Genomic DNA, 56,447 nt, shown 5'->3' on the forward strand with positions numbered 1-56,447 from the left:
AAAAGCACTTTTGATACTTTGTAATCAGGAAGGAAAGATCTCATTCGAAAAAAGGCCTGAAGGAATCCATGCGGATCATGTGTTGAAGCACAGGAATAATGGGGAAATACCGGGAGATCACTCTGTGAATCGACCAGCATATATAAATCATATCCATGATAGAAGCAGTCGCGAGAGGAATCCCAGCCGATGTCACAGTCAGGCTGAGAAAAGTAACGGTCACAGTTACAGTCAAAGATGCCATTTTCCTTACATTTGCATATGCGTTTTTTGCGTTCCCTGTGGGAAGTGGCAACAGGAGTCCCATCACCGGCAAGGGCGAGATTATCCTTATGGATCAGGCCCTTTTTCACGGAGACATCCAGAAATTCTTTCTGATAGATTTTAAAAAGAGAAGCGTAAGGCTGGTCATCGAGGGAAAAAGAAGTCTTTTCCAGTTGGGGAAGAAGCTCAGCAACGGTTATTTTTTCAACTGAAGGAGCTTTTTCTCCTTTTGCATCTGGCTTTTTCACTTTTGTTTTCAGCGGATGGATATGGGGTGACATATGGGGATCATCAGAATCCCATAAGCGTTTCATAAAATCATAAAAGGTGCCAACACCTGGAGTGTCACCAACCCGAAAACCACTGAGGATAGCGAAAAGAGGATTCATCTTAAGCTGCGCAGCCCATTCGGTGATAGAGGAAACTTTAAAATCAATGGATAACAGGTAAGAACGCTGCATACAGGAAGGAATTCTTGGAGCTGGGCCAAACTTGGAATATTTATCAGCTAAAAGGACATTTGTATCCGACAGATCAAGATGCCAAAAGCGTTCAATGATATCCCAGGTGGAACGAGTAAGGGCATTTGGATCAGGATAATATTTACGAAGATTTTCAACAACAAAGTTCTGGTAGTCAGCATGACTGCCGCAATTAACAGGTAACAAGAAAATCGCCTCCAATCGAAAAATGTACTTTTGATCAAGGGCGCGAAGCGCCGCATTTTTCGGTAGATTTGTCAAGCGATTTTTGCAAAAAAGTGGGGGATTTTATAAAAAAAGGGATCTGAAAGTCTTGATTTTACTGGGCTGAAGATTCCGAGAGATTATTATAAAAGATAAGGAGGAAACAGAATGAAACAGAAAAGAATCAGCGATTACGGATATCGGATCGGACACCATGAAAGCGGGCCGCGAAGCAAAATTACGGATGTACCGGGGGTGCGGGTAGGCCATACGACGGTGGAAGACGGAAATCAGCATACCGGTGTGACGGTGATTGTACCGGGAGAGGGGAATCCGTTTCTAAAGAAATACCTGGCGTCTGCTTACGTGCATAACGGTTTCGGAAAAACATGCGGTCTTGTACAGATACAGGAACTCGGAACTCTCGAAACGCCCATTGCCCTGACCAATACACTGAATGTCGGAAAAGTGGCGGATGCCATGATTTCATGGATGATACAGCAGACCAAAAAAGAAGGGGAAGATGTTTTCTCCATCAATCCGGTTGTCGGAGAATGCAACGACTCGAGGATCAATGAGATTGGGAACCGGGTAGTGGGGGAAAAAGAGCTGTATCAGGCACTGGAGCAGGCGGATACAGACTTTGCGGAAGGAGCTGTCGGTGCCGGAACAGGAACGATCTGTTATGGACTGAAAGGGGGAATCGGATCGTCATCCCGCACGCTGGTACTTGATGGAAAAACATATACCATCGGTGTACTGGTACAGTCGAATTTCGGGGCAACCAGAGATTTGAAAATCAGTGGAAAACCGGCAGGGGAGAGGATCCTGGAACAGATCCGGAAAGAAGAATGCGGAAGCAGCGCCGAAGACCGGGGATCCATCATGACGGTTCTGGCGACGGATCTTCCGGTATCGGAGCGGCAGTTGTACCGGATCATCCGCCGCTGCGGAGTCGGAATCGCCAGAACGGGAGCCTATACCGGTCACGGAAGCGGTGAAATCATGATCGGATTTACAACGGCAAACCGCGTGGATACAAAGAGTACATGTGAAGTGGAAGCGTGCGCCCGGATAAAAGAAGAAAAAATCAACGAGGCATTTGAAGCTGCGGCAGAGGCTGCGGAAGAAGCAATCCTGAACTCTATGGTAACCGCAAAGGAAAAAAGAGGCCTGGACGGAGCCAGATACCGCAGCCTTGCCGAGTTTCTGGAAAAACCGGGATTTCTGGAATAAATCATTTTTCCAGAACCATACGCCCCAGTTCAGAGATTTCGCATCCGCCCTTTGTGCGGTGCACGATGAGATAACCGGCGGAAGAAAGCTCTCCTAGCACGGTGCGCAGAGCCGCTTCGGATACAAAGGTTTCTCCGTCGGCCAGTCCGTTTTTGATGGCCAGGCGGCCTGCTTTCGGATGCATCGATACGAAAGAGAGAACCTGATATTGAAGATCGGTGAGGGAAACATCAGCCATCTGGCGGGAGCGGAGGTACGTCGGCAGGTCGGAAAGCTGCAGCTTATGACTGTTGTACCGGGTAAACAGGCTGCAGGACAGATTGTACAGCTCATGAATATTTCCGGGGTACGCATACTCCTTCAAAAAGCGCAGAAGCCCTTCCGAAAAGATCCGGTCGCAGGTCATATCGGAATTGTGGAAAAACTGAAGCAGAAAGTAATTGAGAAGATCGGGAATATCCTCCCTGCGTCTGCGGATCGGGACGGTCTGAAGCTCCGAAGCACTTAAAAGATGAAAAAGCTCCCGCAGGAAGGTTCCTTTTTCTACTTTTTTGTAAAGGTTATCATCTGCAATGGCAATGATCCGCACATCGAAACGGTGTGTTTCCGGTGCGGAAAAGAAATTTCCATAAACATTGGTAAGAACATTGACCAGCAGATCCTGAATGGCAAGCGGGAAACGGTCCACCTGGGAAAGAACGAGTGTGCCATGGTTGGTTTCGGCAAGGAGCCGGAGCAGGGAGGCTTCGGTCAGATTATTTCCCGGAGAGTGAAGAACGGAAAACGGATAATGGTGGCGGCGCGAAAAATTGTGGATTGCACGTGCGAGTGTCCGGCGCTGTGTACCGCTTTCCCCCTGGATCAGAATCGGAAAATCAAAAAGTGCAAGATGTCTGACCTGCGTCATCAGATTCTGGACGGAATCTGCGTGGGAAAGGGAAAGAGAAAATGTACGGGAGGAAGCAAAAAAAGTGCTTTCTTCCGTTTTTTCTTCTTCAGCTGCCGGTGCCTCCGTGGATCTGCCCCCGGGAAGAAACGCAAGGAAAACAGGCTCTGTATCCGGAAACACCATAGAAAGAACGCTTAACGTAATCTGTGTCTTCTGATCCGAAAGGAGAATGGTCCAGTCGCCGTTGCGGTCGAAAGCAGTATCTGCGTAGGCAGGCGGAAGACATTCCGAAAAAGGCTGCCCTTCAAAATTGGAGGAGGGAAGAGAGAAGGCATGTGCAAATTTAGCGTTCATAAACTGAATGCGGCCATCCGCGCCAAACAGACAGACGCCAACGGGAAGAGAGAACAGGATCACCTGCATGAGCTGTTCGGTCTGCACATAATTGGTATAGTAGGTTTCTGAGGTCTTGACGGTGTGAAGAATCTGATTGACGTAATTGCGCGATACACGGTTTACGGTCTGCAGAGGAATGTTGAAATATTCGCAGAGCTGTAAAATAGTAGAAATATCGATGATACGGTTGCCGATATCCAGCACATTCGGAATGCGGGAAGGAACGAGCTGCGGCTCGCCGGCGGTAATGGCAAACTGAATGTCAGACTCGGTATCCTTGCATCCGGGATAAAACGGAACAAAGTCATATTGTGTGATGCCGCATTCCTCAAGCTGGGAAATGATATCGAGAGTGGAGGATTTATCGTCGTTTACCAGATAGACACGTTCATGCGGCGGAATCTGAATGATTTTATCCAGAAACATATGGTTGAAGACACGGTCGCAGGCGAGCTGCAAAATGGAGGAGTCGATGGTAAGCGGAAAGGTTTCCAATGCACGGGCGGTTGGAAAAAGGACGCACTGGTATCCCCGGAAGAGAGAGGGGTCTGTGGCCTGTTCCCTTAAAAGGGTATTGAAGGTGAGATATTCACCGAGCACGGAGTGAAGATAAGACTGAAATTCGGAAAGCATTCGTTTCCGGGAAGAAATGATCAATACGTTGCCAAGTTTTTGCGTTCTGTTCATAAAGGATCCTCTTTTCCTGCTAAAAAGTGGTAATGGGTTAAAAATTAGGATAATTATACCATTTTTGACGAAAATAAACAACCTAAATGCAAAAATACAAAAAAGAAAAGAAAAAAACAGGAAGAATGCTTTGACATAGTGACGCATTACATCTATAATTCCGATTAAGCAAAGGGGCTGTAAAAAAAAGTTATCAGTGCAGACATCGAGGGCTGTGCCGGAGTGGCACTGACCGATGAAACACATAAGAAGGAAAGCGTATACCAGAGATTCGCAGAGGAGATGACCGAAGAGGTCGTTGCGGCATGCGAAGCAGCGCATGAAGCGGGCGCGGATGAGATCGTTGTAAAGGACGGTCACGGAGATGCATCTAACATTGACCCGCTGAAAATGCCGGAATATGTCACCCTGATCCGGGGAAAGAGCGGTCATCCGTATAATATGATGTATGGCATCGATGACAGCTATGACGGTGTGTTGTATCTTGGATACCATGCACCGGCAGGAGATCCGAATTTTTCGATCAGTCACACATCGACAGGAAACAGCCTGTATATCCATCTGAATGGAAAAGTGATGAGTGAGTGCATGCTGAACAGCTATACGGCAGCATCACATCACGTACCGGTGCTGTTCCTTTCCGGAGATGAAGAGATCTGCCGGCAGGCCAAGGAACTGGTTCCAGGCATTACGACGGTGGAAACGAAGCATGGTGTCGGTGCGGCAACATGGTGCAAAGCGAAAGGAAAGGTGATTTCCGAAATCCGGAAAGGGGTAAAAAAGGCAGTTGCCGGACAGAAAAAAGAGTGCCAGGTGGCCCTTCCTGAGCACTTTACGTATGAGGTAACCTACAAAGACTGGAAAAAAGCGTACACGATGTCGTTTTATCCGGGAATGCAGAAGGTAGATACCTTCACAAATAAGCTGGAGACAGACCGCTGGATGGATATTGTCACAGCACATTGCTTTGTTGTATATTAAAAATATAAATCTGACAGAAACCCAAAGAAAAGAGGATAAAACAATGGATATAGAAATGTTTGGTAAGCTTTCCGATGCATTTGGACCAAGTGGATTCGAGGAGGATGTCATCCGTACCATCGCAGATTACTGCAAAGAGTTTGATGTGGAAAATGACGCAATGAATAACCTGTATGTGCGGATGCCGGGAACAGAGAAGGATTCCCGTCCGGTCATCCAGCTGGATGCCCATCTGGACGCATGCGGTTTCATGGTACAGAATATCCAGGACAACGGATGCCTCGGCATTATCATGCTTGGCGGCTTCCACCTGACCAGCCTTCCGGCACATGCGGTATGGATCCGCACCAGATCCGGAAAGATGGTACATGGTATTATCTGCGCGAAACCGGTTCATTTCATGACAACAGCAGAACGCAACAGCCAGACTCTGGAAATTGAAAAAATGTATGTGGATGTCGGAGCAACCAGCCGCGAGGAGGTTGAAAATGTTTTCGGAATCCATATCGGCGATCCGATGATGCCGGATGTGACCTTTGAATACGATGCAGAGCATGAAATCTGCTTCGGAAAAGCCTTTGACAACCGTGCCGGCTGCGCGTGCATCGTAGATACGATGAAACAGCTGGAAAAGGAGCAGGCTTCTCTTGCGGTTAATGTTGTCGGCGCCTTTGCAGCGCAGGAGGAGGTCGGAACCCGCGGTGCAGTGGTCACGAGTCAGATCGTAAAACCGGACCTTGCCATTGTATTTGAGGGATCTCCTTCCGATGACTTTTTCATCAGCGCAGGACAGGCACAGGGATGCATGAAAAAGGGTGTTCAGATCCGTATTCTGGACAACAGCTATATTTCCAATACGCAGTTTATTGCACTGGCTGAGGAAGTGGCAGCAAAATGCGGCATCAAATACCAGGAGAGTGTAAGAAGAGGCGGAAGTACAAACGCAGCAAAAATCAGCGTGACAGGAAAAGCAGTTCCGTGTCTGGTGCTTGGTGTTCCATCCCGCTATGCGCACAGCCATTATAATTTCTGTGCAAGAGAAGATCTTGAAGCGGCAAGTGCGATGGCAGCAAATGTGATCCGGGCATTGGATGAAGAAAAAATCCGTCATATCTGCCATCAGGATGTACTGTAAAAAAATCGGATAACGAAAGAAAAAAGAATGCCGGAAGCGGGTTCACAGGAAAGGTGAAGCCGTTTTCGGCATATCTGGTAAAAAAGGAGAGTTTACAAGTGAGAAAACCGATCATTGGAATCTTGGGAAATACGTATAAAACACAGCCGGGACTTTTTTCAAGTGCGGAGAGAATGTATGTCAACAGCGATTATATCGAATCAGTTCTGAACAACGACGGAATTCCTATGGCAATTCCGGCAGTTGCCATGAAAGCGGATCCGGAAGGCATACTTGCTGTGTGCGACGGAATTCTGGTTCCCGGCGGAGAGGACTTAAATCCGTGGTATTATGGAGAAGAGCCAAAACCGCAGATCCAGACGATCCGTCCGGAGATCGACGAGGCCTGGTTTGCACTTGGACGGGCAGCAAAAGAGATGGGAATGCCTATGCTTGGCATCTGCAAAGGAATTCAGTTTTTAAATGTCCTGTGCGGCGGTGATCTGTACCAGGATATCTATACACAGAAGGAAACTACAATTCTGCATCTGCAGTCCCTGGAGCGGTCGTATCTGCATCACCATGTGGAAATTAAAGAGGGAACCCATCTGGCAGAAATTCTCGGGGCAGGAACCCATGCGGTAAACTCCATGCATCATCAGGCAGTCCGCACGCCGGGAGAGGACATCGTGGTTTCAGCAACGGCGCCGGATGGAACCATCGAGGCGATAGAAAGCCGCAACGGACAGATTGTGGCTGTACAGTGGCATCCGGAAGGGCTGATCCACTCAGCGCCGGAGATGAACCGCCTTTTTGCGGATCTGGTAGAAAGAAGCAGCAGATACAGAGAGAAAAGGTAACGATTTGGAACCATGTAAGAGAAAAGAAAAACCGGGATGGGACTTTTGAACCGTTACGAAAAAATAAGAATGGATAAAGATGCGATTCCAAAAGCAGAGAGCAGGAATCGTTCGGGAGGCAAAAAAAGAATGAACAGAACAATAAGAGTATCGGCGGCAGGTGATATTCTGATTATGAAACGGCTTCTGCCGGGATATCAGGATGTTTTGCCAATTCGCGAATTTCTGATGCAGGGAGAGGTTCGGATGGCGAATCTGGAAACGACGATATCGGACGGCAGCTGTTACGCATCGGCGTATTCCGGCGGAACATGGCTGACGGCAGATGCGAAGTGTCTGGAAGATACCCTGCGTTACGGTTTTAATTTTCTTGGGATTTCGAATAATCATACGATGGATTATTCCTACGAAGGACTGGCATCTACGATCAGCGAACTGAAAAAAAAGGATGTGGCATATGCCGGAGCAGGCAAAAATCTTTACGAAGCATCGCGTCCTGCCATTCTGGACACAACAGCGGGACAGATTGCGGTGATTGATATCTGTTCTACCTTTGAGAATGCAGCCAGGGCGGGAAGCCAGACGGAACGGCAGCCGGGCCGGCCGGGCTTAAATCCGCTGCGTTTTTCGGAAAAATATACCATTACGGAAAAACATGCGCAGGATCTTGCAAAGATTGCAGAGGTGACCGGAATCAACGGACTGCGGGATCTGCACCGGCAGGAGGGATTTATCGCTCCGCTTCCCGAGGGTGTCATGGAATTTGGCGGGAAAATGTTTGAAATCAGCAAGGACGGAACAGAGGGAAGAAGCTCCAGCCCGAATCCGATCGATGTGAAACGCACCGTCGATGCAATCCGGGAAGCGAAGATGACATGTGAGGCAGTCCTGGTTATGGTACATTCACATGAAATCCGTAAGGACAATGACGAGGAAGCGGATTATTTTCTGGAGGAATTTGCGCACGCCTGCATCGATGCGGGCGCCAGCGCGGTGATCGGGGGCGGAACGCATCAGCCGAAGGGAATCGAACTGTATCATGACTGTCCGATTTTCTACTGTCTCGGAAATTTTATCTTTGAAAATCAGTATGTACGCCTTCTGCCTGCAGACTACATGGAAAAATATGGTCTGAATATTCATACAGCAGCATCCATCGGAATTGCCAGGCGGCAGGAGCAGTCCTCGCATTCTCTCTATGAAATTCCTGAGGTCTATCGGAGCGTGCTGCCGTATTTCGAAATCTGTCAGGAAAAATGCACACATCTGGAGCTGCTGCCGGTCGAGCTTGGTATGGACAGGGAAAATGCAGAAAAAAATATTCCGTATGTGGCAGACGAAAAAACAGCAGAAAAAATTGCAGAATATCTCACCCGCGTGAGCAGGAGATATGGAACAGAATGGGAATACAAAGAAGGAAGGATTGTACTTCATGCGTAAAAAATGGGAAATAGAAGACGAATACCGAAAGTTTTGCCGGAACAACAAAGAACTTGCGCTGCAGACGCTGCGGGAGCTGACACTGACCCCGACGGAAACGGGAAAAGAGGAGCAGAGAATCGCATACTGTGTGGAGTGGATGAAACGGCAGGGCATGGAATCGGTTCATACGGATGAGCTTGGAAATGTAATCTGGGAGTATCGGCCGGAACAGGAAAAGAAGGTTCTGTATACGGCGCATCTGGACACCGTGTTTTCGCTGGAGGAACCGCTGGAAATCAAAGAAGACGGAATGATCTGGCGTTGTCCCGGTATCACAGACGATACCGTGAATGTCGTGATGCTTCTGATGGCGGCAAAATACGTTCATGAGACAGAGCCGGAACTTCCCTGTGGTCTGATTTTTGCAGCGGATCTGGGAGAAGAAGGGCTTGGCAATCTCTGCGGCGTCCGCGCACTTGTCGACCATTATGAAGAAAATCTGTGCGGAATGGCAGCCTTTGATCTGTATCGGGATAAAATGTATCCCATCTGCATCGGATCTGTCCGATATCGGATTTCGGCAAAAACAAAGGGCGGTCATTCCTTTCTGAATTTCGGAAGAAAAAATGCCATTGCAGAGCTTGCGGGCCTGATCGGAGAGCTTTACCGTTTTCAGACGGATGCAGCATCTCATACGACATACAATGTGGGAAAAATAGAGGGAGGAACCTCCGTCAATACGATTGCGCAGGATGCCTCCATGCTGTTTGAATTCCGTTCGGAAGATTACCGGAGTCTGGAAGCCTGCGAAACATATCTGGAGGAGACCATAGCAGCACGCCAGAGTGAGGAGGTACAGTATTCCTGTGAGCTCGTCGGAAAGCGGCCGTGCGCAAGAGAAACCGATCCTGTCCAGATGGCGCGTATGACGCGGTGTGCACAGAAAACGCTGAAGGCAGCCGATGGGGAAGAGCCGGTATGCTCCGAAGCATCCACAGACTGTAATATCCCATTGTCGCGGCATATTCCTGCCATCTGCGTTGGTTTCTGCCGGGGCGGGGGAGCACATACCAGAGAAGAATGGCTCGATGCCGCCAGCGTAGAAGATGGCATGTGTGCAGCAGCAGCACTCGTATGCCGGCTTCCCTGGATGTGCTGTGAGAGCAGAATCGTTGTAAGGGACGGGATAGAGGATCAAAAAGAGAGAGAAGAAATCCGGCAGCTGCTGGAGCTGTGCGATCAGGATTTTGTTCCGCCGCTTTCCCACCGCAACAGTACATCCCAGACGAACTGGGCCGAGACAGAAGAAAAGACGGATGGAATTGCAGAATATCTGGAGAATATCTGCAGTCAGCATGTGGTGCTGTGGAAGGAAGAGGGAGTTGTGCGGGCCTTTATGACCTGGAAGGATCATTTTAACTGTGAGAATCTGGAAGCATATCCGGATTCCTGCTATCTGACCACCCTCTGCGTCTGGCCGGATTACCGGGGACAGGGAATTTCGGAGGTAATGTATGCAGAAGCAGAAAAGGACATCGCGGCAAAATTTCCGGGAAGCCGGATTACTCTCCGTACCTGGTCTACAAACGGGGCACAGGAGCATATTTTGGACAAACTGGGATATGGTCTTGTCAGGCGGCTGAAGGATGACCGGGGAGAAGGAATTGATACGGTTTATTTTGTAAAAAAGGAAGAAAACGACAGATAACATGGTGCTTGCAAATCGCAGCTTATAGTGTCATAATCGGAAGCATAAGACAGCAAAAGGAGGGCTATAGCTATGCCTTGTACAACCATTTTAGTTGGAAAGAAAGCATCGTATGACGGTTCCACCATGATCGCGCGAAATGACGATTCCGGTGCGGGTCATTATACATCGAAAAAATTTGTGGTGATTCACCCGGAGGAGCAGGCGAGAACATATAAAACCGAGATTTCTCATCTGACCATCGAGCTTCCGGACAATCCGATGCGGTACACTGCAGTGCCAAATGCAGAAAAAGGCGAGGGTGTCTGGGCAGCAAGCGGCGTAAATGCAGCGCAGGTCGGTATGACTGCGACCGAGACAATCACATCGAATCCGCGTGTGCTGGGGGCTGATCCGCTTGTTGTTTATCAGCCGGCGGAAGACGGAAAAGAAGAGGTTCCGGGCGGAATCGGCGAGGAGGACCTTGTTTATATTGTTCTTCCTTATATTAAAAGTGCCAGGGAAGGTGTCAAAAGACTGGGCAGTCTGCTGGAGCAGTATGGTACATACGAGATGAACGGCATTGCATTTCAGGACCACGATGAGATCTGGTGGCTGGAGACGATCGGCGGCCATCACTGGATGGCAGTGAAAGTGCCGGATGACCATTATGTAGCCATGCCGAACCAGCTTGGCATCGACCATTTTGATCTGGAGGATGCACTCGGCGAGCAGAAGGAATATATGTGCTCAGCGGATTTGAAAGAATTTATTGAAACATATCATCTGGATCTTTCTATGGACGGAAATTTTAATCCGCGCGATGCCTTCGGAAGCCACGACGATTCCGATCACGTTTACAATACACCGCGTGCCTGGTTCATGGAGCGCTATCTGAACCCGCACACGAAAAAATGGGACGGACCGGATGCCGATTACACACCGGTATCCGATGATATTCCGTGGATGATGGTTCCGGAGAAGAAGATCACCGTAGAGGATGTGAAATATGTACTGTCCTCCCACTATCAGGGAACACCGTACGACCCGTATGCCGCATACGGCGATAAATCATGGAAGGGAGCATACCGCTCCATCGGTGTCAACCGGACCGATTTCCTTTCTGTCATCCAGATGCGCCCGGATCACAAAGGAGACAACGGCATTCTGCAGTGGATTGCGTTTGCGTCAAATGCGTTCAATGTGCTGGTTCCGTTCTACACCGATGTGACGACAACACCGGAGTATCTTTCCAACACAACGGGAGAGGTTTCCACAGATAACTTCTACTGGGCAAACCGCATGGTGGCAGCAATGGCAGATGCGTCCTATAAGTCTTCTATCTTCCACATTGAGCGGTATCAGGAAATTATCTGGTACCAGGCAGAACCGTATCTTAAAGATCCCTTCTTTTATTTTCCATGAACTTTCCAAGCGTAAGAAAGAAAATAAACTGATTCTCGCAAATCAACCATCTGATTTTAAACAATTTATCTGTCTTGGGTCAACCGCAAGAATCAAATCCATTGAAACCTTTAATTCTGCTTTAAAACGTGTATCCATCGCGCCCAGCCTTCCAGTCGTCCGAATGGGTGATCTCCGTTATATGTTTGCACAGTTCCTTGTAAATCAGGATTTTTCCATGGAAGCGATATCCGCTATTCTCGGCCATACGAAACTGAGTACCACACTAAACTTCTGCAGTATGTTCCCCAATGAAGAGCCAAAGATTGGCACAGTTATTGGTGATTCCTTAGATCCGTTTTTAAGAACCAGAATACCAGGATACAAAGGAGCATACTGATGAGCAGAAAAAAGACCTATCCAATACCTGATGTAAACAAGACATTTTTTTATGGCAATGTTGTTTCTGGAAGATCTATGGGGGATGTGGTATATTTGAAATCCAGAAAAAACTATAGTTTCCGTCTTTTCCTTATTTTTGAGTCAGGTAATACAAAAATAGTACAACGCAGCGGCTATCCCGACAAGATACTTACCCGGCAGAAAAGGGATGAGACACTTATGCAGATTTCCAAAGGAACCTTTGTTTCATTTTCTTATTCCGTCAGAGAATTTTATGATTACTGGCTGTATTACCATATGATCCATGATAAACATATTACTTACAATACTTTTATCATGTACCGCAATCTCATAATGAACTATATCAATCCTGTTATTGGTGCTAAATGGCTAAATAAACTAAAAAGGGAAGATCTGGTAAAAGTCTTGCATAAAATTTCCTCTAAAGATCTGCAGCGGACTGCCATCGGTATGATCACCGGTTCATTACGTTATGCCCAAAGCCACAATTACCTTCCGTACAATATATACGATGGACTTTCTGCTGAATTAAGGCGAAAAAATATCTCTACCATGACCAGGAAGCGCAGCTCACCAGTTTACTCGATTGAACAGATTTCCCATCTTTTGTGCCTCTGCCGGGAAAAGGAGCCTCAGCTGTATCTTCCCATGCTCCTGGCTGCCACCGCCGGATTACGGATATCAGAAATTATCGCCCTGCGGTATGAGAACATTGATTTCCTTAATAAAAAAATTTCCGTGGAACGGCAGCTAGGAAGAAGCATATATCCCAACGAACAGTCTTCGAATAGACCTGTCCTTTCGCAAGAACTTAAACTAAAAACAAAAAGAAGCAGACGGACTGTAGAACTTGCTGATTTTGTCCTGGAAGAGATCCTGTTTGAGCGGCAACGCTATGAGAAGCACAGGACCGAAAATCCATCTTTTCTGGATCTTGGATATCTCTGCTGCCGTGAAAATGGACAGTGTTACCACCGGAGCTTTTATGCGAAAGCCTATAACCGGCTGACCGAACAGTGTGATTTTCCAAGGCTTCCCTGGAGAAAGTTCCGTAACAGTTATGCAACCATCCTGGCAGGATATAAGATCAATATGAAAACAATTTCTGAATGTCTTGGACATTATAGCCCGGATTTTACCAGCAAAGTCTATGTAGCAACAAAAAATCTGAGCGCATACGATATCTCCGAAGCAATAGAAGAGTATGTTTCTGCCAATTACCTTCTTCCGGATGATTACGACCCCAAAATACTTTTTCTTCCGGATGACTCTATCTATAAAAAATGGTTCTTTATTAAATAGGCACTTCCTTTGAAACAAATTATTCTCATGAGACGCATAATGTAGCTATTGCATTGTGCGCCTTTTCTTTTATCCCATGAACAGTTAATTCCAGTCAGATTGTCCTTTTATCAAGTTTTAAATGTTTTCTTACAAAAACAGACCATATTTACCAAAATCATACATATTATAATTAGGAACATATATTTTTTGCAGAACAAAACGACCATTTTCAGACATATTTATGATGAAGACAACACATTTTCCTGCCTGGGCAGCCTGCCGCAGATCACCCTTAAACATTTTGTCTTATATAATTTTTCAGGAGGATTTTATGAACCGAACAGAAGACGTATTTTTATCACATGAACATTTATGGAGCTATCGCACCAGAACAGTAGACCCTAATTCGCTAACAATCCGTTCCGTTACCCATAACGGCATTTTGCAGCACAGTACGGCTGAAACACTTTGCGAAGAAGCAGCACGTATTTCTACAAAGGAACTTGTGGAATTGAAAAATGCCAACCATTGCCCTTTTACTTTCAACGAATACCTGAGCTATTATTTTTATAAAATATACCTTGCATATAATTGCAGCGAAAATGCAATTATAAAGAACCGCTGGATCATCCGCAACATAATCGATCCCAACATTACAACAGATCCGCTTCTTCACAACGTCGATGCAAAATATCTCAAAGATCTGATCAATGCCTGCAAAGCCTATTGTGAAGGTACCGAATATGCCGTAGCCAAACTGCTGCAGCTTTTTTCAAATGATATATGGAAACACGGAGAAGTCAGCTGCAATCCCGCACCTTCACCTGCCGCTTATAAAAAGCCCCAAACAACCGTATTACTCTATACCAGCGAACAGCTTAAAATTTTTCTGAATGCGGTATACAGCAGTTCCTGCCCTCACCGTCTGGAATTCCTTCTTGCCTTGTTCTGCGGCCTGCATACAGGAGAGATCCTTGGCCTTACCTATAAAGACTTCACTCCCTGTACCCGTGTGCTGGAAATCCATCACCAGTATATCAAAAACAAGCAGCCATCCCCAGATGCTTCCAGCTACATTTATAAGCAGTTGGATATGGAAAGGATCCGGGATTTTCAAGTCCCTGATTTTATTGGTGAAGAACTCGTCCGCCGCCAGCAGGAAAAAAAGCTAAAATCCATTACCAGAGAGAATGGGCTCCCGTCCATCACAATGAGTGACCTTAGTAATATGTTCGTATGGTTCCTGATTCAAAAAAACTGTTCCCTCGAAAAAATACGTTATTTAACCGGCGGTGTCCAGATCGGTCCTTTTTTAGTCGATGGAACTCACGGAAAGGAGAATTAGCAAATGGCTCAGGCTACAAAAACAAATGTGAAATACAAGAATGCTTTTTTCTACGGCAAAATGCAGTCTGCAAACCTCCCGTCAAATCCAACTTACATCAAAAGCCGTGGACGGTATTGTTACCGCATAAAATGTACTTTTGAATCCGGAAAGGTTCTGACCGTGCAGACAAAATATCACCAAACAAAAGAAGAAGCACTGGCTATGTACCCGTTTTATAAACAGCAGGCGGAAGAGAAGCGGATTCCCGTCTTTAAATGTACCGTAAAAGAATTCCAGTCCTTCTGGCGTCATGCCCTTGATTATAACAAAAGTTATCATAGCCTTATCAAAAAATACATTATTCCCGTTCTGGGCGATAAACGCATAAATGATGTAACCACAGACGAACTGATAAAGATCCTGAAAGAGACCGAGATCCCTGATACCCAAAACTTTCCGATGGAAAAATATTCTATGTTGTATGATGCAGTATCCAGTTTCTTTCGGAATGCCATGGAATTATACTGTGCAGGACAGGACAATGGTACGGCTGCTGCCAATGCCATAAGATCCAGTGGGCTGAGAATTTGGGACGGTAGTGTTTCTTACGATACTTCCGAAGCTTATTCTTTCCAGCAGCTTTTGCAGCTACTGAAGATTTCCAAATGGAATGCCCCAACGCTTTATCTTCCCATGCTCCTGTCCGCCACTGCTGGCCTGCAGATTGCAGAGATTGTTCGGATTCATTTTGATGATATCGACCTTGATAATCATTGCCTTGATCTGCCGAGGACTCACAAAGACTACAACGGTCCCCGTTCCAATATCGTATTGTCCAGGGAAAATACCAAAACAGTATACCTGCCAGATATTATAATGAACGAAATCAAAAATCAGGAAAATCGTCTAAAAGCACTACAGGAGCAGGATCCGGAATTTAATCCATTCCGGTATCTGATCTGGAGCCAGAATGGGAAACAACAGCAGGAGAATTTTATCAAGAAACCTTATGAACGTATCCTGTCCAAATGCTCCTTTCCTGCATTTCCATGGAGGAGCTTTCTAAAGATACGTTTAACAGACAAAGAGATAGACGAATTAGAAGATTCTTTAGGGTATGAGACTCCCATGAACTCTGGTGCCTGCGAGATTCCCATTGATAAGCACGATCTTATGGATCTTACAGGAACAACATACTTTTGAAAATACGGCATAGTCAGCTTACCCGGCTATGCCGTATTTTATTACCAATGAAGATCATCCATCTCCGATGCAGGCAGATACAACGCACAAATTGAGTGACCAAAACTGTTTTTCTTTCCATGTCAGGCAAAAAAATATCTGTTTTTCAATAGGGCTTTCTCTATTTTTGTGACCAAACTGGTTTATAATTGTATGCCCAAGCTAAAAACACTTGAATTTCTTCCATATTGAGTGACCACGGCTGGCTTCTGATCCTATCGCAAGCTAAAAAAGCCTCTTTTTCTAAAATATTTCCAACATGATTCTATATTCAAGCCGATTTTGCAAACAAAGCTTGCGCTTCCCTTACCTCCTGTTATATAATAAAAAATACTGTTAACGGGCATTATATGGAAAATAGCTTTGCATTTTCTAAATAGTGAAGCTGTTTTTCACTAAAAAAGTGACCAAACCCACTTTTTAGCCCCATAATGAGCTAAAAAATAGGGCTTGTTTTTACAGATTATCAATAAGCTCTAAATCAGGCAGATATTCTATGGCAACAATCTATGTTTTGCAAACCCTGCCGCCTTTATTGTAAGATATATACAAAATACGAAAGGAAAACTATGAGAAAATTAGCACTAAGTGATGAAATTTTACTTAAAGTTGATAAGGCTGCAAGATACATTGGCGGTGAAGTCAACTCCATAATGAAGGATAAAAAAGAGGTGACCACCCGGGTCGCATTTTGCTTCCCGGATGTCTGTGACATACTATTTCCACTTTTTACTTTCTGTTAGTATATAGCAATATTTCGTGTTGTCTGGTACGAAATTTTAGTGCCTTTTCGTGTTATTTGGTACCAAACGTTACGAAATGATACGCTGATCAAAGACCATTTTTGACCATATTTTAAAACAACTTTTGACTAAACTTTTTATTTCAATACCCCCTTCATTGTAGCATTATCGTACACTAAAACAGCGGCTTTTCTGAATGAAAAAATAGCCGCTTCATGTCTCCGCAATCCGCATAAAATCTGGGAAATTCCAATTTTAATGTCAAAATAACAGTCTGCACTCAGGTCATGTCGAATCTGTCCAAAATCTCAAAGGGCAGTCTACACTCTCAGATAGAGATTTCAAAGCAGAACAGAAGTGCATTTTGCTTTCCTAGAAATTGTTCATATTATCTCAAACTATAAAAAAATTACTTTCCTTCAGTACAGATTTTCCGCCTACTACTAAGAAACTGAATGACAACAGTAATGAACAATGCTATAATATGTTCATAAAAAATCGGAGGTGTCTGACGGATGAATGTACAAAAAAAAGAAGATTGTGCCGTTTTAAAAAGCGATCATCAGTATACGATTTTCATCTTTAGAAATCAAGTGATTCGCTTTGTAACTTCTTCGAAATTAGAAAAATATACAAGTATTAAAGAATGGGATCATGGATACCTGGTCGTAACTGCAAAATATAAAAACCTTAATGAAATGGAAGAGTATATCGATCTGATACCAATCTTGCAAAATTTATATTATGATGTAGATGAATTTTTAAATCCGATCAAGGAGGTTCGCATTGACTATGCAGCTTGATATAAAAAATGTAGCCGATAAAGCAGACATGATTATTAATGGTTATGCTTTTACGCAGGAAAACAAATATATTCGTGTTCTTAATCTGAATCAGTTAAATCATGCAGCCGTAATTTATAATGATAAAATTGTTGAAACGAACATGGACGATATCGAAAATCAAATTGTATTAGATTATTATTTAAATAACAAACAATTTATGGAGGAATAGCCGTGCCCAAATATTATGAATTTAAAGTGTGCGGTTATTACCTGTATTATACCGCAAGCTGTGTGATCGAAGCAATGCATGTACATGCAAGTGATAGAAAATTGACCGAAGCCGATTCAGCTAAATTTTTTGTAAAAAGTAACGGTGATACCACGGTGGAAAAGCAGGGAACTCTTACAGAGCGTGAAGTACGCAAAATAAGAGCCTTTATAAAAGAACATTATAAAGAAATGTACCTAAAATGGATGGAATTATCTGACACTGGATTTTACGGAGAAAAATAATATCATTATTATGATTTTTGTGTAGTAAAATAATGAAATATTATTATAGATGGGCAGGTCTGTTTTTGACCTGTCCTTTTGTAGAATACAAATTATTTTATGTTTTTTGATTATAAGAAAGGGAACAATTTGTACATGGTAAATAATATTGAAGAAAATTATCCTAATTTAACATGGGCGCAGTTCGCTATATGCAATGATGATGCAACAGGTGCCTTTGAAGTAAATCCTCAAACATGAGTACTAGGTATCAAAAATCCCCGCATTTTAGCGAGGATTGAACAGATCTTTACAGAATAGATATGAACATTGAAAAATTAAGACTTTTTGTATCGGCTGAGACATTCCTTTTGTACTCTGGGTGACCATGGAAGAAGATCATCAATAAAACTGAGATCTTTGTCATCCATATGCTCAGGAATCTCAGTGAGCAGCAGATTGAAATATTCAAAAGTATTTATCATGTTCGCTTTTGCCGTTTCAACCAGACTGTAGAGGATTGCACTAGCCTTTGCACCGTTGGAAGATTCAATCATTACGAAGTTTTTTCTACCAATTGTGAAGGGCCGGATTGCCTGTTCTGCATAGTTATTATCCATTGGGATATGTCCATCGGATAAAAACACACGAAGATACTCTTCCTGATTTATGCTGTAAGCAAGAGCCCTGCCAATGGTACTGTTATGGGTTACCTGGGAATACTTTTGTTTTGCCCATGCGAAATAAGCATCCACTTTTTCTGAAAGAACAAGCTGACGTTGCTTTTTACGGTCTGTAGCAGGGAGGTCATCAAAGGTATTATCGATGTGCATGATCTCTGTGATCATGCTGTATGCTTCCTGCGCAAGCGATCCTTTGGCAGTGTCCTGCCCGACAGACTTTATGAATTCTGCAAAAGGTCTTCTGGCATGAGACTTATTCGAGAACTGGAATAAGGTCCATTATCCCAGAAGTATTGTTATTCTAGGAGAACTGCCAACATCAGCGTAAATCGGCAGTTCTCCGCTTTAAATCCCGAATAACAATAACTACTTTTCACCTTAAGAATTGCGGTATGTTACTTTTGCCATTAGTGTTCTTAAAATGAGAATTATCCTTGAGAAACCATTTGTCATTCCACGATTTAAGCTGTTTGTTCATGGTATCCTGCGTTATCTCTGTATATATCTGAGTAGTCTGCAAGGATACATGCCCAAGAAAGTTTTTAACCACAATAAGCGGAACCCCTGCTTCAAGCATATGGGTGGCAGTAGTGTGCCTCATGGAATGTGGCGTGTAATTATGTTTGAACATTTCAGGATACTCTCGTTTTGCCTTGTCAATGTACTTGGAGTATATTTCCTCAATACAGGAAACGGACATCTTCTCATGTGTCTGACTTGAGAACACATGCCGCTCTCTATCATTGATTATTCTACGATGTTCAATATATTTCTTCAACATATTTGAAGCATCACATGGAATACCTATGCGGCGCACCTTTTGACCTTTACCATGTATGTTGATACCGGCTCTATCAGGATAGAACTGTATGTCCCCAACTGTCAAATCACATACCTCCTGTGCTCTCGTCCCGCTAGCATACATAAAACACAGCAAAGTCTTGTCTCTTAATCCGATTTCATTACTTGAATTGGGTAATTCGAATAGAGTTTTGACTTCATCCCTTGTGAATGAGCTTCTGCCTTTGCGAGGCACTTTCTTCTTTGGAACTTTTAGTACACAGTTTCTGAAAGTAACTGCTGAACCAAAATCTCTATTCTGTGCATATATAGAGAATGCTGCAATAGCAGAGAGCCTCTGGTTTCTGGTGCTGACACTGCAGCTACGCTCTGTTTCTATCCAGCTTAAGAACTCCATGATCAACTTATCATCAAGGGTACTGAACTCCACTTTATCAGAGGGAATACCTTTTACTGTATATAAGAATTCCATAAGTATCGGATATTGTGTCGGGGCTTCCGCCGATAATGCTTCGCTTCGTACTTCCAGTGGCGTTTTGCAATGGAATCTTTCCTGCAGTCTTTCTTCGGCATAAAACTTTATATATTTGTCGATTGCCGAACGTAAAGATACCTCGTCGGTTATCTTATACATAATACATCTCTGATTTGATAATCCCCCACAATCCTTCAGTAGGACCATTATCAATGCAGTGTCCAACACGGGACATAGACTGTTCCATGCCTTGTTCACGAAGCCTTTTCTGAAATATTTTACTCGTGTACTGAAAACCTCTGTCAGAATGAAAAATCGGCCTGGCATCCGGATTATCTTTGAGAGCCTTATCGTATGTGTCAAACACGAGCTTATTGTCATTTCTTCCGCTTATGACATACGCAACTGGAAATCGATCATATAGATCAATGATGACACTGAGATATAGTTTCCTGCCAGTCTCAGGAACCTTGAATTCCGTAACATCCGTAGCCCATTTCTCATTAGGTTTCGTTGCATTGAATTCCCTCTTCAGCTTATTTTCCGCTGTTGTCTCCGGTCTGGACGACTGGTATTTCTTTTTTTTACGGATAATAGAATGAATTCCCATCTTCTTCATGATTCTGTGAACTCTGTTTTTGCTGTAGCTGGTGTGATTGAAATGGTTGATCCAGCTTGTCATCCGCCTGTATCCCAAGATATGTCCGAATCGCTCGTCATACTCCTTCATCAGTTCTGCCAGTTTTGTGTTTTCGGATTCCTGCTCTGGAATTGTCCGGTGCAGCCATTTATAGTAAGCAGCGTGTGATATGCCCAATTGTTTGCACATCCAGTTGATACTCCATTGCTTTTTTTCGTAAAAATATTTTATTGCCTGATATTTTGATTCAAACCGTAGTTTTCCAAGCCTCACATCTCTTCGAATTCCTTCACTTTTTTTAACAGTTCCACCATCATATCTTTTTCTTCAAGCTGGCGTTTTAGTCGCATGTTCTCCCGGCGCAGCCGCTCCAGTTCATCAACTTCATCATCCGTTTTGTGGCGTCCACGTTTATCGGATAGACCATCTTCTCCCGTAATATCATATTTTCTGACCCATGAATACACCTGGCTATAAGAAACATCATATAGATACGCTGTTCCTTTATAATCCCGGTTATGGGTAATACAGTATTCAACGATTTCCTTACGTTCAGCTAAAGTTGTCTTTCTTCGTGCTTCTGCCATATAGACCTCCCTCTTGGGATCATAGTCCCTAAGTTCTCTATTGGCATTATACAACGAAATCCAGTTTTGTAGTGTTGCATGTGCAGGAATTCCATATCTGGCGCATAAATCGGTAACCGATCCTTCCCCGTTGATATACTTTCGAACCATTTCAATTTTAAATTCACTGGAATAGGAATGGTTAGCTGTAACAGAGCAGAGGGCTTCTATGCCCCCATTTTGATATGCCAGTATCCAGTTTCTTATAGTTCGTGTACTTTTTATAGATAAATCTATCATAATTTCAGAGACAGAACGTATTCCATTCAGATAATCCTCAACAGCAGAAATTTTTTCTTCAACCCTACACTTGGGTTTTCTTCCCATAAAAATACCTCCAAAGCAGATTTTGGTTATTTACCTTATCTACTTTAGAGGTATCATATCAATATGAGTGCTTTTTTGTGAATACGGTACTCGGTTTTTATTAAATTATTTTGTTTTTTCTAAATTCATTTGGTGTAAATCCAGTTCTTTTTTTAAATAAACGAACAAAATGATCATAACTGTCGTATCCAATTTCAAAAGCAATAGCACTTGGCTTTTTGTTTGTAGTCAGGAGCAGATTTTCTGCCGTATCCAGTCTGATTTGTGTCAGGATAGAAGTGAAATTACTTCCTGTCATTTTTTTAATCATTTTGCTTAAGTATGCAGAGTCGTAATGAAAATGTTCAGCTAAAGAATCCAGAGAAATAGTATTATAGTGGATACGAAGATACTGTAAAATTGCAGGAAACACCTGAACCAAACGATTGCTGGCATCTGATTTTTTTTCTGCAATACTGGCAGAATAAATCATAGAAGCTCGATTGAGTTCTGTACAAAGAATCTGAACATAGTTGCGTATAATTGATTCGGAATGATTGTCTCTGTTGCACATTTCTATCATTAAATGCTGAAAAATACTGTGAACATGCTCTGGATGCAGTATTTTAAATTGCATAATACCATCTTTTGCTTCATAAATTGCGTGTTCAAAAAACTCTATCATTATATCATCTGTCCGCATTGTAGAAAAGAATGACTTGGTAAAATTTGATTTATCCAGAAAGACGTTGAGAACGATGTCATCACGTTCTGTTTCCAGATAAATATTCATATCAGAAGAAAGTAAAATAACACTTTCTGCTTCAAGAGTATCTGACCATTTTCCTATAGTTGTATGGCAGGAGCCCTTCAATACATATATTATCCGTACACTATTGCTGGGTTGCCGTTCATGCTCCGGATGGTCTAATGTTTGCATATAGTGTGGCTGTTTGAAAATATTTGTGGTCTTTCCATAATAATTCCGCTGTATATTTTCAACTACGTCATTGTCCTCGTTAACCATTACTGGAATAGGTATCCTGGCAAACAAATCCAGAAGTCCGGGCAGATCATTTAGATTCCATTTTGAAAAATCTGGAATAGAAGAAACTTGAAGAGATGTTTCTCCATGCTGCTTAAGATAAACCAGTGTTGCATAAAAACTTAGTACACTATGGTGCTCTTTGTAATAATTTTCGATAATGGATTCAACCTGTCCCATTGTTACATATTCGATCATTGCTCTTATGTCTCCTCACATAGTAAATGATGATTTAATTATAATCTATATAAAAAGATAATTCAAATATGTATTGGACAAATTGAACGATAAAAAAATAGAATAAAAAAATATGGCTATTTGACGAAAAAACAACAAAATAAATCGTGCTTTATAGGGGATTATAACAAAAAAGATTGCCTTGAAACTGCTATAGTTATATTAACAAATAAATAAAGAAAGAAGGAGCTTTATATGAGAAATTTAAAAAAAAGAATGATTGCTGCTACATCAGCAATGCTGATGCTTTGTCCAACGACTACCTGTATGGCAGCATCTGAAAACGGATCCATTATGCTTTTGTCAAATGTGTCTTCAGGTCCAACCTATGATGCATTAACGACCATTTTAAATGGAATGGGAAGTGAATTAGGATATGATATCAAGGTTGCATATGGAGATTCATTTAATGATCCTGCTGGTAATCTGTCAGCAGTAAAGAATGCCATGACAGATGATGTTAAAGCAGTAATCATGATGCAGGATGGTGGAGTTCAGAATATTATGGACGAGTATCCTGATTTATATGTAGCTGGATATACTACAGCAATGGATTCTGTATATACAAATGATGGAGCGTCTGTAGCAGTCAGAGATAATGATCATTTTCTTGGTACAGTTGCAGGGGATTATGTTGATGCAGGAAAAATTGGAGAAATGTTTGCTGAGAAGGTGATTGAAAATGGATATCATAAAGTCGGTACCATGATATTCCCTGTGTATGCATATCCGGAAATGGCTGAAAAGGATGCTGCATTCCGTAGTACGATCGATTCTTATAATGAGACTGTAGGGGAAGATGAGAAAATCGAAGTAGTTGGGGATGCTCATGTATTAGAATTTTCACCATTGGATGAATCTTACTTTATGGAAGAGGATCATTCTGATTTGGATTGTATAGCAGCATTCTGTGATCCTGGATTTGTGTACAGTGCTATGATAAATGCGCGTGATATGGGATTGATCAGTGATTCAACGAAACTATTTGCTGTAGGGTATCTGGACGATGAAAATTTTCAGGCTGATATTGGCGGAGAAGGCACAGTACAGATGATTTATACAGCTTCTCCGGAAAGCATTACATATTGTCTGGCTATGATTGACAACGCATTGAATGGTTTAAAATATACAGATCAGGATAAATACGAAGAAGTGGATAGTCCGCTGTATATCATAGACAGCGTTGAAGATATTGAGAATGTATCCACAAAAAGTTTGCTTGGTGTTGCGGATTTTGCAAATTGTGGTGTGACAGTAGATCAGATGAAGAATGTTTTACTTCGATTTAATGAAAATGCAACTTATAACGATTTAATGGATTTAATGAACTCTGACAGTATGACTGTGGACAGATTTTAAATATTAGAAAAATATTGGAAGGATTAGGAAATCCTTCCAATATTTAGGAAAGGATGTAAAACGTGAAAGAAAATGAAATTATCTTTCAGGCTATCAACATAAAGAAGGAATTTGATGTTACTGTTGCTCTGAAGGGAGCGGATATTACCCTTAAACGTGGTGAAATCAGAGGATTAATCGGTGAAAACGGATCTGGCAAATCTACAATAATGTCTATTGCAGCAGGAATGCAAAGTGCAACAAGCGGAGAAATGGTCTATAAAGGTAAAACATGGAATCCAACAAGTATGATTGATGCTAATCTTCAGGGAATATCGATGATCTTGCAGGAAGCAAATACGATTCCAGGTATTACCGTAGCTCAAAATATTTTTGCTGGACGTGAAAAAGAGTTTACATCACATGGTATTGTTCGAATAAAAAAAATGATTCGGGCAGCACAGGCATTGCTTGATAAGTATGAAATTGGGTATATTCATGCAGCGGATCAGATTGACAGATACAATTTTGAAGATAGAAAGCTAATTGAGCTGGTTCGCTGCATTAATGAAAATATAGAAATTCTGGTTGTTGATGAAACAACTACAGCACTTTCTCATAATGGACGAAATGTATTATATAAATTGATACATCAACTTGCAGAGGCTCATAAAACAGTTGTACTTATTTCGCATGACATTGATGAAATATTGGAACACTGTACGTCTTTGACTGTATTGCGTGATGGCGAGATTATGGGGGAACTGACCAAAGAAGATATGCAGAAGTCAGATATTGCCAATAAGATTCGTTATTTGATGATCGGGCGTGAAATGACAGGAGACTATTATCGCAGTGATTATGATAGCGTTTGTAGTGAAGTATCCAGGCTTAGTTTTCAGCATGTAACATTTGGAAGGATTAAAGATTTTAATCTGGAAGTTCATGCTGGAGAAATTGTAGGAATTGGTGGTTTATCAGGATGCGGAATGCATGAAATTGGAAGAGCTGGATATGGATTGGAAAAACTAATTGAAGGAAAAGTGCTTTGTGATGGAAAGATAGTAAAGTCGTGTAAAGATGCAATTAAATATGGAATTGGATATATTTCTAAGAATCGTGATACAGAGGCTTTGATATTAAATGGTTCTATACAAGATAATATTGTTCTTCCTTCGTTGCCGGATTTGCAAAAGGGTATTTATATATCAAAGAAGTCAGAACATATGTTGTCAGATAAAGAGATTGAACGTTTTCATATTAAATGTGCAGATGGAAATCAATGGGTAAATACTTTATCGGGAGGAAACAAGCAAAAGGTCTCTTTTGCAAAATGGACAGCCAAAGGTGCAAATATCATTATTATGGATTGTCCAACACGAGGAGTAGACGTAGGTGTGAAACAATTTATGTATCAGCAGATTATGGAAATGAAAAAGGCAGGAAATGCAATTCTGATGATTTCAGAGGAACTTACTGAACTGATCGGAATGTCAGATCGTCTTCTGATAATGAAAGATTTCGAAATATCTGGACAATTTAAGAGGTCTTCCGGGTTGAAACCGGCTGATATGATTAATTATATGGTGTAAGGAGGATGTGGATATGGCACATCAGAGAGCCGGAAAAAAAATAAGTTCAGATGTAAAACAAAATATAATAATGTTTGGTGGATTGGTTTTCTGTATTATATTTTTTTCAATATTTACATCGTTGCATGGACAAAGCATCTGGAATCCGGAAAAATTATCAACACTTATTTCTGACGTAATTGTCACAGCACTTCTTTCAGTAGGTGCGGTATTTGTATATGCACTTGGAAATATTGACATTAGTACTGGAAAACAGGTTGGGCTATATGCCACATTGATGGTTGTGATTCAGCAGCAAACAGGTAGCTTGCTTTGGGGAGTACTGCTTTCTTTCTTGATCGCAATATTCATTGCTATTGTTAATGCAATAACAGGTGAGCTATTACATATTTATGCAATCATACCGTCTGTTGTATTTATGTTTGTATTGTCTGGTTTGAGTACAATAATTTACTCCAATTTAGGGTGCAGAAGTATTAGCCTTTATAATTATGATTATAGCATTTTCAAAAATCCATGGGTCATGGTGGGAACTTTAATAATAGAAAGTCTTTTGGTGGCATTTGTGTTTAATAAAACAATGGTAGGAAAATACACAAAAGCTATCGGTGCAAATGCTATATCAGCCAGTCAAGGTGGAGCGAATATAATCAAATATAAGGTTATGGCATATATAGTCATGGGTGTCTGTACAGTAGTTGCTTCGCTGTTTCAAATGGGATATACAGCTTCTGCATCAGATTCAACAGGTACAGGATATGAATTAAATGTAATGATAGCCTTGATCCTTGGAGGAATGCCTTTATCCGGAGGAATGAAATCAAGAGTTTCAAGTGCACTTGTCGGAGCAATGACATTTTCCCTTTTAAATGTAGGGCTGCCATTAATTGGTGTGCCGGTTAATTTTACATTTATGGTAAAAGCACTTATTTTCATGATTGTTGTATTAATTACTTGTCGCAAGCGCGGTGGTGTGCTGCCACGCTAACAAGGGAGGGAATTATGTTCAAAGAAAAAATTCAGTCGATTTTAAAAAATATATGCGGTGCGCTTGTGCTTCCTGTACTTATGTATGTTGTTATGATGATTTTTTGTTTCCAAAATGGAAAAATGTATTATGGATCAGTAGCAATGTGGCGGAGTTTGATCAGTACTATTGCAGCTTCAGCAACATGTGCTTATGGTATTGGAATTCAATTTAAGTCTGGACGTCTGGATTTTTCAGCAGGATCGGTAATGCTGTTAAGTGCAATTATTGCCGGCAATGTATCTCAGATGTTTGGAAATAATCTGATCATTTTCTCACTTTTATGTATTTTTTTATGTGTTCTGCTAAATATTGGGGTTGCGATTGTCTATATTTATGGTCGCCTTCCCATTATCATAGTAACCTTGGGAATGGCACTTTTGTATGAGTCGATTACAGCTGTTGTATTTGAAGGAAGAGGTGTAAATCTGACAGCAAATTCTACTTTAAAAAGTTTGACACTATTTCCTTTGGTACTAATTCCGTTGGTTATGTCAATTTTTATTTATGCAATATTTACCTATTGGTCTGTTACAGGGCGTCAGGCGCAGATTTTGGCAAATAACCAGCAGGCAGGAGTAAACATTGGTATCAATGAACAAAAAAATATACTGGTCTCTTATATTTATAGCGGAATCATTTTAGGATTAGCGACTATGATATATGCGTCAACGGGGATTATAAGTGCATCGTTTTCTTCATTGTCTTCTATAGGAGGTATGTTTACAAATTTACTTCCTGTTTTTGTAGGTTTGATTTTGGCTCGCTTTTGTGGAGATACAATGGGAATTTTATTAGGCGTTATCACAATGAGTCTGATGGAATTTGCAATGAAAGCAGTATTAAAAGCTGAATTGGGATCAGCGGTAACAACTATGATGATTGGTGTTTTCTTACTGTTCATTAATATAGCAGATGCAAAGGGAGCTGTATTTATTAAATGGGTCCAGAGTAAGCTTGGTAAGTGATAATACTGCGATATATAGTTAAATGGAGGCCTACTTTTAATATATGATCGCTGTGTTAATATAAATTTTCTATAAAAAGGAGGATATTTATATTTATGAGAAAAATTAAAAAAACTTTGGCGGTAGTATCCGCTGCAGTACTCACACTGACTACTGGTTCAACTGTTGTTATGGCAGAAAAAGAAGGTTATACTACTTTTGAGTTTGCAGACACGAATGCAGGAGAGATTCGTGGCTATAAATATAATGATGTATATACGTTCCTGGGAGTTCCATATGCAGAAGCTGAACGTTATGAAGAACCACAGGAAGTCACACCGTGGGAAGGAACACTGAATTGTGCAACATACGGTCCTGTTTCACCACAATATATTGCATATCAGAACGGAGGAAATATTACAGATTTTTCGGAATATGCCTGGGCAGATCAGTTTGAGAGCGAAGACTGTCAGAACTTGAACGTCTGGACAAAGAGTCTGGAACCAGATGCAAAAAAAGCGGTAGTTGTATGGTTCCATGGTGGTGGATATGACAGTGGCTCCAGCATTGAAGGCGCCGCATATGATGGACACAATCTGGTTGAATATGGAGATGTAGTATTTGTTTCTGTAAATGCCCGTTTAAATCTTTTGGGTTATCTTGATTTATCTGCATATGGAGAGGAATATAAAAATACAGGAAATCTCGGTATGATGGACAATGTAGCGGCATTGGAATGGGTACATGAAAATATTGCAAATTTTGGTGGAGATCCTGAAAATGTAACGATTGTTGGACAGTCTGGTGGTGGTTCAAAGGTTATGTCTATGATGGCAATTCCTTCTGCACAGGGATTGTTCCAGCGTGTTTGGGCAATGAGCGGTACACAAACTTCTGGCCGTACAGTTGAGGAAGCACAGGAAGATGCAGCAAAATTAATAGAGCATCTTGGCTTACAGGATGAAGAAGACCCGGTAGCTACATTAAAAACAATGAATTATGCTGATTTACGTACTGCTTGCGATGAAATCGGCATTCGCAGCTGGGGAACAGTAAATGATGGAGAATATTTCCAGGGAACTGTTGTTGACGGAAAATACAATGAAAACGCGAAAGATATACCATTGGTACTTAGTACGGTATTTTCAGAAATGGGAAGCCAGTTACAGCAGATGATGTTTGTACGCAGTGATTTAAACAGTGTTGAGCAAATGTATCCAGGCGAACCTATGGATGAATTAACTGCACAATATGGAGATAAGGCAGAAGCTATTGCAGAAGAATTTGAGAAAGCGTATCCATGTCGTGATCTGACAGATGTGTTGACTATTAACGCTAATCGTACTAACGATCTTGCTATTGAAAAAGCACAAGATGGAGGACAAATCTGGCAGGCAGTATTTGCTTATAAATTACCGGTTTTTGGTGGTTCCAACGCTTGGCATACCGGAGGAGATGTACCATTTATTTTCCATAATGCTGATAAAATTCCTTATCTGATTGCTGGCGATGAAGAAAATGCATATGCATATCAGGATGTTTGTGCAGATGCATTACTTGCATACGCAAAGACTGGTGATCCTTCAACTGAAGCTTTACAGTGGCCACAGTTTACAGTTGAAAATGGCGAAACTATGATTTTTGATAATGAAAGTGCAGTTGAAAATTATCATGATGTTAAACTTCTTGAATTAGTGAAAGAAGCAACTGCTGGAAATGAAGGCGACAATCCATTTGCTTCATTTGGTGGCGGTGAGATAGGCGAATAAAAAACTGGAAAAGAGCGAAATAGAATGAATCAAAACCAATCAATTCGGCATGGACAGGTATGGCTTGATACAGAAGGAAAACCTATTCAGGCACATGGCGGCTCCATCTTTTTTGAAAATGATACTTTTTACTGGTATGGTGAAAATAAAGAAAAGACACGCTCCAATAATGATATATGGCATTGGGGAGTACGTTGTTATGCATCAAAAGATTTTTACAATTGGAAGGATTTGGGAAATATTATTGAACCGGAGCTGAAAGATGTGAATAGTACGCTTCATCCAAGCAAACACCTGGATCGTCCACACATTATTTATAATCGTTTCACTCAGAAATATGTTTGCTGGGTAAAGATTATGGGGGAGGGTTTTTTTGAACAAACAATTACGGTACTTACATCAGATCAGTTTTTAGGTCCGTATAAGATCGTAAAAGAGTATATGCGCCCGTGTGGAATGTATTGTGGGGATTTTGATTTAGTTGTTGAACCGTCTGATGGAAAAGGATATGTATACTTTTCACGTCCTCATTCTGAAGTAATATGTGCAGATTTGACAGAGGACTATTGTTCTGCAACGGGCTATTATACAACTCATATTCCGGAAAAATGGCCTCCTTATGCACGAGAAGCACCAGCACACTTCTTCCGTAGGGGAATGCATTATTTGTTTTCCTCCGGAACGACCGGATATTATCCTAATCCTACATTAATTCATGCTGGGGAAACATATCATGGGCCGTTTGTAAATTATGGAAAAGCACATCATGATGCTTTGGAAAATACTTCTTTTAATTCTCAAATTTCCAGTGTGTTTATGTATCCTGGAAAAAAAGATTTGTACATTGCACTGGCAGATCGTTGGATTACGGATGCAGCACAATCGTTGCCTTACGAAAAGAGTTCAGCTGCATTTGAAAGTATTTGCAATCCGGATGCACCAAAAGTTGATTTATCGTGTTTACATATGGATATTGATACTTCGAAAGCTGGATATGTATGGCTGCCAGTAAAATTTGACAGAGATGTGCCATATCTTGAATGGCAAGATGAGTGGAAAGTAGAAGATTTCATGTAATAAAGATGTCCCGGCGTACAACCGCACGGGACATTTTTATGCCATAAAACAATATATCAGATTATATTGCCTCTTTTCAGAGCAGATGATAAGGTAGATTCAGTCCATATTATAGAGCAGGCGGTAGATTTAAGAGCGCTGGCAGCAGCCAATTCACTTGTTGAGGAATATGGTAGAATGGATTAATAAATACATTAAATAATGATGTAAGTCAGGAGAACAGCATGGTTATTTTGTATTGTCTGATGGAATTTGAAGTTGTAAGGTTCAATGAATTGAGACGTTATTTGAAAAATGTGTCAGACAAAACCCTTAGTAACAATCTGAAAGAATTGGAGAAGGATAGACTTATTATTAGAAAAGAATATCCTCAGATTCCGCCAAAGGTTGAATACAGTTTAAGTGACCGTGGCAAATCTCTTATGGAAGTTTTGGATCAGTTATGTATTTGGGGAGAAAAGAACGGAGAATAAAATTCTTTCAGTTTGTAGGATTGGTAAATTCCAATTTACAGAAAATGAAATATTTACCTACACAGGATAAAGAGATATTGGCATGATTGCTGATGTCTCTTTTTTATTAATAGAAGAAACAGGCTACGCAGAAATTTTACCTAAAAAGCAGAGTAGCCTGTTTCTCTAACCCAATCATGGGGCACTAGGAGTATCGTTACATTGTATCATTTTCGGAGTTGTAACGAATCCATGTCGGTGCGGATATTTTCCGGTGATCTGAAATTGCAGGAACGTTGCAAGCAATATCTTTCTATTAATTTGTTTATTGCTATAGGATTTTTCTACAAACTTATGAATAACGTGTGCTTTGTGGTGCACGTTTTTCTGTATTCAGATGGTGTCATATTGAAATATTTGAAAAAAATTTTTCTGAAGTTATTCAAGGACTGGAAACCTGTTCGTTCGCTGATTTCTGAAACAGGAAGTGTACTGTTTTGTAAAAGATCAGCGGCCTGTTTCATTTTCTGATTCTGAATATTTTCAATAAAGGTATGTCCGGTAGCATTCTGAATAATACGCTGTAACTGACGTTCACTGTAGTTAAAAATTGAAGAAAGTTCTTTCAGTGAAACTGTCTTATAATTAGCCTGCATATAACGGAGAACATACATCAGATTTTCCTCTGAAGAGTTCGGATGGATACCAGAAAGCTCTGTATGTTGTTCATGACGGCGAAATAGATTGATGAAAAACAGAGAAAGCAAAGTATTGACCATTTGTTTTCTATATCGTTTTGGCTGTGCACATTCCGTATATGCACGGTCAATGAGGTCAGAAAGAACGGAATCTTCTCCTGTATGAAAAAGAAGATAGGGAATTTCTGAAGTCTGATAGAAAGTTCTTTTGAAGAAGTCAGAAAGAATGGTATTATCATCCAGAAGTCCGAAAAACGACTGTTCAAAAGTGCTTTTTCGTATAAGAATATTCATAATGACGTCTTCATCATGGAAAGCACTTAAAGAATGGGTAATATCCGGTGCCATAATACAGATATCTCCTGTTTGCATGGAAATATTACGGTCGAAGATATAATTGATACAGCCTCCGCTCTGGACGAAGATCATTTCAAAAAAGTCATGATTGTGCCAAAATGCCGGTGTATATCGAGCGTGACGGACAAAAGAGACATCCATGTTTTCCAGAATAAAAATCTGTTCATCTATCTGCGTTTTCAGAGACTGTGTTATATTTTTATCCGGCATTGCGGTATAGGATGACAGAAGCACATCCATAATTTCATCGCGAGTACAGGGCACATCCAGCATGCGCTCCTTTGATTTCCTGTAAAATTGTTTCAGTTTCTTTTCTATAGGGTTTAATTCCGGGATTTTATTCATAGAAGACCTCCATTTTATATTTATAATATATCATAGAAATGTCGTAAAAGATACTATTTGCTGTCCTCTTTCGGACTTATTATTTTTGTAGGGTCATGATAAATTGATATAAACGGTCGGAACAAAAGTAACAGGAAGTGCAAGAAGCTCTCTTCTTACATTGCTGATACAGGATTTTACAAGTTTTTTTTCAGAAAATCAATTCCGGCCTTGCAAAAGCAAAAAAATAATAAAGCAGATATATGAGACAAGGAGGCAGTAAATAAACATGAACAGACTTGGAAACTGGATTTCCGGAAAATCACAAACACCTTTTTATGCACGCAGAGAATTTAACATAAAAAAACAGGTGCAAAAAGCAACCGCATATGTATGCGGTCTCGGACAGTTTATTTTTCATATCAATGGACAGAAAGTATCTGATCATGAATTAGATCCGGGTTGGACAAATTATGACAAAAAGATTCAATATGTAAAATTTGATGTAACGAAATTATTACATGAGGGAAAGAATGCACTTGGGGTAGAAGTGGAAAATGGCTGGTTTCTGAAAGAAGACGAGCATTATACATTTACTTTTCCTGCATTTATGCCGCCCAATCCAAACCCATACAGACCTTTTGGAAAGGAACTTGTTCTGGCAATAAAGCTGGTGTTGGATTATGCAGATGAAACAGAAGAAATTCTCTATGCAGATGAAAATTTTCAGGTAAAAGAACATCCGGTAAAAATGAGCAATGTATATGGATCGGAAACATATGATGCATCATTAGAACAGACGGGATGGGATAAGACAGATTTTGATGCATCAGAATGGAAAGCAGCGTCTGTTATATCAGAAGAAGATACTCCGAAAGGGGAGCTGGTGGAGCAGTTCCAACCGGCAATAAAGGTGATTCGAAGTTATCCGGCAAAATATATACACTCTGTATGTAACAGAGATATTTATGATCTTGGGCAGAATGTTTCTGGTATGTTGAAATTATCTTATCGAGGAAAAAAAGGAGATGTGCTTCGCATTTATCCGGCAGAAAAACTTGATAAAGACAAAAATGCAGATCAGGTAGCGAAGAGCTGGGGTACAGTAGGAAATTGCATCACCTGTGTTGTTGGTGAAGATGATGTATGGCAGGAATACCGTATGCGCTTTACCTATTTTGCAGGAAGATATTTTGCAGTGGAAAAAAGCAGCGAAGCTGTAGAAGTAAACGACATTACTGGTGAAGCGATTTCCAGTGCATGGAAAACAAATGGAACATTCCAGTGTGATGATAGCAGATACGTACAGATTTATGACCTTGTAGAAAAAGCGGTTGAAGCAAATATGGTCAGTGTACACACAGACTGTCCTACGCTTGAGCGGTTTGCATGGCAGGAGCCGAATCACTTGATGGCACCTTCGATCATGTATATGAAAGACGGGCGTAAATTGTGGGAAAAATTCTTTATGGATATGAGGACAGATCAGCTCACAGAAAATGATTATTTCATGGATCTGGAAGGAAACCGTTTCTATCCAGGAGCAGGTCTGATTCCATCACAGGCACCGTGTTATGTCCACAATGTGCTTCCTGTACCGGGAATGGGAAGCTTCTTCGATATTATTCCATGGGGAAGTTCAGGAATTCTTGGTGTAAAATGGCATTATCTTTTTTATGGAGATAAACAGGTTATCGCAGATAATTATGAGATGGGGAAAAAATATCTGGAACATCTTAAGACGAAGCAGAATGCAGAAGGTTTTCTGAATTATGGACTGGGGGACTGGGGAAATCCGGACAACCAGCTTGCCAGGGAAAATGTGGAAACAGCGTTTCTTTATGCGGATGCAATAACACTTGCAGAGTTTGCAGAAATCCTTGGGGAAAAAGAAGATGAAGTACAGCTCCGTCAGTTTGCAGAAGAGATAAAAGAAAATTACAATCAGAGACTGCTTGTACAGGATGAAAAAGGGAAATGGTGCTATCGAAGCTTTGAACATACAGAAAAGCTGGTGATCACACAGGCCTGTGAAGCGCTTCCGCTTTACTGGGGAATGGTGCCGGAGGATAAAGTCAGCGATGTTGCAGAAGCATTTCGTCAGACATTTCTTGAGAAACGGGCATTTGCTTCCGGGGAAGTCGGGCTTCCGTACATTATCCAGACTGCCAGCAGATATGGAATGAATGATCTGATTTGTTCCTTCATCATGAAGCCTGAGCATCCTTCTTATTATGCATTTGTAAAAGAAGGTCTGACAACCCTGGGTGAATACTGGGAAGAAAATCCCCGCAGTCATTGTCACGATATGATGGGACATATTATTGAGTGGTATTATAATGGGCTGGCCGGCATTAAACCACTTGAGCCAGGCTTCAAAAAAGTTCTTATTAAGCCGTATCTGCCGGAGAGCATGAATTATATGAAATGCAGATATGAATCTGTAAGTGGAATGATTCAGGTGATTCTTACAAGAAAGGATGGCAGGGTAGAAGTGGAGACTGACATCGCTGAGGGCATTTCTTTTGAGATAGACTGTTCAAATTTAAAGTAAAATCACGGATAAAGTACAAAAGGAGACGTTGCAGTAATGACAGCACATAAAGATGATACTAAAGATTCTAAATGGATTGGAGATTTGTTCCGAAAAGCTCTACGTCCCAGTGAGTACCAGTGGAAGCACAAAAGTAAAATACCACTGGATCATCTACCATATTATCCTGCCCCGGGTCACTGCCGATCCGCTTCTTCCATATATAGATGCAGAATACATTGAAAACCTGATCGAATCCTGCAGGAACTATTGTACAAGTGCAGAATATGCCGTCTATAAATTATTATACAAGATCCTTTATTCTGCATGGAACCAAGGATTCCTTGAAACATGCCTGGCATCTGACATCACAGAACGCAAAGAAACGAAATCCAGCCTTCGTATTTATACAAAAGAACAGCTGAAATTATTCTTGAATGCCATACATGAAGATCCATATATACACCGCCTGGAGTTTCTCCTGGCACTGTTCTGCGGACTGCGTCCTGGTGAGATCCTTGGACTTACTTATAACAACTTCGATTCCAGCACCCAAACCTTAAACATCCATAAACAATATACAAAAGATGGACGCCTTCCTTCTGAGTCAGCAGATCCCAAATACAGCTGTAAGAAGTTGGAAGGAGAACGGTACCGTTCTTTTCAGATCCCGGATTTTGTCTGTGAGGAACTTGTCCTCCGGCAGGAAAAAAATATGTGTTTCTTTCGCACCCATCCGGATAAAAAGGATAATGGTAACTTCTGCATTAGCAGCCGTGGGAAAGTAAAAACCCTGGAAACCCTTAATCAATGCGTACAATCGGTCTATTGTAGCTTATATTCTTCCGGTCCTCGGAAAACATTTCATGGACAACGTGACTGCCAGCGACCTGATGGATATCCTCGCAAAAGTTCCATCTTCCGAATTTTACAGGGTATGTGATGCTGTAACCTGTTTTTTCCGGGATGCACGGAACCATTACTGTACAACGCAGGATAACAGTGCGGATGCAGTCCGCATAATGAAAGAAAGAAAAAAAGCAGAAGAGGATCTGCATAATTATTACGAAGTTCCTTCCGGCACCTATTCTCCACAGCAGCTTCTCCAAATGCTGCAGATCTGCAAACTGGAAGCACCGGTTCTCTATCTTCCCATGCTTCTGGCATCCACTGCAGGCCTGAGGATTTCAGAAATTCTTGAGGTCACATTTCGGGATATTCATTTTTACAACCAGACCATCTGTTTGTCGCTTCCCGTAAAAGATGATCTTCCCAATCGAACGGATACCATCACCATCCCGGAAGAAAACACGAAAATGGTATACCTGGCCGATTTTGTGATGGACGAGATCCGGCTCCAGAAGGAACGCTTGGAAGCCTGTCAGAAAACAGCCCCGGATTTTAATCCTTCCGGATACCTGATCTGGGGACGGAACGGTTCCCAGAGACAAAATAATTTTATCAACAAGCCTTACGCCAGGATCTGCGCAAAATGTCCGTTTCCTACCTTTCCTTGGAAAGAACTTCGAAGAATAAAGTTATCAGCCAGCAGCATGAAACGATTTGCCCAAACCCTTGGGGCTGAAAATTCCGGACCTCCCCAGCCACGCGGGATTCCCAAAATTCCAATTGACAGAAGTGACCTAATAGAATTGATGAAATAATCAGCCAGCCAATATATGAAAGCAAAATGAACGCCATCTCTTGAAAACTACCGCATTTCATCATGCGTGTTTAAAAGGGATGGCGTTCATTTTTTGCTTCATAATATAGGAATAAATATTTACAGCAAAAAAGTGACCAAACAGGAATTTTATAATTTCTGTCAATCCTAACAAAATATAATAAATAACACTAAATAACACTAAATAACATTTTATAGCATTCATTGATACTACCTGATATTTTATACTTTTTTCCTGTTATTCTAGCCAGATTTTCTATATAATGATCATTTCAATGCGAAAAATCCCATGATTTTCTGAATTTTTCCGAATAAAAATTATATACTTGAACTTCTAAGCGTTTCTGTTTATAATAAAAACACTGTTAATGTGACCATTGACCTTATATCAGACCGTGCGAAATATGATGAATGTGCGAAAAAAATATTGACTTACAAAGCAATCATAGCATGGATCTTAAAATCCTGTACAAAAGAATTTTCTCAATACAGCGTGAACTTTATTTGTAATAACTGTCTGAAAGATGACGCAGAAATTTCTAAACGTGCTGTTCACCAGGATCAGCTGGATCGTGATGAGAAACTAAACGGAGACAAAAGAATCGAATGTTTGAATTCAGAGGCAAACGCTGTCAAGGATCAAACTGTATATTATGACATCCGTTTTAAAGCCTATCTTCCTGGAAACATTGAACCTATACAGCTTATTATCAATCTGGAAATCCAGTTGAATGATACTCCAGGATATCCACTTGTAACCAGAGGATTTTATTATTGTGCAAGAATGATATCAGAGCAGTATGGAACCATATTTACAGATGAACATTACGAAAAGATCCAGAAAGCATATTCTATCTGGATCTGTCCGGATCCGGCTAAAAAACGCAAAAATGGTATTTTCAAATATCACACAATTGAGGATACGATACTGGGGAAGTCCTATACAGATCCTCAAAGCTATGATCTGATGGAAGTGGTGATCGTAAATCTGGGAGATGCAGATAAAGAAAGCGAACTGGAGATTCTTGACCTGCTAAATATCCTGTTTTCAACGTCTGCCACTCCAGAAGAAAAAAAGAAGCGGTTACATGAAGATTTTGATATTGCCATGACAGAAGAATTTGAAAGTGAGGTGAGAGACATGTGTAATCTAAGTAGAGCTCTTGTAGACCAGGGAATTGAACAAGGAATTGAGCAAGGAATGAAACAGGGAGTTGAAAAAGAAAAAATGTCCCTGGCCCAGATGATGATCGAGGAAAAGGAACCTGTCGATAAGATTTCAAAATATACAGGCTATGCTATCGACAAGTTAAAGGAAATTGCAGCGGCAATGGGACAGACACTTGTGTAACATAAGATTTTATAACAAAGGTGTATGAGACATAACTGTTTTATACACCTTTTGACGTAGAAATCCAGCAGCCAACGAAGGCACCTCCCCAAAAGAGCTCGTCTGGTTAAGGTAAGTAAAAAAGATGTCCAGAAATGGATTGATGAGAATTTGTGTGCAATGAAATAAATAGGGAAATATTATTGGGCTAACGCTCCATTCAGCTTGAGAATGTTTCCTAGTAAGAATTGGAAGACATCATTTTATAGTGTATTGAAGTCAGAACCATTCGTTTTTTCGGACCCGTAAAGTCATGTTGATGGCTTTACGGACTTTTTCTTTAAAGCAGATCCAGCTCGCCTTTTCAGGAGATTCTGGTAAGCAAAACCACCCTTACCCCCCTTGAAAGCCAGGAGATTTCTTTGAAGGAGATCAAAAATTATCCCCTGATTCTTCCGGGGTGATCATGACCTATCAATTCTACAGCAGCATCCAATGGGCGTCACTGCCAGGAAACTGAAAAATATGATTGCAGCATAAGATTGCGTCATAAAGGATGCCGCTGCCTCCAAGATATGCGGAAGGGACAGAAAACAGCTTTTTGGAAACAGCATTCCGAAAAACATCCTTCATGGAGCATTATCCTATATTGCAAAAACAACTTCTTTTCGGAAGTTCTTCCTGCTTCGGCTCATTGGAGCAAAATGTATTCGTATTGTTAAATGATAAGAGCCGTATGAAGGGAGACTTTCACGTACGGTTCCGTGAGAAGTTCGAGGTGAAAGTCCTCCTACTCAATTACACTCAAACCCGCCAGGGTTTTACGATACCTTTTCTAATCGTTTTTCCGGTTTTTTGATTTACGAGAACAGCAGGAAGATTCTCCGGTGCTTTATTTTGTTCTACCCAGTTCATCAATGCCTGTATTCCGGTGCTTTCTGTCATTCCGGGACCGTTGGTGTGACAGTTGCCATGTCCGTCTCCGGGATTTATGTAGAGGCGGCAGAATTGATCAATGAAATTCTGTCCTCCATGGATTTCTCTCATACGATGGTAATAATCAATGGTTCCCTCTACCGGGATGAGCGGGTCGTCAAGTCCGTGGTCAATGATAAGTTTTCCGCCTGCGTCTGCAAAGGAACGCAGATCCGCATTATCGCAGGAAAGCCAGCCAAGTTTCCTGATGCAGGTATCAAAAACTTTTTCAAAATCCCTGATTTTAAGATGGCGAAGATCCTTCTTGGGATCTTCAAAAGCAAGATGGACATATTGTTCAACCAATGAGAAGCATTTCGGTCTTTTTCCAATCAATGGATAGTAGAAGGATCCAATAGGGATGATTTTATTCCAGAAGGTTCCTCCGGGAAGGAAGCCGTACCAGAGGAAATCATTTCCGGTGGTATGAGGCCCCTTCCAGATTTCCTGCATGACAAGACAATCCTTTTCTGTGATTTTTCCTCCCTTTGTCTTCTGACCCAGGATGGTATATGGGTCAAAATCAATCCTCTCTTCCACGCGGAAATAGTTTTCTTTCCCTCCGACACTGTTATGTACAGCATCGCGGAAAGCGTTGATTTTGTGGAAGCCAAGAATGTGATCATATTCATTCATGACAGTGACAGCCCAAAGACCGGAAGCAAGAAATTGTGTCCAGTTGATGGCAGGGCAGCTTGCCCAGATACCATCGTAATCATTCGGGTAAAACTGTGCTTCTGCAAGGGATTGTCTGCCTCCGCCGGAACCTCCGTTCATATAGGAATATCTGACAGGTCGGCCGTGCAGGATTTCAGCGACTGCTTTTCCAAAGATCGTCATATTGTGGGTTCCCCTGTAACTCCAGTTTTCCAGACATTCTCTGTCCCTTCCCCACTTATCGCAGCTTCCCTGATTGCCGGAATCCGTGGTGGCACAGGTAAAACCGTTTATCAGTGCATAGCCCATGGTCCAGCCTCTCTGTGTATTATTTGGTGTATTGATCTGTTCCCTTCCTCCTGTGCATGTACCGCCTCCTGCAGTTCCAGCAAACCGGTCATTCCAGGCAAAGGGTGACCAGATAATGATCGTCTGGGTATGCCTGCCTGTGCTGACATCAATGGTGACCTCACAATAAGGGGGCAGATTACGGATTCGGTTATCACCGCCGATAAGCTTTATCCATGCAGCTTCTTTTGAAACATACGTGCCGGTTCGGTTGATGGAGGCAGAGGTTACCTGAAATTTCATATCAGGGAAACGATCTTTCAGGGCAGACTGCAGGTAAGAAGTTTTACAGTGTGCTGAAAAATCTTTCGTTTCTGTCAGGCTTTCTGTATCAAAAAAGCGAATCTTCTCTTTTTCAAGCATAATTTATCCTCCGTAAATAGAAATCATAATAGAATCTGAGAAGATTATAGTTTATCAAGAATCCATATGAATCATATAATCTTGTCAAAATATCATACCATATTGTCTGTTCCGCTCTGATAATGATGAATAGATATTTCCTGTGCGGTAGTCCGATACTGAATGGGGGTCATGCCTGTTTTCTTTTTAAACAGATTCGTAAAATTGTTGATATCGTGGATACCTACTTCGTGGGCAATCTTGGATGCCGGCAGAGAGCTGCCTTCCAGAAGCTGTTTTGCCCTGTTGATCCGAAGGGAGATGAGATAATCGTTGGGGGAGAACCCGGTATATTTTTTGAATTCTTTGGACAGGTAATATTTATTCATGCAGGCAAATTCTGCGAGATAGTCAAGGGTCAGCTTCTGTGTATAATTGTTTTCCATATATTTTATCAGATAGCGGATGTATTCCGGTGTGTTGATTTTTCCTTTTTCCTCCGGGGCTGTTAATAGAAGGAGATGATTCAGTATATTGTCAATGCATGTGGACGCCTGCCAGTCACGGTAAAGGTGAGGAATGCTGTAGAGCTTCAGAAGATGCTCCAGAAGTTTCTGAAAGGAGCCATTGGTTTCTTCATGAAAAACGGGAGAACCATTCTGCATATATTGTGCATGAAATGCCGCAAGAAGAGGTCCGTTCAGGTGGAGAACAGCCGTATCCCACTGCATTCTGTCTGCTTTATAAAGATGATAGTCCATGCAATTGATAAATGCACCATCGCCTTCTTTCAGAGTATAGTTTTTCCCTTGATAGGTAAGGATTCCCTGACCGGAGTAAGTATACATGATAAGAAAAGAATGGAAATTCTGCCGCTCTGTAAAGGAATCAAAGCCATAATGAAAGATCATGAAACTTTCCACATGAAAAAGATTCTGAACAGCAAAATCTGTGATCGGCGGTATTTGAAAAGAATCTGCACTGCCGCTGATTACAAATTTGGAGTTCATGAGATTCTCTTTGTTATAAACGGGATTTTCATAATCTTTTTTTGTCAGGTTTTTCGATAAAAGACGGTTCTTGGCAACAATGTTGGTAAATAGTATTTTTTCAAACATAGCTTTTCTCCATAAATCTTGTTGGTTCAGGATGATATATCGTTCATTTCGAGTTTGATATTTCTATTATATAGCAAACAAAAGAAAAAAACAAGATTATATGATGTTTGACCAATATAAGTGGATTTCATTTATAGAAACCGGAGATAAAATGAAACCATCAAAAACGAAGACAAACACAAAAGACAAAGAAGGAAGGATAAAATGGAAATTTATGCAGTAAAAATAAATGGATTGGATCATCCCATGGGCTTTGATTTTGAACATTTGCTTTGCTCATGGAAAGTCAGAAACAATAGAGGAAAGAAACAGACTCAGGCCAAAATTCAGGTGGCCCAGGATGAAAAAATGTCTGAGGTTATCTGGGAAAAGGAAGGCGGCCTGGACTCTTTGGGTACGGTTATGGAGTTTTCCATGAAACCGTATACCCGCTATTATTATCAGATTACGGTACATAGTGATGAAGAGGAAGAGGCGAAAAGCGAAGTCCAGTACTTTGAGACCGCAAAGCTGGAAGAGCCGTGGACGGCAAAGTGGCTTGGAGTTCGGGGAGAAGATACCCATCCGGAATTCAGAAGAAACTTTTCCATAACAAAAGAGGTAAAATCCGCCAGGTTATATATCTGTGGCCTTGGTATTTTTGAAGCTTATCTGGGAAGAAAAAAGATCGGAAATGATCTGCTGGCGCCATTTATCAATGATTATGAGGAACATTACCAGTATTGTACCTATGATGTGACAGAACTGCTGGATACGGAAAATGAATGGACGGTTCTTCTGGGGGATGGATGGTACCGAGGGCACTTTGGACTGGGAGAGCCGACACATTATGAGCGTCCCCTTGCATTGATCGCAGAGCTGCATATCTGGTATGCAGATGGTACCACGGAAACAATCTGTACAGATGAAAGCTGGCAGTATCGCAAAAGCTTTACCACTTTGTCGGACATCTATAATGGAGAAACACAGGATTATGGAAACTGGCAGGCAGAAACGTGGAAAGAACCGGTTCTGATAGAGGCGCCGGGAAAGCTGTGCGCAAGATACTCACCGGCTCTGCATGATATGGAGCATTTGCCTGTAAAGGAAGTGATCCATACTCCGGCAGGGGAAACCGTGCTGGATTTCGGACAGAACTTCGCCGGGCATGTGGTATGTACGCAGCCGATTCCCCAGGGGGTTACCATGACCCTGGAATTTGGGGAAATTCTGCAGGAAGGAAACTTCTATCATGAGAATTACCGCCATGCAGAATCCAGATTTACTTATGTGTCGGATGGCGTACCAAGAGAAATCAGGCCGCGTTTTACATTCTTCGGTTTCCGTTATGTGAAAGTCAGTGGGATTGAACAGGTGGATGCCTCCTGCTTTGAAGGAAGGGCAATTTATTCTGAGATGGATCAGATCGGATTCATCAAAACGGGAAATCCGAAGATCAATCAGCTCTTTTCCAATTCTCTGTGGGGATTAAAATCCAATTTTGTGGACATGCCGACAGACTGCCCGCAGCGGGATGAACGTCTTGGATGGACAGGAGATGCACAGGTATTCTGTACAACGGCAGGCTATCACATGGATACAAGGGCGTTTTATCATAAGTTCCTTCGGGATTTACGTTCCGATCAGAAACGGAATCATGGCGGCGCGGCAATCTACCTGCCCAATGCCTTTCCTGGTCTGACAGCCGGAATCTGGAGTGATGTGGCTGCATTTATGCCAAAAATGTTGTATGATTATTATGGAAGTAAGGAAGAACTGGCAGTCAATTATCCTTTAATGAAGGACTGGGTGGATTATGTTTACCGTCAGGACTGCGGAAGGGGAAAGAAGAATCTGTATGATTTCGGGTTCCAGTTTGGTGACTGGCTGGCACTGGACGGAGCCACGGAGCAGAGTACTTTTGGCAGGACGGATAACGGCTATGTATGTTCCGTGTATTACTGGGCATCCACAAGATATGTGGCAGATGCTGCCGAGGCACTTGGGCTTGCGGAAGCATCTGAGTATGCAGACAGGGCAGAGGATATCAAAGAAGCGATTCTGAGCGAATTCTTTACATCTTCCGGACGGCTGGCAGTGGATACCCAGACCGGATATCTGGTGGCACTGAAATTCGGTATTTATAAGGATAAACAAAAAGTCATCGACGGACTGAAAAACAGGATGAAGCAGGATCTGAACAGACTGAAGGGGGGATTTGTGGGCTCCACCATGATGAACTGTGTGCTTGCAGAAAACGGTATGGTCGATAAGGCATATGATCTGCTTTTGTATGAAGGATTTCCGGGATGGCTGTACGCAGTAAACCTGGGGGCAACTACGATCTGGGAGCGCTGGAACAGCGTACTTCCTGACGGAACCATAAGCGGAACGGAAATGAACAGCCTGAACCATTATTCTTACGGAAGCGTTGTGGAATTTCTATATCGTTATGCGGCAGGAATCGTTCCCACGGCACCAGGCTTTAAAAAGGCAAGGATCGCGCCGTGTCCGGAAATACGACTGGGGCATATGGAATGCAGCTATGACAGCGTAAGCGGAAAATATGTCTCTGACTGGCGTATTGAAGAGGATGGAAGCCTTTCTTTCCACATCGAGATTCCATTTGGATGTGAGGCAGAGGTGATCCTGCCGGAACAGGAACCAAAGATTTTGGAAGCGGGAAGCTATGACTTTCATATCCGGACAGAGAAGGATTATCGGGCGTTATACTCCGCCGACACACCATATGAAAGATTGTTCGCGGATGAAAGAGCCGTTGAGATACTGAAAAAATATGTGCCTGAGATCTATTATGGAACAAACCGTGAGGATCAGGAAGCAATGAATAAATGCCTGAATGATTCGAAAACCCGTGCGGCATTGTTCCGCAATCCAACAGAAAGCTTCGACCGGGCGATCGGTGAAATCAGAGCCATCCGGGCGTAAGGAGGATAAAATGTTCAAACAGAAAAAACAAAAGAATACAGCAGCAGAGAACAAGCTTGGAGCCAACCAGAAGATCGGAATTCTGTTTTGTGCCATGGTAAGTGCCGTGGCAACCGGATATGTGCCGAATTATATCAATCTTTATTATACAGATGCCGTGGGAATCTCCATGGGTGCCGTGGCAATGATTCTGATGATCACAAAAATCACAGATGGTGTCACGGACATTATCATGGGAATGATCATTGACCGCACACATACAAGGCTTGGCAAAGCAAGGCCGTGGGTACTGGCAGGAGGAATCGGCATTGCCGTTTCCATCATGCTGCTCTTTAACTGCCCGGGAAATCTGTCTTATGCCGGCAAGGTTGCTTTTTGTGCCGGATGCTATTTCCTTGCAAACCCATTCTTTGGTACCATGGTTTCGGTGGCCTGTGGAACACTGAACAACCTGCTGACATCAGATTCCAGACAAAGAGGTGTCCTTGGGGTATTTTCTGCTTATGGATCCCTCATCCCGGTACTTATGATCGGACTGGTGGTGCCGAAGATCCTTTCTGCGATGAATGAAAGCCAGGCGGCTTATACAACGGCAACACTTGTATTTGCAGTAATGGCAGTGCTGGCCTGTGTGATCGGTGTTCTGTGCACAAGAGAGACCGTAACAGAGAATTCCAAAGATCAGCTAAAGGAAAACCAGACAGTGAAAGAATCCATCAAGGCACTGATAAAAAATAAATACTTTATCTATCTTGCCATTGGAACCATCCTTTATAATCTTTCCGCAGCTCCTGTTGCAAATTATTATGCAAAATATGTATTTCAGGATGTAGGGGTTGCGACGATCATCAACCTTCCGGGCATGCTGATGGTATTCCTGCTCCCGTTTGCAGTACCGATGATCAACCGCCTTGGCAAGCGAAACTGCGTGGTATTTGGGATGGTCACTGCAGCGATCAGCCATCTGATCATCTTATTCGCAAACAACAATCTTGCTATATTTATGGTTGGAAAAACCATCGGAAGTGTCGCAGTGATCCCATTTACGGTAGCCCTGATCCCGATGACAGGAGAAATATGTGATTATGCACTTTACAAAACCGGAAAACCCATGGACGGTACGATCTCCTCTGCTGCAACCATGGGAGGAAAAATCGGCATTGGCCTTGCAGCGGGCATTTCCGGTGTCATGATGGCAGCGAGCGGGTATATCAGCAGCCAGGCAGATGTTGCAGTGACACAGCCGGACAGTGCCATTCTTATGATCCGTCTGCTGGCAAGTGTATACCCGGCAGTATTATATTTGCTGGCAGCATTCTGCTTTTCTAAAATTGATCTTGAGAAGAATGGAATAGTAGAAATCCAAAAAGAACTGCGTGAGAAAGGACTGAGATAATGATTACAGTTGATACAACGGTAAAAGAAATAAAAAATGATAAAGTATTAAAGAAAATCGCCCATTATCTGATCTATAATACGGCAGGGGATGGAACGGAACATCTGTCGGATGAGAGCCATACCCTTCGTGATATTCAGGATAAGACACCCACATGGAGTGCAAAGGATATGGCATATGGACTGAACTGTATCATTGAAAACGGGGGGTATGGGAAAGAGCTCCTGTTTGATGTCTATAGTGATGCGGAGATTGCCGGATGTCCGGAAAAGGAACATGTGAAATTGATCTATTTTCCGCCAAGAGGCGAAGGAAACGGACAGAAAAGGTTTGTGATACTTGCTGCCGGAGGCGGCTATGGAGCTGTGTGTTCCCTGGGAGAAGCCTTTCCGGTGGCAGCAAGATTAAGTGAAATGGGAATTCCTGTATTCTGCCTGAATTATCGTGTGGCCGGGAAAGAGCCACTGTTTCCAAAACCCATGGAAGATCTGGCGGCTGCCTACAGGTTTCTGAAAGACCACGAAGATCAGTTTGATATTGATGCAAGACATTATGCCGTAGGAGGCTTTTCAGCAGGGGGACACCTGGCTGCCTGTTGGGGGTTAAAGGAACTGGGATATGCGAAATATGGGTTTCCAGCTGCGGAAATCCTCATGCTGGACTATCCATTAATCTCCGTATGGAGAACCATTCATCCGCTTCCGGCACAGTTTCAGCAGATCATGTTTACAGGATATTTTGGAAGCGGCTATTCTGAGGAGATATGCAGACCCTATAATATAGACGAGATGGCAGATCAGGATTATCCGCCTGTTTTTATGATCCAGGCGGAAGACGACGATGTCGTTCCGATATGGAATACGGGAGAGTTTGCGGACAGGCTGGAGGAACTGGGCGTTCCCTGCAGGTATGAGCATCCGAAGACCGGAGGCCATGGATTTGGCCTGGGAACTGAGACAGAGGCAGAAGGATGGACGGACCGTGCTGTGGCATTCTGGGATGAACTGACGAAGGAGAAAATGGTATGAAGCTCTATGATCTGAAAACCCTGCATATGGAGCAGCCTGTGATCGATAAAACTCCTTGTTTTTCATGGAAAATATGCAGCAGCAGACCAAATGTCATGCAGGAAAAGTACAGGATCACTGTGAAAAACGGAGAAGATTTATTGTGGGATACTGGTGAAGTATATTCACAGGAACAGTCCTTTATTGAGTATAAAGGATCCCCTCTCTCTTCTGAAACAAGATATCAGTGGGCCGTGACGGTATGGGATTTCCATGGACAAAGCGCATCTGCCAGGTCGGTGTTCGAGACATCCTTTCTTCATCAGGCAGACTGGAAGGCAAAATGGATCGAGTGCTCATTTGAGAGAAAAAATGCAAGTGAAAACGGTTTATTAGGAAACAGTTATCCGCCGATTCTTTTCGAAAAGGAGTTCCTGCTTGAAAAATCGGTAAAAAGTGCCAGAATCTATGCATCTGCTCATGGTGTGTACAGACTTACAGTGAACGAAAAGCGGCCGGATCAGAGGGAGTTTGCCCCGGAGTTTACTCCTTATGGAAAATGCTTATATTATCAGGCCTATGATGTAAAGGAACTTCTCACAGAAGGCAGGAATGTACTTCATATGTATGTGGGGGATGGCTGGTATTTCAGCAGCCAGGCAGGGCCTGTGATGCAGGACAGACATAAAGAACCGTCTGTCATCTATCAGATGGAGCTGACTTATGAGGATGGAACATCTGAAATGATCCTGTCGGATGGAAGTGAAACCTGCAGGACGGATTTCATTGTCTATTCAGATCTTTATCAGGGAGAAAAGCAGGATTTTACCCTTGCTTCCGGTGAAAAAAAGCCGGTTATGATAAAAGACTACGGTTATGATTTTCTGCATGTACAGCCTATGGAGCCGATCCTTCCAATAAGGGAGATTCCTGCGGTGGAAGTATTTACCTCCCCTGCGGGAGAGACCATCGTGGATTTTGGGCAGGTTCTGGCCGGAAGGGCAAGGATCAGGATCGATGTTCCAAAAGGACAGACAGTTTCCCTGGATTATTTTGAGATCCTTGATGAAAAGGGAAATTATATCGACACGATGTTTGCTCCTCAGAAGGACATTGTGATTTCAGCAGGAGAACCCTTTGTGCATGAAGCATTGTTTACTTTCCATGGATTCCGTTATATCCGTGTTACAGGCATAGAAGATGTCCGTAAAGAGGATTTCACAGCCGTTCTTTTAAGTACGGCAAAGGAGAATGCCGGAACCTTTGCATGTTCAGATGCACGGCTGAATCGCCTGTATCAGAATGTCCGGTGGTCACAATACAGTAATATGATGTCTGTTCCCACCGATTGCCCGTCAAGGGAAAAAGGCGGATATACCGGGGATTTGCTGATATATGCAAAAACGGCTTTGAAAAACGAAAAGCTCACGCCTTTCCTGAAAAGCTGGCTGAACTCTGTCCGGCTTGATCAGGCAGGGGATGGCGTGGTTATGATCGTTTCTCCATATATGAAGCTGTATGAAAATCTGATGAAGGATGTATCTGCCAGATATGGAGAGGATACAATATCCGGTGTTGCCGGATGGAGCGATGCCATTGTCTGGATCCCCTATGAAATGTATCAGGTCACAGGAGACAGACTGGTACTGAAAGAAAATTATGAGGCCATGGAGAAATGGTGTGAATACATTATCCATGCTGCTGAAAAACAGAGCACCCTGGATATCCCGGAACAGTATGACCGGTATCTCTGGAATACGGGATTCCATTTTGGAGAGTGGCTTGTACCGGGAAGAGAGGACCATACAGGGGAGCCTTTTGGAATCTGCAGGGAGACCGCTTATTATACCACCCCGTTTTTTGGTTATGCCACAATTAAGAAGATGACGGAAATCTGTCAAGTCCTCGGGAAAAAGGACAAAGCAAAGGACTATGGAACCATAGCAGCAAAGATGAAAACCTCCATTCAGGAAGGAATGATGCGCAGGAACCTGATGCCGGATGACCTGATGGGAGCTTATGTGCTGGCTTTTGCCTTTGGTCTGGTTCCTGAAGATCTATACGATGCTTATAAGAAAAAGCTCTTAAGTCTGCTTGAAAAAAGCGGCAGGTGCATTGGCACCGGATTTCTGGCTACTCCCTTTATCCTGGATGTGCTGTGTGATCTGGGAGAAACAGAAACCGCCCATCAGATCCTGTGGCAGGAGAAACGGCCTTCCTGGCTGTATGAGGTGGATCATGGCGCAACAACCATCTGGGAATCCTGGGATGCAGATGATGCTGCCCGAGGAGGAAGGTATGTAAGCTTCAATCATTATGCCTTTGGCTGTGTAGATGACTGGATCTGCCGGCATATTGCAGGAATTGACAGTGATACCCAGGGCTATTCCCATATCGTGATCCGGCCGGATATGGACAGTCATCTGTCCTGGTGCAGACGAACCTTCGAGTGTGAGGCAGGAGAGATCTCTGTATACTGGGACAAGGAAAAACTATCTGTTTCTATTCCGGCAAATACAACAGCCACGGTATACTGGAACAATCAGGTATATGATGTGGGCAGCGGAAGCTACGAGTGGACAGAAAGAAGCATTTGAAGAAAAGAGGTTGCGCAATGTATGATGCATTTCATCCGGGCCAGATCTGGCTGGATACAGAAGGAAAACGGATCCATGCACATGGCGGTTCTGTTATCTATATTGATGGAACCTATTACTGGTATGGTGAAAATAAAGAGAAAACCACAGGGGACAATGATATCTGGACATGGGGTGTGAGATGTTACGCTTCTAAGGATCTGTACAATTGGGAGGATAAAGGACTGATCATAGAACCGGAACCGGATAAACCGGAATCATCCCTTTGCCCTACCAGTGTAATGCTGGACCGTCCCCACATCATTTACAACAGGATGACAGGAGAATATGTATGCTGGATGAAGATTATGCATAAGGATGGGGTACAGACGGAAACGGTAATGACAGCTGACAATATTCTCGGTCCATATGAAATGGTAAAGGAGGGGCTCCGTCCCCTTGGTATGAGTGCAGGAGATTTTGATCTGGCTGTGGCACCTGACGGGAAAGCTTATTATTATTTTGAAAGGGTTCATTCAGAAACCATTTGTGCAGATCTTACGGATGATTATACCGGTGTCACTGGATATTACAGTACACATTTTCCGCATTTGTGTCCTCCGGATGTTCGTGAGGCAACTGCACATTTCTGCAGAAAAGGGAAGCATTATCTGATTACTTCCGGCACAACGGATTATTTTCCGAATCCATCAGAAGCAGCTGTAGCAGATACCTGGCATGGCCCGTTTACAGTGCTTGGAAACCCGCATGTAGGAGATTCTTCAAATACATCTTTTCACTCTCAGATTTCATGTATTTTTAAAGTAGAAGAGAAAAAAGACCTTTATATTGCATGCGCAGACCGCTGGCTTCCAAGATTGCAGCACCTTGAGTATGAGGTGTATGGCAGGCTATTTCGCAAACATTTTGATTCGGATCATCATTCAGATAATGCAATGAAAGAGATGGCGACCTATCTGAAAGGGTATTCTTTCCGAAACACCTCGATTGCAGATTATGTGTGGCTTCCTCTGAGATTTGACGGTGATATGGTATATATCGACTGGCATAATGAATGGAGAATCGAGAATTATGAATAAAAGAAAAAGAGGATGATATTTTCATAGATTCTTTGGAGTATGTTGTACGGATCGTATGGCATACTCCTCATTTTTTGAACATTTCCCGATATTTTTTTGCAGAATAAGCTGATCAGGCTTGCATGGACTTATAATCAGTTTTGTGCTGATCTATCTGACCAATACAGTCGGATTAAAACAAGATTATATGATATGTAAACAAAATAGAATGATTACAATTTGGGATAAAAATAATAATATATTCTGTAGAAAGACAAGACTATAGTAAGAAGGATTTGATTAATACTGAAGTTGAAAAGGATGAAGAGTAAATGGAAACACAGGATATTTCAAGAGTAATGAATGCCTACATTTCCAATAAGGAAATGCTCGGTGGAGCATTGATTGTGAGAAAAAAAGATGAGATCATATACCAAAACAAGTGGGGATTCCAAAATCTGGAACATAGCCGACCAATTGAATTTGATACCATGTACCGTCTGATGTCCATGTCGAAATGTGTGACAGGTGTAGCCGTTATGAAACTGATAGAAGAAGGAAAAATCAGACTTGATGACAAAGTTTCAAAATACATTCCTGAATTTGCCGGGCTTCCCGTCTGCTGCGATCCACGTTATATAAGTCAGAATCTGAAAAAACGAAAGATGGTGTGGAATGTTCTTACTTTCCGCATGGACAAAGTGAAGACTGAACCGGCAAAGCGGGAGATTACGATTCGTGATCTGCTCTCCCATGCTTCCGGTCTGGAACAGGGCTGGGTGGGGCTGCTTTCCTTTATGAAGATGAAACCGGAGGATAAATCCCTGGAAGAACGTATCAGGCGTTACACTTCTTATATCCTGGATTTTCAGCCGGGGACAGATACCGGTTATTCACCAATGGCAGGCTTTGATATTTTGGGATATATCGTCAGTCTGGTGTCTGGAAAAAGCTTTGAAGAATATCTGCGGAAAGAAGTTTTTGCACCTCTGGAAATGAAGGATACCACCTTTTTTCCGAATAAAGAGCAAGAAAAACGTCTGGTGAGGCTGGTAAAACGGAAAGGAAACAAACTGGTAGATGTAACGGATACGAAAGAGGATACGCAGGAATTTCTGCGGCATGGTGCTTATCGGTATGAAGCCGGATGCGGCGGACTGTATGGTACGATTACGGATTATGAACATATGGCGAGGATGCTTTGCAGTAATGGAATGTATCAGGGAAAACAATTTTTAAAACCTGAAACAGTGTGTCTGATGCATACAGAGGCTCAGAAGCAGCATCTGGAACCGGAACCAGGATTTACCTGGGGGCTGAGCGTTAAAATCAGACAGAATCCAGAGCTTTCGGGAAGTTATGCACATAAGGGAACTTATGGGTGGAGTGGAGCATTCGGAACACATTTTTTTGTTTGTCCGGATGAAAAACTGGAAGCTGTTTTTATGACAAATCGTTCAGATCTTGGAGGTTCAGGTTCGTATATCAGCGAGAAAGTTGAGGAACTTGTATTTGGAAGTTAACCGAATCAGAAAAATAAAGCGGATTACGGATAGTCATTTAAACTGTATGGATTCATTTTAATGTGGAGGAAATATTATGGAAGAAAACAAAAACACAGCAAGATTATTTCATGTAGAGATTGCGCAGGGAATCTATCTGATTTCTGATCCGGAACAGGGGCCTACAGAAGATGGAAAATCTCTGGCACCGGGAAATGCAACTGCGAATTCTTATCTGATTATTGGAGAAGAAAGGGCGGTTCTTTTGGATCTGGCAGTGAATTCACCGGAACTGAAGACGTATGCGGAAAAGCTTGCCGGTAAACCGGTGCAGCTTGTATTGAGCCATGGGCACTACGACCATGCGTTTTATCTGAACCAGTATCAGGATGTCTGGATGAATACAAAAGATAAATTTTTACTGAAAAAAGGAATGCTGGGATTTCCACCTGTGGAACCATGTCCGATCATCCATGGGCTGGAAGCCGGCGATGTGATCGACCTTGGCGGACGGGAGCTGGAAGTTTTTCACATCCCGGGACATACGCCGGGAAGTATTCTGCTTCTTGACAGAAAATGCAGAGTGCTGCTTTCGGGAGATACCTGTGCACGAAGACTTCTTTACGGACTGCATGAACAGGTGAGCTTTGAAGAATTCTGCGCCTCTCTCGAAAATCTGAAAACAGCAGATTTTGATGTGATGTATTCTGCCCATGACCGCTGTGCGATTCCCAAAGAGTATCTTTCCCACATGATGCTTCTTTTGAAAAACGAGGTTCCTCAGACAAAAAATGTGGTAGATCTTCCGGGAATTGGTGAAATGAAGTGTTTTTTTCATGGGGATATCAGGACGCTTGATTATTTTGATATTGCTTTTATGGAAGAACCAATCAAAGATATCAGTAAGATAAGGTTGAATGTGCAATAGTAGCACATATGGAAGAAAAGTGTGGTAAAGGAGAAATCATGATAAGAAAGAAAAGAGATTTATCTCCGGATGCAAAATTGAGATTTCCGGATTATCTTGGATATTTTTTCGGGGCAGGAACCAATATTGCCGGATATATTGTATCCGCTTTTTTGCTGATTTATTATTCTAATGTATTATATCTTGGTCTGACGCAGGTAGGCGTGGTCATGGCTATCTCCAAATGCTTTGACGGAGTATCGGATATCCTGATGGGACGTATCATTGACAAGACCAAAAGCAAATATGGAAAGGCAAGACCGTGGTATTTGCGGATGATTCTGCCGTTGTCCATGTGTATGCTTTTTCTGTTCTGGATGCCGCCGGGATTATCAGAGACCTGGAAATATGTTTATGTTTTCATTACATATAATCTTGCTTCAACGGTCTGTTTTACTGCCAATGCGATTGCACATTCTTCCATGATTGGTTTTATGACCATGGATACCAGGTCAAGAGGAATCGTAGGAGTCATGAGTATGATTTCCAATACAGTTTTTACAATTCTGGTTACGAATTTCTTTATGAAAATCTGTAAGTTCTTTGGTGGCGGAGAAACATACACACAAAGAGGATTTACGCTGACGATACTGGTTTATCTGGTGTTTTATGCAGCTGCAGCAGTACTAGCTTTTCTGCTGACAAGGGAACGGATCCACAATGTTTCCGATTCTGAAAGCCGGGAAACAGAGGATACTTTAACTAAACAGGAAAAAGAGAAAAAAGAAACCGTTCATCGGGAGGCAGAAGTGCCGTTTTGGACAGCAATCAGATCTCTGTTTACCAACAAATACTGGATTCTATGTCTGGTTATGTGCCTGGGATTCTATTTTCTAATGAGCTATGCTTCCAGCGCGACAGTATATTTTGCGCAATATGTAATGGAGGATATCAGTCTTCAGGGAACATTGGCTTCTGTGTTATATATCGTTTTATTAGTGGGTATTATTCTTGCTCTTCCAGTTATGACGAAAATCGGAAAAAGAAATACCATGGCTATAGGGCTTGCAATCAGTGCTGTAGGATGGTTTCTGCCGCAGATTACTTTAGAAAAGACGATTGTTATTGCAGCTTCTGCAATTGTGGGAATTGGATTTGGTTTCATTGCGGCACCTGCGGGAAGCTTTCTGCAGGATACACTTACTTATGGAACCTGGAAGAGCGGTGTGACAGCAATCGGAATGGGAAATGCAGCGTTCTCTTTTGTAAATAAGCTGTCATCTGCACTGGGAACGATCATCCTGGGATTCGTATTGGATGCAGGAAAATTTGATGCATCTCTGGCTGTACAGCCAACCAGTGCAATTCACGCCATCAAGCTGCTCTACATTTGGATGCCGACCGTGATTTGCCTGGTTTGCCTGGGATTATCAGTGCTTTATGATCTGGATAAAAAGCTTCCGTTCATTGAAGAAGAAATCAAAGCCGGAAGGATTGGGGAAAAAAGAAAGACGAATTAATGACGAAAAAGATGCTTTTTAAAGTATTAAAGTTATTTGGATTTACTGTAACTGTTCTGTTGCTCATCCTTGTAATAGGGATAACTGCAATTTTGCTTTTTGAGAATAATAATTTGTTCAACTATTTTCAAACATAGCAATCAACTCATCACTTGTTTCTTTCATTCCACGTCTGATCCATTCGATTATCCAACCATAAATAAGATAGGAAAAAGCGGATGCGGTATATGCAAGAGGAGCTGGCTGATTGTCTGATATCAATGATTCATCAACAATAGAATCTTGGATCATTTGCTTAAGACCAGAGTTATATAATGTTATGTAAAAGTCCGTATGTAATTTATAAAAATCCAAAGTACGGATTAAGATTAATCGAACATCATAAGGGTTATCGTTCTTGCGAATGGTTTTAAGTTCTTTTTTTAGGCGTTCTGCTTCTTCATGCAGGACGTCTTCTTTTGTTCGGTAATTTCGGTAAAAGGATGCACGCCCAACATCTGCTTTTGCTACAAGATCGCTTATTGTAATTGAGTTGAAGCTTTCGGTTTTCATCATTTCCAGTAAAGTTGTAAGTATTTGGTTACGTACATATGTGTTTTTTTCTTGATTATTCATGCTGATACAAACTCCTATCCAGTGTCTCATTTTTGCCGAGACACTTGTCTCAACATCAATTTGATGATACAATCGTCTCGACGAAAAGTCAATACATTTTTATCAATATTCATACAGGAGGGCGTGAAATGTCAATACAAGTAAAAAGAATCATCATAATTGGAATCATTGCAATTGTTGCATTTGTACTTGGAAGGTTAGCGGTAAGAGCACTTATGAACCTGTTGCTCGGTGGAACTTTATTTGGAGGTAACATCTTATGATTAAAAACAAAGAAAAAAGGGAAAGAAGGAAAAAAACCGTGCCTATTTGGATTGGAATATTAGTGTTTATTGGGGCTTTTATTATAGGTATTCTATCAAAACTGTTAATACAGCCTTCTTGGATGGCAGATTATTCTATGAAGTGGAGTGAGAAAATAGGAACAAAGCTTACTGGTATTTCATATGGAGAAGGGGAATTGAACAAATATGATTTATATTTACCTAAGGATTCATCAAAAGCAAACTATGGACTTGTGGTTTATATCCATGCAGGTGGATTTACTTCCGGTGATAAATCGGATGACGAGGAAATGCTGGCATGGTTATGTAAGAAAGGATATGTAGCCGCAGGGATTAACTATACTTTACGGACAGAATTCAATAACGCAAGCGTACTCCAAGAATCTAATGAAATAAAAGCTGCAATTCCACAGGTTGTTGAAGAAGCAAAAAGAAATGGATATAACATAAATAAAATGACAGTAGCCGGTGGCTCAGCCGGACATACACTTGCAATGATTTATGCTTATAGAGATGCGGATGAGGCTCCTGTGCCGGTTGTGTTTACCTTTGGAGCAGTTGGACCATCAAGCTTTTATGTAGAGGACTGGGGTATCTTTGGATTAGGAGTGGACAACGATGAATCAAGAACAGCAGGGGCTGGTTTATTCAGTGTTATGAGTGGCTCAGAAATAACTCCGAATGAGATAGCTGATGGAAGCTATGCCTCAAAAATGAAGGCAATTTCAGCAGCAGACTGGGTATGCGAAAACCCAATTCCTACAGTGGTAGCCTATGGAGCATGTGATCATGTTCAACCATTTGAAGCATCCAAGAGACTTGAGGCAGCTCTGAAAGAAAACAATGTTGATTACAAATATTATGTGCTTCCACATTCAGGACATGGACTACAAAATGATAATAAAATAAGCAGACAGTGGATGGAGACGGTGGAAGAATACTTAGATAGGTATATGGGAACGAATTAAGTAAATGAAAAAAACATTGAAAAAGAAAGAATCTTGTAAAAAAGCAGTGACAGCAGACAATTTTCACCATTTCCACAAAAGCACACGATTTCTCTTGAATTTCTGAAATGACCTGTATTATAATAGGATAATTAACGGCATATACCACAGCCGGTACCGCAGTGACCAAATGCCGTTTTCGGGGTAAAAATAGGTTCAAAAATGAGCATTATTTTTCCCACTTATTCAGAAAAAAAGTCACTATCCAAATCTAAACAGAAGAAGTTCTGTATTTGGCAAATAGTGATAAATTGTGAAAGGAAAAGAATGAGAAAATTAGCACTTAGTGATGAAATATTGCTCAGTATTGACAAAGCAGCCCG

At 42.0% G+C, this 56,447-nt stretch carries 46 protein-coding genes and 2 pseudogenes; 36 read left to right on the forward strand and 12 right to left on the reverse strand.

What is annotated here, in order from left to right:
• Positions 1 to 932: pseudogene (locus DWZ38_RS23000) on the reverse strand (hypothetical protein); the annotation flags it as partial.
• Positions 933 to 1,118: 186 nt separating this feature from the next.
• On the opposite strand from DWZ38_RS23000, the gene DWZ38_RS20185 reads away from it, so the two are divergent.
• Positions 1,119 to 2,186: a P1 family peptidase gene (locus DWZ38_RS20185; protein ID WP_117855011.1), complete on the forward strand. Its 1,068-nt coding sequence runs from the start codon at positions 1,119 to 1,121 to the stop codon at positions 2,184 to 2,186.
• A gap of 1 nt (position 2,187) precedes the next feature.
• On the opposite strand, the gene DWZ38_RS20190 is transcribed toward DWZ38_RS20185, so the two are convergent.
• Positions 2,188 to 4,158, reverse strand: a complete 1,971-nt coding sequence (locus tag DWZ38_RS20190) for a sigma 54-interacting transcriptional regulator (protein ID WP_178105392.1) — start codon at positions 4,156 to 4,158, stop codon at positions 2,188 to 2,190.
• 192 nt (positions 4,159 to 4,350) lie between these two features.
• On the opposite strand from DWZ38_RS20190, the gene DWZ38_RS20195 reads away from it, so the two are divergent.
• The 14 genes from DWZ38_RS20195 to DWZ38_RS20255 all read left to right on the forward strand — a co-directional run bounded on the left by DWZ38_RS20195 (position 4,351) and on the right by DWZ38_RS20255 (position 17,943).
• On the forward strand, positions 4,351 to 5,139 hold the full coding sequence (locus DWZ38_RS20195; protein ID WP_117855016.1) for a M55 family metallopeptidase: 789 nt from the start codon (positions 4,351 to 4,353) through the stop codon (positions 5,137 to 5,139).
• A 43-nt stretch (positions 5,140 to 5,182) separates the two neighbouring features.
• A complete protein-coding gene (locus tag DWZ38_RS20200; RefSeq protein ID WP_117855019.1) occupies positions 5,183 to 6,274 on the forward strand; it encodes a M20/M25/M40 family metallo-hydrolase in 1,092 nt (363 codons plus the stop codon).
• A 98-nt stretch (positions 6,275 to 6,372) separates the two neighbouring features.
• The gene (locus tag DWZ38_RS20205) at positions 6,373 to 7,113 is read left to right on the forward strand and encodes a gamma-glutamyl-gamma-aminobutyrate hydrolase family protein (protein WP_117855022.1); all 741 of its coding nucleotides are present in this window, start codon (positions 6,373 to 6,375) and stop codon (positions 7,111 to 7,113) included.
• Positions 7,114 to 7,242: 129 nt separating this feature from the next.
• Complete coding sequence (locus tag DWZ38_RS20210) at positions 7,243 to 8,553, forward strand: CapA family protein (RefSeq protein WP_178105393.1); 1,311 nt, start codon at positions 7,243 to 7,245, stop codon at positions 8,551 to 8,553.
• Positions 8,546 to 10,243 (forward strand): M20/M25/M40 family metallo-hydrolase, encoded by a 1,698-nt coding sequence (locus DWZ38_RS20215; protein ID WP_178105394.1) that lies wholly within the window; start codon positions 8,546 to 8,548, stop codon positions 10,241 to 10,243. Before DWZ38_RS20210 ends, DWZ38_RS20215 begins: the two co-directional genes overlap by 8 nt.
• A gap of 72 nt (positions 10,244 to 10,315) precedes the next feature.
• Positions 10,316 to 11,647, forward strand: a complete 1,332-nt coding sequence (locus DWZ38_RS20220) for a C69 family dipeptidase (RefSeq protein WP_117855030.1) — start codon at positions 10,316 to 10,318, stop codon at positions 11,645 to 11,647.
• Positions 11,574 to 12,026: a hypothetical protein gene (locus tag DWZ38_RS22540; RefSeq protein ID WP_178105395.1), complete on the forward strand. Its 453-nt coding sequence runs from the start codon at positions 11,574 to 11,576 to the stop codon at positions 12,024 to 12,026. Before DWZ38_RS20220 ends, DWZ38_RS22540 begins: the two co-directional genes overlap by 74 nt.
• Positions 12,026 to 13,351 carry a site-specific integrase gene (locus DWZ38_RS20230; protein WP_117855034.1) on the forward strand — a complete coding sequence of 442 codons (1,326 nt, stop codon included), beginning with the start codon at positions 12,026 to 12,028 and terminating at the stop codon, positions 13,349 to 13,351. The genes DWZ38_RS22540 and DWZ38_RS20230 overlap by 1 nt, the downstream gene beginning before the upstream one ends.
• A gap of 313 nt (positions 13,352 to 13,664) precedes the next feature.
• Positions 13,665 to 14,678, forward strand: coding sequence for a hypothetical protein (locus tag DWZ38_RS20235; RefSeq protein ID WP_117855036.1), 1,014 nt, complete (start codon positions 13,665 to 13,667; stop codon positions 14,676 to 14,678).
• A 3-nt stretch (positions 14,679 to 14,681) separates the two neighbouring features.
• Complete coding sequence (locus tag DWZ38_RS20240) at positions 14,682 to 15,863, forward strand: site-specific integrase (RefSeq protein ID WP_117855038.1); 1,182 nt, start codon at positions 14,682 to 14,684, stop codon at positions 15,861 to 15,863.
• Between the two features lie 608 nt (positions 15,864 to 16,471).
• The gene (locus DWZ38_RS22545; protein WP_178105391.1) at positions 16,472 to 16,645 is read left to right on the forward strand and encodes a hypothetical protein; all 174 of its coding nucleotides are present in this window, start codon (positions 16,472 to 16,474) and stop codon (positions 16,643 to 16,645) included.
• Between the two features lie 515 nt (positions 16,646 to 17,160).
• Entirely contained in the window at positions 17,161 to 17,448 is a 288-nt protein-coding gene (locus DWZ38_RS20245; RefSeq protein WP_117855041.1) for a hypothetical protein, read from the forward strand.
• Positions 17,438 to 17,659 carry a hypothetical protein gene (locus DWZ38_RS20250; protein WP_117855043.1) on the forward strand — a complete coding sequence of 74 codons (222 nt, stop codon included), beginning with the start codon at positions 17,438 to 17,440 and terminating at the stop codon, positions 17,657 to 17,659. The genes DWZ38_RS20245 and DWZ38_RS20250 overlap by 11 nt, the downstream gene beginning before the upstream one ends.
• Before the next feature lie 2 nt (positions 17,660 to 17,661).
• Positions 17,662 to 17,943, forward strand: coding sequence for a DUF4160 domain-containing protein (locus DWZ38_RS20255; RefSeq protein ID WP_117855045.1), 282 nt, complete (start codon positions 17,662 to 17,664; stop codon positions 17,941 to 17,943).
• Between the two features lie 317 nt (positions 17,944 to 18,260).
• Here the strand turns inward: DWZ38_RS20255 and DWZ38_RS23205 are convergent, their stop codons facing one another.
• The 6 genes and pseudogenes from DWZ38_RS23205 to DWZ38_RS20280 form a co-directional block, all read right to left on the reverse strand.
• Complete coding sequence (locus DWZ38_RS23205) at positions 18,261 to 18,479, reverse strand: transposase domain-containing protein (RefSeq protein WP_278309205.1); 219 nt, start codon at positions 18,477 to 18,479, stop codon at positions 18,261 to 18,263.
• Positions 18,465 to 18,845 (reverse strand): annotated as a pseudogene (locus tag DWZ38_RS23210) (transposase); the annotation flags it as partial. The pseudogene DWZ38_RS23210 and the gene DWZ38_RS23205, both read right to left, overlap by 15 nt.
• 133 nt (positions 18,846 to 18,978) lie before the next feature.
• On the reverse strand, positions 18,979 to 20,040 hold the full coding sequence (locus DWZ38_RS20265; RefSeq protein WP_243000435.1) for a tyrosine-type recombinase/integrase: 1,062 nt from the start codon (positions 20,038 to 20,040) through the stop codon (positions 18,979 to 18,981).
• On the reverse strand, positions 20,033 to 20,794 hold the full coding sequence (locus tag DWZ38_RS20270) for an IS3 family transposase (protein WP_178105396.1): 762 nt from the start codon (positions 20,792 to 20,794) through the stop codon (positions 20,033 to 20,035). Before DWZ38_RS20270 ends, DWZ38_RS20265 begins: the two co-directional genes overlap by 8 nt.
• Positions 20,791 to 21,474, reverse strand: coding sequence for a helix-turn-helix domain-containing protein (locus tag DWZ38_RS20275; protein WP_117855052.1), 684 nt, complete (start codon positions 21,472 to 21,474; stop codon positions 20,791 to 20,793). The genes DWZ38_RS20270 and DWZ38_RS20275 overlap by 4 nt, the downstream gene beginning before the upstream one ends.
• Before the next feature lie 100 nt (positions 21,475 to 21,574).
• Positions 21,575 to 22,696 carry an AraC family transcriptional regulator gene (locus DWZ38_RS20280; protein ID WP_117855054.1) on the reverse strand — a complete coding sequence of 374 codons (1,122 nt, stop codon included), beginning with the start codon at positions 22,694 to 22,696 and terminating at the stop codon, positions 21,575 to 21,577.
• 234 nt (positions 22,697 to 22,930) lie between these two features.
• On the opposite strand from DWZ38_RS20280, the gene DWZ38_RS20285 reads away from it, so the two are divergent.
• The 7 genes from DWZ38_RS20285 to DWZ38_RS20315 all read left to right on the forward strand — a co-directional run bounded on the left by DWZ38_RS20285 (position 22,931) and on the right by DWZ38_RS20315 (position 30,958).
• Positions 22,931 to 24,094, forward strand: a complete 1,164-nt coding sequence (locus tag DWZ38_RS20285) for a hypothetical protein (protein WP_117855057.1) — start codon at positions 22,931 to 22,933, stop codon at positions 24,092 to 24,094.
• 62 nt (positions 24,095 to 24,156) lie between these two features.
• Entirely contained in the window at positions 24,157 to 25,665 is a 1,509-nt protein-coding gene (locus tag DWZ38_RS20290; protein WP_117855060.1) for a sugar ABC transporter ATP-binding protein, read from the forward strand.
• Positions 25,666 to 25,678: 13 nt separating this feature from the next.
• Positions 25,679 to 26,653 carry a sugar ABC transporter, permease protein gene (locus tag DWZ38_RS20295; protein ID WP_021924999.1) on the forward strand — a complete coding sequence of 325 codons (975 nt, stop codon included), beginning with the start codon at positions 25,679 to 25,681 and terminating at the stop codon, positions 26,651 to 26,653.
• Positions 26,654 to 26,667: 14 nt separating this feature from the next.
• Complete coding sequence (locus DWZ38_RS20300; protein WP_021924998.1) at positions 26,668 to 27,660, forward strand: inner-membrane translocator; 993 nt, start codon at positions 26,668 to 26,670, stop codon at positions 27,658 to 27,660.
• A 95-nt stretch (positions 27,661 to 27,755) separates the two neighbouring features.
• Positions 27,756 to 29,408 (forward strand): carboxylesterase family protein, encoded by a 1,653-nt coding sequence (locus tag DWZ38_RS20305; protein ID WP_021924997.1) that lies wholly within the window; start codon positions 27,756 to 27,758, stop codon positions 29,406 to 29,408.
• A gap of 24 nt (positions 29,409 to 29,432) precedes the next feature.
• On the forward strand, positions 29,433 to 30,485 hold the full coding sequence (locus tag DWZ38_RS20310) for a family 43 glycosylhydrolase (RefSeq protein WP_117855063.1): 1,053 nt from the start codon (positions 29,433 to 29,435) through the stop codon (positions 30,483 to 30,485).
• Between the two features lie 185 nt (positions 30,486 to 30,670).
• Positions 30,671 to 30,958, forward strand: coding sequence for a winged helix-turn-helix transcriptional regulator (locus DWZ38_RS20315; RefSeq protein ID WP_117855066.1), 288 nt, complete (start codon positions 30,671 to 30,673; stop codon positions 30,956 to 30,958).
• 323 nt (positions 30,959 to 31,281) lie between these two features.
• On the opposite strand, the gene DWZ38_RS20320 is transcribed toward DWZ38_RS20315, so the two are convergent.
• Positions 31,282 to 32,337, reverse strand: a complete 1,056-nt coding sequence (locus tag DWZ38_RS20320; RefSeq protein WP_117855068.1) for an AraC family transcriptional regulator — start codon at positions 32,335 to 32,337, stop codon at positions 31,282 to 31,284.
• A 268-nt stretch (positions 32,338 to 32,605) separates the two neighbouring features.
• On the opposite strand from DWZ38_RS20320, the gene DWZ38_RS20325 reads away from it, so the two are divergent.
• From DWZ38_RS20325 to DWZ38_RS20340, 4 genes are all read left to right on the forward strand, one after another.
• The gene (locus tag DWZ38_RS20325) at positions 32,606 to 34,870 is read left to right on the forward strand and encodes a family 78 glycoside hydrolase catalytic domain (RefSeq protein ID WP_117855070.1); all 2,265 of its coding nucleotides are present in this window, start codon (positions 32,606 to 32,608) and stop codon (positions 34,868 to 34,870) included.
• 52 nt (positions 34,871 to 34,922) lie between these two features.
• On the forward strand, positions 34,923 to 35,792 hold the full coding sequence (locus DWZ38_RS20330) for a site-specific integrase (protein WP_117855072.1): 870 nt from the start codon (positions 34,923 to 34,925) through the stop codon (positions 35,790 to 35,792).
• A gap of 79 nt (positions 35,793 to 35,871) precedes the next feature.
• Positions 35,872 to 36,513, forward strand: coding sequence for a site-specific integrase (locus DWZ38_RS20335; protein ID WP_147343041.1), 642 nt, complete (start codon positions 35,872 to 35,874; stop codon positions 36,511 to 36,513).
• 513 nt (positions 36,514 to 37,026) lie between these two features.
• The gene (locus DWZ38_RS20340; protein WP_243000438.1) at positions 37,027 to 37,884 is read left to right on the forward strand and encodes an Rpn family recombination-promoting nuclease/putative transposase; all 858 of its coding nucleotides are present in this window, start codon (positions 37,027 to 37,029) and stop codon (positions 37,882 to 37,884) included.
• Positions 37,885 to 38,667: 783 nt separating this feature from the next.
• Here DWZ38_RS20340 and DWZ38_RS20350 read toward each other — a convergent pair.
• Positions 38,668 to 40,206 carry a tannase/feruloyl esterase family alpha/beta hydrolase gene (locus DWZ38_RS20350; RefSeq protein WP_021925872.1) on the reverse strand — a complete coding sequence of 513 codons (1,539 nt, stop codon included), beginning with the start codon at positions 40,204 to 40,206 and terminating at the stop codon, positions 38,668 to 38,670.
• Positions 40,207 to 40,298: 92 nt separating this feature from the next.
• Complete coding sequence (locus DWZ38_RS20355; protein WP_117855079.1) at positions 40,299 to 41,303, reverse strand: AraC family transcriptional regulator; 1,005 nt, start codon at positions 41,301 to 41,303, stop codon at positions 40,299 to 40,301.
• Between the two features lie 204 nt (positions 41,304 to 41,507).
• Between DWZ38_RS20355 and DWZ38_RS20360 the strand changes: the two genes are divergently transcribed.
• The 8 genes from DWZ38_RS20360 to DWZ38_RS20395 all read left to right on the forward strand — a co-directional run bounded on the left by DWZ38_RS20360 (position 41,508) and on the right by DWZ38_RS20395 (position 54,218).
• Complete coding sequence (locus tag DWZ38_RS20360) at positions 41,508 to 44,231, forward strand: alpha-L-rhamnosidase (RefSeq protein WP_117855081.1); 2,724 nt, start codon at positions 41,508 to 41,510, stop codon at positions 44,229 to 44,231.
• A 10-nt stretch (positions 44,232 to 44,241) separates the two neighbouring features.
• Positions 44,242 to 45,627, forward strand: a complete 1,386-nt coding sequence (locus DWZ38_RS20365) for a glycoside-pentoside-hexuronide (GPH):cation symporter (protein ID WP_178105397.1) — start codon at positions 44,242 to 44,244, stop codon at positions 45,625 to 45,627.
• Complete coding sequence (locus DWZ38_RS20370; protein WP_117855086.1) at positions 45,627 to 46,655, forward strand: alpha/beta hydrolase; 1,029 nt, start codon at positions 45,627 to 45,629, stop codon at positions 46,653 to 46,655. The genes DWZ38_RS20365 and DWZ38_RS20370 overlap by 1 nt, the downstream gene beginning before the upstream one ends.
• The gene (locus DWZ38_RS20375) at positions 46,652 to 49,231 is read left to right on the forward strand and encodes a family 78 glycoside hydrolase catalytic domain (protein WP_117855088.1); all 2,580 of its coding nucleotides are present in this window, start codon (positions 46,652 to 46,654) and stop codon (positions 49,229 to 49,231) included. Before DWZ38_RS20370 ends, DWZ38_RS20375 begins: the two co-directional genes overlap by 4 nt.
• A gap of 17 nt (positions 49,232 to 49,248) precedes the next feature.
• Positions 49,249 to 50,310 (forward strand): family 43 glycosylhydrolase, encoded by a 1,062-nt coding sequence (locus DWZ38_RS20380; protein WP_117855090.1) that lies wholly within the window; start codon positions 49,249 to 49,251, stop codon positions 50,308 to 50,310.
• 311 nt (positions 50,311 to 50,621) lie between these two features.
• Positions 50,622 to 51,812, forward strand: coding sequence for a serine hydrolase domain-containing protein (locus tag DWZ38_RS20385; RefSeq protein WP_117855092.1), 1,191 nt, complete (start codon positions 50,622 to 50,624; stop codon positions 51,810 to 51,812).
• Positions 51,813 to 51,888: 76 nt separating this feature from the next.
• Complete coding sequence (locus tag DWZ38_RS20390) at positions 51,889 to 52,719, forward strand: MBL fold metallo-hydrolase (RefSeq protein ID WP_117855094.1); 831 nt, start codon at positions 51,889 to 51,891, stop codon at positions 52,717 to 52,719.
• A 38-nt stretch (positions 52,720 to 52,757) separates the two neighbouring features.
• A complete protein-coding gene (locus tag DWZ38_RS20395) occupies positions 52,758 to 54,218 on the forward strand; it encodes an MFS transporter (protein WP_173768399.1) in 1,461 nt (486 codons plus the stop codon).
• A 117-nt stretch (positions 54,219 to 54,335) separates the two neighbouring features.
• On the opposite strand, the gene DWZ38_RS20400 is transcribed toward DWZ38_RS20395, so the two are convergent.
• Positions 54,336 to 54,833 carry a TetR/AcrR family transcriptional regulator gene (locus tag DWZ38_RS20400; protein WP_173768397.1) on the reverse strand — a complete coding sequence of 166 codons (498 nt, stop codon included), beginning with the start codon at positions 54,831 to 54,833 and terminating at the stop codon, positions 54,336 to 54,338.
• Positions 54,834 to 54,961: 128 nt separating this feature from the next.
• Here DWZ38_RS20400 and DWZ38_RS23215 point away from each other — a divergent pair, with 128 nt between their 5' ends.
• Positions 54,962 to 55,096, forward strand: coding sequence for a hypothetical protein (locus DWZ38_RS23215; protein ID WP_264293730.1), 135 nt, complete (start codon positions 54,962 to 54,964; stop codon positions 55,094 to 55,096).
• Complete coding sequence (locus tag DWZ38_RS20405; RefSeq protein ID WP_173717428.1) at positions 55,093 to 56,085, forward strand: alpha/beta hydrolase; 993 nt, start codon at positions 55,093 to 55,095, stop codon at positions 56,083 to 56,085. Before DWZ38_RS23215 ends, DWZ38_RS20405 begins: the two co-directional genes overlap by 4 nt.
• Positions 56,086 to 56,447: the final 362 nt, after the last annotated feature.

This window comes from Ruminococcus sp. AF31-8BH (assembly GCF_003460605.1).
GTDB lineage: Bacteria > Bacillota > Clostridia > Lachnospirales > Lachnospiraceae > Blautia_A > Blautia_A acetigignens.

Excerpts from the sequence above, each read along its gene's own strand:
- DWZ38_RS20185 (WP_117855011.1), top strand. The coding sequence starts at position 1,119 with ATGAAACAGAAAAGAATCAGCGATTACGGATATCGGATCGGACACCAT.
- DWZ38_RS20190 (WP_178105392.1), bottom strand. The coding sequence starts at position 4,158 with ATGAACAGAACGCAAAAACTTGGCAACGTATTGATCATTTCTTCCCGG.
- DWZ38_RS20200 (WP_117855019.1), top strand. The coding sequence starts at position 5,183 with ATGGATATAGAAATGTTTGGTAAGCTTTCCGATGCATTTGGACCAAGT.
- DWZ38_RS20210 (WP_178105393.1), top strand. The coding sequence starts at position 7,243 with ATGAACAGAACAATAAGAGTATCGGCGGCAGGTGATATTCTGATTATG.
- DWZ38_RS20215 (WP_178105394.1), top strand. The coding sequence starts at position 8,546 with ATGCGTAAAAAATGGGAAATAGAAGACGAATACCGAAAGTTTTGCCGG.
- DWZ38_RS20220 (WP_117855030.1), top strand. The coding sequence starts at position 10,316 with ATGCCTTGTACAACCATTTTAGTTGGAAAGAAAGCATCGTATGACGGT.
- DWZ38_RS20230 (WP_117855034.1), top strand. The coding sequence starts at position 12,026 with ATGAGCAGAAAAAAGACCTATCCAATACCTGATGTAAACAAGACATTT.
- DWZ38_RS20235 (WP_117855036.1), top strand. The coding sequence starts at position 13,665 with ATGAACCGAACAGAAGACGTATTTTTATCACATGAACATTTATGGAGC.
- DWZ38_RS20240 (WP_117855038.1), top strand. The coding sequence starts at position 14,682 with ATGGCTCAGGCTACAAAAACAAATGTGAAATACAAGAATGCTTTTTTC.
- DWZ38_RS22545 (WP_178105391.1), top strand. The coding sequence starts at position 16,472 with ATGAGAAAATTAGCACTAAGTGATGAAATTTTACTTAAAGTTGATAAG.
- DWZ38_RS20245 (WP_117855041.1), top strand. The coding sequence starts at position 17,161 with ATGAATGTACAAAAAAAAGAAGATTGTGCCGTTTTAAAAAGCGATCAT.
- DWZ38_RS20250 (WP_117855043.1), top strand. The coding sequence starts at position 17,438 with ATGCAGCTTGATATAAAAAATGTAGCCGATAAAGCAGACATGATTATT.
- DWZ38_RS23205 (WP_278309205.1), bottom strand. The coding sequence starts at position 18,479 with ATGATTGAATCTTCCAACGGTGCAAAGGCTAGTGCAATCCTCTACAGT.
- DWZ38_RS20265 (WP_243000435.1), bottom strand. The coding sequence starts at position 20,040 with ATGTATAAGATAACCGACGAGGTATCTTTACGTTCGGCAATCGACAAA.
- DWZ38_RS20275 (WP_117855052.1), bottom strand. The coding sequence starts at position 21,474 with ATGGGAAGAAAACCCAAGTGTAGGGTTGAAGAAAAAATTTCTGCTGTT.
- DWZ38_RS20280 (WP_117855054.1), bottom strand. The coding sequence starts at position 22,696 with ATGATCGAATATGTAACAATGGGACAGGTTGAATCCATTATCGAAAAT.
- DWZ38_RS20285 (WP_117855057.1), top strand. The coding sequence starts at position 22,931 with ATGAGAAATTTAAAAAAAAGAATGATTGCTGCTACATCAGCAATGCTG.
- DWZ38_RS20295 (WP_021924999.1), top strand. The coding sequence starts at position 25,679 with ATGGCACATCAGAGAGCCGGAAAAAAAATAAGTTCAGATGTAAAACAA.
- DWZ38_RS20300 (WP_021924998.1), top strand. The coding sequence starts at position 26,668 with ATGTTCAAAGAAAAAATTCAGTCGATTTTAAAAAATATATGCGGTGCG.
- DWZ38_RS20305 (WP_021924997.1), top strand. The coding sequence starts at position 27,756 with ATGAGAAAAATTAAAAAAACTTTGGCGGTAGTATCCGCTGCAGTACTC.
- DWZ38_RS20310 (WP_117855063.1), top strand. The coding sequence starts at position 29,433 with ATGAATCAAAACCAATCAATTCGGCATGGACAGGTATGGCTTGATACA.
- DWZ38_RS20320 (WP_117855068.1), bottom strand. The coding sequence starts at position 32,337 with ATGAATAAAATCCCGGAATTAAACCCTATAGAAAAGAAACTGAAACAA.
- DWZ38_RS20325 (WP_117855070.1), top strand. The coding sequence starts at position 32,606 with ATGAACAGACTTGGAAACTGGATTTCCGGAAAATCACAAACACCTTTT.
- DWZ38_RS20330 (WP_117855072.1), top strand. The coding sequence starts at position 34,923 with ATGATACTAAAGATTCTAAATGGATTGGAGATTTGTTCCGAAAAGCTC.
- DWZ38_RS20335 (WP_147343041.1), top strand. The coding sequence starts at position 35,872 with ATGAAAGAAAGAAAAAAAGCAGAAGAGGATCTGCATAATTATTACGAA.
- DWZ38_RS20350 (WP_021925872.1), bottom strand. The coding sequence starts at position 40,206 with ATGCTTGAAAAAGAGAAGATTCGCTTTTTTGATACAGAAAGCCTGACA.
- DWZ38_RS20355 (WP_117855079.1), bottom strand. The coding sequence starts at position 41,303 with ATGTTTGAAAAAATACTATTTACCAACATTGTTGCCAAGAACCGTCTT.
- DWZ38_RS20360 (WP_117855081.1), top strand. The coding sequence starts at position 41,508 with ATGGAAATTTATGCAGTAAAAATAAATGGATTGGATCATCCCATGGGC.
- DWZ38_RS20365 (WP_178105397.1), top strand. The coding sequence starts at position 44,242 with ATGTTCAAACAGAAAAAACAAAAGAATACAGCAGCAGAGAACAAGCTT.
- DWZ38_RS20370 (WP_117855086.1), top strand. The coding sequence starts at position 45,627 with ATGATTACAGTTGATACAACGGTAAAAGAAATAAAAAATGATAAAGTA.
- DWZ38_RS20375 (WP_117855088.1), top strand. The coding sequence starts at position 46,652 with ATGAAGCTCTATGATCTGAAAACCCTGCATATGGAGCAGCCTGTGATC.
- DWZ38_RS20380 (WP_117855090.1), top strand. The coding sequence starts at position 49,249 with ATGTATGATGCATTTCATCCGGGCCAGATCTGGCTGGATACAGAAGGA.
- DWZ38_RS20385 (WP_117855092.1), top strand. The coding sequence starts at position 50,622 with ATGGAAACACAGGATATTTCAAGAGTAATGAATGCCTACATTTCCAAT.
- DWZ38_RS20390 (WP_117855094.1), top strand. The coding sequence starts at position 51,889 with ATGGAAGAAAACAAAAACACAGCAAGATTATTTCATGTAGAGATTGCG.
- DWZ38_RS20395 (WP_173768399.1), top strand. The coding sequence starts at position 52,758 with ATGATAAGAAAGAAAAGAGATTTATCTCCGGATGCAAAATTGAGATTT.
- DWZ38_RS20400 (WP_173768397.1), bottom strand. The coding sequence starts at position 54,833 with ATGAATAATCAAGAAAAAAACACATATGTACGTAACCAAATACTTACA.
- DWZ38_RS23215 (WP_264293730.1), top strand. The coding sequence starts at position 54,962 with ATGTCAATACAAGTAAAAAGAATCATCATAATTGGAATCATTGCAATT.
- DWZ38_RS20405 (WP_173717428.1), top strand. The coding sequence starts at position 55,093 with ATGATTAAAAACAAAGAAAAAAGGGAAAGAAGGAAAAAAACCGTGCCT.